The sequence below is a fragment of the Cognatilysobacter terrigena genome (assembly GCF_004361065.1).
Classification (GTDB): Bacteria; Pseudomonadota; Gammaproteobacteria; order Xanthomonadales; family Xanthomonadaceae; genus Cognatilysobacter; species Cognatilysobacter terrigena.
Genome location: NZ_SELT01000001.1, coordinates 1 through 54,693 on the forward strand (window position 1 = coordinate 1; position 54,693 = coordinate 54,693).

The 54,693-nt window shown below is 68.4% G+C and carries 59 protein-coding genes, 2 tRNA genes and 1 other RNA gene (1 of these 62 only partly in view); 44 read left to right on the forward strand and 18 right to left on the reverse strand.

The window, feature by feature from the left end; all coding sequences use genetic code 11:
• Positions 1–714 (forward strand): peptidyl-prolyl isomerase family protein (locus EVS83_RS15510; RefSeq protein ID WP_484029698.1); only part of this gene is annotated, 714 nt, incomplete at its 5' end.
• Between the two features lie 142 nt (positions 715–856).
• Here the strand turns inward: EVS83_RS15510 and EVS83_RS00005 are convergent.
• The 3 genes from EVS83_RS00005 to gloB form a co-directional block, all read right to left on the reverse strand.
• Complete coding sequence (locus tag EVS83_RS00005; protein ID WP_133498291.1) at positions 857–1,651, reverse strand: enoyl-ACP reductase FabI; 795 nt, start codon at positions 1,649–1,651, stop codon at positions 857–859.
• 71 nt (positions 1,652–1,722) lie between these two features.
• Positions 1,723–2,871, reverse strand: coding sequence for a lytic transglycosylase domain-containing protein (locus EVS83_RS00010; RefSeq protein ID WP_133498293.1), 1,149 nt, complete (start codon positions 2,869–2,871; stop codon positions 1,723–1,725).
• Positions 2,868–3,650, reverse strand: a complete 783-nt coding sequence (gene gloB, locus EVS83_RS00015) for a hydroxyacylglutathione hydrolase (protein WP_133498295.1) — start codon at positions 3,648–3,650, stop codon at positions 2,868–2,870. The genes EVS83_RS00010 and gloB overlap by 4 nt, the downstream gene beginning before the upstream one ends.
• Positions 3,651–3,934: 284 nt before the next feature.
• On the opposite strand from gloB, the gene rnhA reads away from it, so the two are divergent.
• Both rnhA and dnaQ read left to right on the forward strand, forming a co-directional pair.
• Entirely contained in the window at positions 3,935–4,417 is a 483-nt protein-coding gene (gene rnhA / locus EVS83_RS00020) for a ribonuclease HI (protein ID WP_133498297.1), read from the forward strand.
• 74 nt (positions 4,418–4,491) lie between these two features.
• Positions 4,492–5,229 carry a DNA polymerase III subunit epsilon gene (gene dnaQ, locus EVS83_RS00025; RefSeq protein WP_133498299.1) on the forward strand — a complete coding sequence of 246 codons (738 nt, stop codon included), beginning with the start codon at positions 4,492–4,494 and terminating at the stop codon, positions 5,227–5,229.
• A gap of 3 nt (positions 5,230–5,232) precedes the next feature.
• Here the strand turns inward: dnaQ and EVS83_RS00030 are convergent, their stop codons facing one another.
• Together EVS83_RS00030 and EVS83_RS00035 are read right to left on the reverse strand one after the other, a co-directional pair.
• Complete coding sequence (locus EVS83_RS00030) at positions 5,233–5,937, reverse strand: PP2C family protein-serine/threonine phosphatase (protein WP_133498301.1); 705 nt, start codon at positions 5,935–5,937, stop codon at positions 5,233–5,235.
• Positions 5,938–6,130: 193 nt separating this feature from the next.
• Positions 6,131–6,221, reverse strand: a tRNA-Ser gene (locus EVS83_RS00035).
• Between the two features lie 103 nt (positions 6,222–6,324).
• Between EVS83_RS00035 and EVS83_RS00040 the strand changes: the two genes are divergently transcribed.
• Positions 6,325–6,729, forward strand: coding sequence for a DUF6165 family protein (locus EVS83_RS00040; protein ID WP_133498303.1), 405 nt, complete (start codon positions 6,325–6,327; stop codon positions 6,727–6,729).
• A gap of 6 nt (positions 6,730–6,735) precedes the next feature.
• Here the strand turns inward: EVS83_RS00040 and EVS83_RS00045 are convergent, their stop codons facing one another.
• Complete coding sequence (locus tag EVS83_RS00045) at positions 6,736–7,791, reverse strand: glycosyltransferase family 9 protein (RefSeq protein ID WP_133498305.1); 1,056 nt, start codon at positions 7,789–7,791, stop codon at positions 6,736–6,738.
• Between the two features lie 19 nt (positions 7,792–7,810).
• Here EVS83_RS00045 and EVS83_RS00050 point away from each other — a divergent pair, with 19 nt between their 5' ends.
• From EVS83_RS00050 to EVS83_RS00060, 3 genes are all read left to right on the forward strand, one after another.
• Positions 7,811–8,551 (forward strand): 3-deoxy-D-manno-octulosonic acid kinase, encoded by a 741-nt coding sequence (locus EVS83_RS00050; RefSeq protein WP_133498307.1) that lies wholly within the window; start codon positions 7,811–7,813, stop codon positions 8,549–8,551.
• A complete protein-coding gene (locus EVS83_RS00055; protein ID WP_133498309.1) occupies positions 8,548–9,315 on the forward strand; it encodes an MBL fold metallo-hydrolase in 768 nt (255 codons plus the stop codon). Before EVS83_RS00050 ends, EVS83_RS00055 begins: the two co-directional genes overlap by 4 nt.
• A 62-nt stretch (positions 9,316–9,377) precedes the next feature.
• Positions 9,378–9,659 (forward strand): hypothetical protein, encoded by a 282-nt coding sequence (locus EVS83_RS00060; protein WP_133498311.1) that lies wholly within the window; start codon positions 9,378–9,380, stop codon positions 9,657–9,659.
• A gap of 25 nt (positions 9,660–9,684) precedes the next feature.
• Here EVS83_RS00060 and ffs read toward each other — a convergent pair.
• Together ffs and EVS83_RS00070 are read right to left on the reverse strand one after the other, a co-directional pair.
• An RNA gene (ffs, locus tag EVS83_RS00065) (signal recognition particle sRNA small type) lies at positions 9,685–9,781 on the reverse strand.
• Between the two features lie 48 nt (positions 9,782–9,829).
• A tRNA-Ser gene (locus EVS83_RS00070) sits at positions 9,830–9,922 on the reverse strand.
• 155 nt (positions 9,923–10,077) lie between these two features.
• On the opposite strand from EVS83_RS00070, the gene dnaX reads away from it, so the two are divergent.
• From dnaX to EVS83_RS00095, 5 genes are all read left to right on the forward strand, one after another.
• Positions 10,078–11,865 (forward strand): DNA polymerase III subunit gamma/tau, encoded by a 1,788-nt coding sequence (dnaX, locus tag EVS83_RS00075; protein WP_133498313.1) that lies wholly within the window; start codon positions 10,078–10,080, stop codon positions 11,863–11,865.
• 30 nt (positions 11,866–11,895) lie between these two features.
• Positions 11,896–12,222, forward strand: coding sequence for a YbaB/EbfC family nucleoid-associated protein (locus EVS83_RS00080; RefSeq protein ID WP_133498315.1), 327 nt, complete (start codon positions 11,896–11,898; stop codon positions 12,220–12,222).
• A 64-nt stretch (positions 12,223–12,286) separates the two neighbouring features.
• On the forward strand, positions 12,287–12,883 hold the full coding sequence (recR, locus tag EVS83_RS00085; RefSeq protein ID WP_133498317.1) for a recombination mediator RecR: 597 nt from the start codon (positions 12,287–12,289) through the stop codon (positions 12,881–12,883).
• A 13-nt stretch (positions 12,884–12,896) separates the two neighbouring features.
• Entirely contained in the window at positions 12,897–13,247 is a 351-nt protein-coding gene (locus tag EVS83_RS00090) for a histidine triad nucleotide-binding protein (RefSeq protein ID WP_208108657.1), read from the forward strand.
• A gap of 2 nt (positions 13,248–13,249) precedes the next feature.
• Complete coding sequence (locus tag EVS83_RS00095; protein ID WP_133498321.1) at positions 13,250–13,663, forward strand: DUF3052 family protein; 414 nt, start codon at positions 13,250–13,252, stop codon at positions 13,661–13,663.
• Positions 13,664–13,738: 75 nt separating this feature from the next.
• Here the strand turns inward: EVS83_RS00095 and EVS83_RS00100 are convergent, their stop codons facing one another.
• Genes EVS83_RS00100 through EVS83_RS00115 form a run of 4 tightly spaced genes read right to left on the reverse strand, consistent with a single transcriptional unit; the run spans position 13,739 to position 18,108 of the window.
• Positions 13,739–14,227, reverse strand: a complete 489-nt coding sequence (locus EVS83_RS00100; protein ID WP_133498323.1) for a Slp family lipoprotein — start codon at positions 14,225–14,227, stop codon at positions 13,739–13,741.
• 38 nt (positions 14,228–14,265) lie between these two features.
• Positions 14,266–16,212, reverse strand: a complete 1,947-nt coding sequence (locus tag EVS83_RS00105) for a transglutaminase TgpA family protein (RefSeq protein ID WP_133498325.1) — start codon at positions 16,210–16,212, stop codon at positions 14,266–14,268.
• Complete coding sequence (locus EVS83_RS00110) at positions 16,205–17,158, reverse strand: DUF58 domain-containing protein (protein ID WP_133498327.1); 954 nt, start codon at positions 17,156–17,158, stop codon at positions 16,205–16,207. Before EVS83_RS00110 ends, EVS83_RS00105 begins: the two co-directional genes overlap by 8 nt.
• The gene (locus EVS83_RS00115) at positions 17,158–18,108 is read right to left on the reverse strand and encodes an AAA family ATPase (protein ID WP_342774889.1); all 951 of its coding nucleotides are present in this window, start codon (positions 18,106–18,108) and stop codon (positions 17,158–17,160) included. Before EVS83_RS00115 ends, EVS83_RS00110 begins: the two co-directional genes overlap by 1 nt.
• Positions 18,109–18,177: 69 nt before the next feature.
• Between EVS83_RS00115 and EVS83_RS00120 the strand changes: the two genes are divergently transcribed.
• Positions 18,178–20,025, forward strand: coding sequence for an ArnT family glycosyltransferase (locus tag EVS83_RS00120; RefSeq protein WP_133498919.1), 1,848 nt, complete (start codon positions 18,178–18,180; stop codon positions 20,023–20,025).
• Position 20,026: 1 nt separating this feature from the next.
• Here EVS83_RS00120 and EVS83_RS00125 read toward each other — a convergent pair whose 3' ends face one another.
• The gene (locus EVS83_RS00125; RefSeq protein ID WP_246022718.1) at positions 20,027–20,608 is read right to left on the reverse strand and encodes a Maf family protein; all 582 of its coding nucleotides are present in this window, start codon (positions 20,606–20,608) and stop codon (positions 20,027–20,029) included.
• Positions 20,601–20,966, reverse strand: coding sequence for a hypothetical protein (locus EVS83_RS15990; protein ID WP_246022719.1), 366 nt, complete (start codon positions 20,964–20,966; stop codon positions 20,601–20,603). Before EVS83_RS15990 ends, EVS83_RS00125 begins: the two co-directional genes overlap by 8 nt.
• Positions 20,967–21,086: 120 nt before the next feature.
• Here EVS83_RS15990 and EVS83_RS00135 point away from each other — a divergent pair, with 120 nt between their 5' ends.
• From EVS83_RS00135 to EVS83_RS00200, 14 genes are all read left to right on the forward strand, one after another.
• Positions 21,087–21,617 carry a YceD family protein gene (locus tag EVS83_RS00135; RefSeq protein WP_133498333.1) on the forward strand — a complete coding sequence of 177 codons (531 nt, stop codon included), beginning with the start codon at positions 21,087–21,089 and terminating at the stop codon, positions 21,615–21,617.
• Positions 21,618–21,726: 109 nt separating this feature from the next.
• Entirely contained in the window at positions 21,727–21,921 is a 195-nt protein-coding gene (gene rpmF, locus EVS83_RS00140; RefSeq protein WP_133498335.1) for a 50S ribosomal protein L32, read from the forward strand.
• A 183-nt stretch (positions 21,922–22,104) separates the two neighbouring features.
• Positions 22,105–23,085, forward strand: a complete 981-nt coding sequence (locus EVS83_RS00145; RefSeq protein WP_133498337.1) for a beta-ketoacyl-ACP synthase III — start codon at positions 22,105–22,107, stop codon at positions 23,083–23,085.
• 159 nt (positions 23,086–23,244) lie between these two features.
• Positions 23,245–24,189, forward strand: coding sequence for an ACP S-malonyltransferase (gene fabD, locus EVS83_RS00150; RefSeq protein ID WP_133498339.1), 945 nt, complete (start codon positions 23,245–23,247; stop codon positions 24,187–24,189).
• A 67-nt stretch (positions 24,190–24,256) separates the two neighbouring features.
• Positions 24,257–25,000 (forward strand): 3-oxoacyl-ACP reductase FabG, encoded by a 744-nt coding sequence (fabG, locus tag EVS83_RS00155; RefSeq protein WP_133498341.1) that lies wholly within the window; start codon positions 24,257–24,259, stop codon positions 24,998–25,000.
• Positions 25,001–25,120: 120 nt separating this feature from the next.
• Positions 25,121–25,360 (forward strand): acyl carrier protein, encoded by a 240-nt coding sequence (gene acpP, locus EVS83_RS00160; RefSeq protein ID WP_133498343.1) that lies wholly within the window; start codon positions 25,121–25,123, stop codon positions 25,358–25,360.
• Positions 25,361–25,513: 153 nt separating this feature from the next.
• On the forward strand, positions 25,514–26,752 hold the full coding sequence (gene fabF / locus EVS83_RS00165) for a beta-ketoacyl-ACP synthase II (protein WP_133498345.1): 1,239 nt from the start codon (positions 25,514–25,516) through the stop codon (positions 26,750–26,752).
• Between the two features lie 115 nt (positions 26,753–26,867).
• Positions 26,868–28,217 carry an aminodeoxychorismate synthase component I gene (locus tag EVS83_RS00170; RefSeq protein ID WP_133498347.1) on the forward strand — a complete coding sequence of 450 codons (1,350 nt, stop codon included), beginning with the start codon at positions 26,868–26,870 and terminating at the stop codon, positions 28,215–28,217.
• A gap of 10 nt (positions 28,218–28,227) precedes the next feature.
• Positions 28,228–29,037: an aminodeoxychorismate lyase gene (pabC, locus tag EVS83_RS00175; protein WP_166636726.1), complete on the forward strand. Its 810-nt coding sequence runs from the start codon at positions 28,228–28,230 to the stop codon at positions 29,035–29,037.
• Complete coding sequence (mltG, locus tag EVS83_RS00180; protein ID WP_246022720.1) at positions 29,034–30,083, forward strand: endolytic transglycosylase MltG; 1,050 nt, start codon at positions 29,034–29,036, stop codon at positions 30,081–30,083. Before pabC ends, mltG begins: the two co-directional genes overlap by 4 nt.
• On the forward strand, positions 30,080–30,727 hold the full coding sequence (gene tmk / locus EVS83_RS00185; protein WP_133498351.1) for a dTMP kinase: 648 nt from the start codon (positions 30,080–30,082) through the stop codon (positions 30,725–30,727). Before mltG ends, tmk begins: the two co-directional genes overlap by 4 nt.
• A complete protein-coding gene (locus EVS83_RS00190) occupies positions 30,724–31,686 on the forward strand; it encodes a DNA polymerase III subunit delta' (protein ID WP_133498353.1) in 963 nt (320 codons plus the stop codon). Before tmk ends, EVS83_RS00190 begins: the two co-directional genes overlap by 4 nt.
• Positions 31,683–32,042, forward strand: coding sequence for a PilZ domain-containing protein (locus tag EVS83_RS00195; protein ID WP_133498355.1), 360 nt, complete (start codon positions 31,683–31,685; stop codon positions 32,040–32,042). The genes EVS83_RS00190 and EVS83_RS00195 overlap by 4 nt, the downstream gene beginning before the upstream one ends.
• 10 nt (positions 32,043–32,052) lie before the next feature.
• Positions 32,053–32,784, forward strand: a complete 732-nt coding sequence (locus EVS83_RS00200; protein WP_166636727.1) for a hypothetical protein — start codon at positions 32,053–32,055, stop codon at positions 32,782–32,784.
• Positions 32,785–32,850: 66 nt separating this feature from the next.
• Here EVS83_RS00200 and EVS83_RS00205 read toward each other — a convergent pair whose 3' ends face one another.
• Positions 32,851–34,911 carry a 3-hydroxyacyl-CoA dehydrogenase NAD-binding domain-containing protein gene (locus tag EVS83_RS00205; RefSeq protein WP_133498359.1) on the reverse strand — a complete coding sequence of 687 codons (2,061 nt, stop codon included), beginning with the start codon at positions 34,909–34,911 and terminating at the stop codon, positions 32,851–32,853.
• 198 nt (positions 34,912–35,109) lie between these two features.
• Here EVS83_RS00205 and rpoE point away from each other — a divergent pair, with 198 nt between their 5' ends.
• From rpoE to recO, 9 genes are all read left to right on the forward strand, one after another.
• Positions 35,110–35,733 carry an RNA polymerase sigma factor RpoE gene (gene rpoE, locus EVS83_RS00210; protein ID WP_133498926.1) on the forward strand — a complete coding sequence of 208 codons (624 nt, stop codon included), beginning with the start codon at positions 35,110–35,112 and terminating at the stop codon, positions 35,731–35,733.
• Complete coding sequence (locus EVS83_RS00215; protein WP_133498361.1) at positions 35,730–36,566, forward strand: sigma-E factor negative regulatory protein; 837 nt, start codon at positions 35,730–35,732, stop codon at positions 36,564–36,566. The genes rpoE and EVS83_RS00215 overlap by 4 nt, the downstream gene beginning before the upstream one ends.
• A 61-nt stretch (positions 36,567–36,627) precedes the next feature.
• Positions 36,628–38,136, forward strand: a complete 1,509-nt coding sequence (locus EVS83_RS00220) for a DegQ family serine endoprotease (protein ID WP_133498363.1) — start codon at positions 36,628–36,630, stop codon at positions 38,134–38,136.
• 94 nt (positions 38,137–38,230) lie between these two features.
• On the forward strand, positions 38,231–40,021 hold the full coding sequence (gene lepA / locus EVS83_RS00225; RefSeq protein ID WP_133498366.1) for a translation elongation factor 4: 1,791 nt from the start codon (positions 38,231–38,233) through the stop codon (positions 40,019–40,021).
• A gap of 94 nt (positions 40,022–40,115) precedes the next feature.
• Positions 40,116–40,913, forward strand: coding sequence for a signal peptidase I (gene lepB, locus EVS83_RS00230; RefSeq protein ID WP_133498367.1), 798 nt, complete (start codon positions 40,116–40,118; stop codon positions 40,911–40,913).
• Positions 40,914–40,947: 34 nt separating this feature from the next.
• Positions 40,948–41,322 (forward strand): DUF4845 domain-containing protein, encoded by a 375-nt coding sequence (locus EVS83_RS00235; protein ID WP_133498369.1) that lies wholly within the window; start codon positions 40,948–40,950, stop codon positions 41,320–41,322.
• A gap of 2 nt (positions 41,323–41,324) precedes the next feature.
• Positions 41,325–42,002, forward strand: coding sequence for a ribonuclease III (gene rnc, locus EVS83_RS00240; protein WP_133498371.1), 678 nt, complete (start codon positions 41,325–41,327; stop codon positions 42,000–42,002).
• Positions 42,003–42,048: 46 nt separating this feature from the next.
• Complete coding sequence (gene era / locus EVS83_RS00245) at positions 42,049–42,945, forward strand: GTPase Era (protein ID WP_133498373.1); 897 nt, start codon at positions 42,049–42,051, stop codon at positions 42,943–42,945.
• Between the two features lie 43 nt (positions 42,946–42,988).
• The gene (gene recO, locus EVS83_RS00250) at positions 42,989–43,735 is read left to right on the forward strand and encodes a DNA repair protein RecO (protein WP_133498375.1); all 747 of its coding nucleotides are present in this window, start codon (positions 42,989–42,991) and stop codon (positions 43,733–43,735) included.
• 132 nt (positions 43,736–43,867) lie between these two features.
• Here recO and EVS83_RS00255 read toward each other — a convergent pair whose 3' ends face one another.
• Complete coding sequence (locus EVS83_RS00255) at positions 43,868–44,587, reverse strand: response regulator transcription factor (protein ID WP_166636728.1); 720 nt, start codon at positions 44,585–44,587, stop codon at positions 43,868–43,870.
• A 34-nt stretch (positions 44,588–44,621) separates the two neighbouring features.
• Between EVS83_RS00255 and EVS83_RS00260 the strand changes: the two genes are divergently transcribed.
• The 8 genes from EVS83_RS00260 to EVS83_RS00295 all read left to right on the forward strand — a co-directional run bounded on the left by EVS83_RS00260 (position 44,622) and on the right by EVS83_RS00295 (position 52,160).
• Positions 44,622–46,640, forward strand: coding sequence for a translocation/assembly module TamB domain-containing protein (locus EVS83_RS00260; protein ID WP_166636729.1), 2,019 nt, complete (start codon positions 44,622–44,624; stop codon positions 46,638–46,640).
• Positions 46,641–46,711: 71 nt separating this feature from the next.
• The gene (locus EVS83_RS00265; protein ID WP_133498381.1) at positions 46,712–47,338 is read left to right on the forward strand and encodes a DUF1318 domain-containing protein; all 627 of its coding nucleotides are present in this window, start codon (positions 46,712–46,714) and stop codon (positions 47,336–47,338) included.
• Positions 47,339–47,469: 131 nt separating this feature from the next.
• Positions 47,470–48,792 (forward strand): 23S rRNA (uracil(1939)-C(5))-methyltransferase RlmD, encoded by a 1,323-nt coding sequence (gene rlmD / locus EVS83_RS00270; protein WP_133498383.1) that lies wholly within the window; start codon positions 47,470–47,472, stop codon positions 48,790–48,792.
• An 82-nt stretch (positions 48,793–48,874) separates the two neighbouring features.
• The gene (locus EVS83_RS00275; protein ID WP_133498385.1) at positions 48,875–49,360 is read left to right on the forward strand and encodes a CYTH domain-containing protein; all 486 of its coding nucleotides are present in this window, start codon (positions 48,875–48,877) and stop codon (positions 49,358–49,360) included.
• A 70-nt stretch (positions 49,361–49,430) separates the two neighbouring features.
• Complete coding sequence (gene nagZ, locus EVS83_RS00280) at positions 49,431–50,426, forward strand: beta-N-acetylhexosaminidase (RefSeq protein ID WP_133498387.1); 996 nt, start codon at positions 49,431–49,433, stop codon at positions 50,424–50,426.
• 1 nt (position 50,427) lies between these two features.
• On the forward strand, positions 50,428–50,997 hold the full coding sequence (locus tag EVS83_RS00285; protein ID WP_133498389.1) for a hypoxanthine-guanine phosphoribosyltransferase: 570 nt from the start codon (positions 50,428–50,430) through the stop codon (positions 50,995–50,997).
• Between the two features lie 69 nt (positions 50,998–51,066).
• Positions 51,067–51,852 carry an S-methyl-5'-thioinosine phosphorylase gene (locus EVS83_RS00290; protein ID WP_133498391.1) on the forward strand — a complete coding sequence of 262 codons (786 nt, stop codon included), beginning with the start codon at positions 51,067–51,069 and terminating at the stop codon, positions 51,850–51,852.
• 104 nt (positions 51,853–51,956) lie between these two features.
• On the forward strand, positions 51,957–52,160 hold the full coding sequence (locus EVS83_RS00295) for a cold-shock protein (RefSeq protein ID WP_133498928.1): 204 nt from the start codon (positions 51,957–51,959) through the stop codon (positions 52,158–52,160).
• A 244-nt stretch (positions 52,161–52,404) separates the two neighbouring features.
• On the opposite strand, the gene EVS83_RS00300 is transcribed toward EVS83_RS00295, so the two are convergent.
• The gene (locus tag EVS83_RS00300; protein ID WP_133498393.1) at positions 52,405–54,177 is read right to left on the reverse strand and encodes an ABC transporter transmembrane domain-containing protein; all 1,773 of its coding nucleotides are present in this window, start codon (positions 54,175–54,177) and stop codon (positions 52,405–52,407) included.
• Positions 54,170–54,693: the 3' portion of an IMPACT family protein gene (locus tag EVS83_RS00305; protein ID WP_133498396.1), read on the reverse strand. Its footprint extends 70 nt past the window's final position; only the last 524 of its 594 coding nucleotides appear in the window; the start codon falls outside the window, past its right edge; it ends in the stop codon at positions 54,170–54,172. Before EVS83_RS00305 ends, EVS83_RS00300 begins: the two co-directional genes overlap by 8 nt.

The window sequence follows — 54,693 nt, forward strand, 5'->3', positions numbered from 1 at the left end:
ACGACGTCGAAGATCGTCGACGCGGTGCTGAAGAATCCGTCGTCGCTCGGCCCCGCGGCGCGCGTCGTCGGCGTGCCGGTGCTGACGGCCGGCCCGATCGCACGCGGGCAGGGCACGGGCGTGCTCGCCAACCCGCTGGTGCAGCGCACGGCGTTCTCCGAAACCGCGATCGGCCAAGGCATGGTGTCCGACCCGATCGACGTCGGCGCCAACCACAGCGTGCTGCTGCGCGTGACCGCGCACGCCGCCGCGCGTCAGCTCACGCTGGCGGAGGTGCGCGATCGGGTGGTCGCGGCGGTGCAGGCCGATCGCCTGATGAAGGCTGCACAGCGCCGCGCGGATGCGGTGCTGGCGCAGGTTCGCGCCGGTCAGTCGCTGGCGCAGGTCGCCGCCGCGCAGGGCCTGCCCGAGCCGAAGCCCGTCCTCGGCGTGCCGCGCAGTGCGAACGTCGCCGCGCCGGGCGTCACCGACGCCTTCTTCGCCGCCTATGCGCCGAAGGGCAAGGTGGCGGCGGGATCGAAGGTGCTGCCGGATGGCCGCGCGCTCGTGTTCGTCGTCGATACGATCAAGCCGGGTACGGCAGCGGACGCGGGTGGCGACATCACCACGCTTGGCCGCCAGATCGGCCAGCTGCACGGTCTGGTCGACTTCGAGGCGGCAGTTCGTGCACTGCGCCACGGCTACAAGATCGAGGTCAACGAGTCGAACCTCTGATTCGAACTCGTCGTGTGATTTCGGACGGCCCGCGAAAGCGGGCCGTTCGCGTTTCCTGGCGTGCATGGCGGGCGCGACGCAACGAAAAAGCCCGGCGCGTGCCGGGCTTCGTCGTGCAACGTATTAATAAGAATCGCGATGATCAGTCGTCGTCGCCGATGCCCGTCATGCCAAGGATGTTGTAGCCCGAATCGACGTACGTCACTTCGCCGGTGATGCCCGCGGCGAGGTCGGAGCAGAGGAAGGCGGCGGCGTTGCCGACATCCTCGATCGTCACGCTCCGACGCAGCGGCGCGTAGCTCTCGAAGTGGTGGAGCATCTTCCGGAAGTTGGCGATGCCGGCAGCGGCGAGCGTCTTGATCGGGCCCGCAGAGATCGCGTTGACGCGCGTGCCTTCCGGGCCGAGGTTGAGCGCGAGGTAGCGCACCGTCGCCTCGAGGCTGGCCTTGGCCACGCCCATGACGTTGTAGTTCTGCAGTGCGCGCTCGGCGCCCAGGTAGCTCAGCGTCAGGATCGAGCCATTGCGGCCGGCCATCATCGGGCGCGCCGCCTTGGCGAGTGCCGCCAGCGAATAGGCCGAGATGTCGTGCGCGATGCCGAAGTTCTCGCGGGTCAGGCCGTCGAGGAATTCGCCCTCGATCGCCTCGCGCGGCGCGTACGCGATCGCGTGGACGAGGATGTCGAAGCCGTCCCAGCGCTTGCCCAGCTCCTCGAAGCACTGCGCGATCTGCTCGTCGGAGGTGACGTCGAGCGGGATAACGATGTCGCTCCCGTACTCGGCGGCGGCCGCTTCGACGCGCGACTTGAGCTTGTCGTTCTGATAGGTCAGCGCGAGCTCCGCGCCCTGGGCGCGCATGGCCTCGGCGATGCCGGTGGCGATCGAACGCTGGCTCGCGATGCCCGTGATGAGTGCGCGCTTGCCCTGCAGGAAACCCATGTGCTCTCCGTTCTGGCGCCCGCTCAGGTGGCGGGCGGGCGCCGTAGTGTGCCCGCGCGGGCGCCCGGAGGCTACTTCGCGGCCAGCGAGTCGACGGCGAGGACCATGCCGGGTGCGAGCAACTTGCCGCCCTTGAGGCTGCCGTTGAGCGTCAACAGGTCGGCCACCGACACCTTGTAGCGGCGCGCGATCGTCCAGAGGTTCTCTCCGACGGCCACCACGTGCTTGCGCGGCGCGTTCGAGATGGCGGCGACCGCATTCACGACCGGCGACGTCGCGGCTGCAACCGGCGCGGCCGGTGCTGCGGAGGCCGACACCGACGCGTTCGATCCGGCCGGCGACGCAGCCGCGGGAACCGGCACGGCGTCGCCGACCGTCTTGCCGAGCGACGCGGCGGCCGAACCCGGCGCGAAGATCGCCGGCATCGAGACCGCGGCCACGACCGGCGCATTCGGCTCAGACTTGGACGGCTTCAACGCGATCATCGTGTCGGACGCCGGCGTCGGGCCCAGCGTGCGGATCGGGCGATCGAGCGAGGCGAGGAAGCGGGGCTGCTTCTCGGCTTGGGCGATGACGCAGGAAATCGCGTGCAGCTTGTCGTCGTACGACGTCGTGATGCCCGACAGGCCTGCGAGTGCCTGTGGATTGGCGGTGCGCGGCGTCTGGCCGGCGCGCTTCATCGCGCCGAACACGCGGTACTCGCCCGCGTTATAGGCCATGACCGCCAAGCGCCAGTTGCCGCCGAACATGCCGTGCAGGGTCTTGAGGTAACGCACCGCCGCCTTGGTGGAATCGACCGGCGACATGCGGCCGTCGTAACCGGCGCGCATCGGGACGTCATGGTTGCGGGCCGTCGTGCCGATCATCTGCCAGAGGCCGGCCGGGCCGGCGCCGCTGCGGGCGCTCGGCTTGTAGCCGCTTTCCACGAACGGGATCAGCGCGTACTCGGTGGGCAGGTGCGCGGCGCGGACCGATTCGACGACGTGGCCGAACAGCGCGAGCGTGTCGGAATCGCGGTCGGACAGGCGCTCCGGTGCGTGCGAGAACTGCTTGGTCCAGCGCGACGGCTCGGCCGGGCAGGTCGGCTCGGCGAGACCGCTGCGGAAGTGTTCGAACACCTCGCGACCGTTGCGCGTATCGGCGGCATGCGCCGAGGTCGACGCGAGCGCGAGCGTGGACGCGAGCGCCAGAGCGCTCGTCTTAATAAGAAGAGTGTTCATGCCGCGAACCCGTCCTTCCACGCACGAAGCGTGGCGAAGGTTTCGACACGATCAGCGGGTGCACGGCCCAGGCGGCGCGCGGCGGCGTCGATGACCGCCGGTTCGTCGCAGCGCAGGAACGGGTTGCACGCCCGCTCGTCGCGGACGGTGCTCGGCAGAGTCGGCTGTTGAGCGTCTCGCATGGTCTTGGCCTCCTTCGTGCGGCGTTGGAGCGCCGCGTTGTCCGGATCGACCACCGCCGCGAATGCGGCATTGGCCAGCGTGTACTCGTGCCCGCAGCAGACCCGGGTTTCGGGCGGTAACGCTGCGAGCCTCCCCAACGAGGTCTCCATCTGGACGGCGTCGCCTTCGAACAGGCGGCCGCAGCCCAGGCTGAAGAGCGTGTCGCCGCAGAACAGCACCGGCGCGTTGCCGGCCGTCTCGACGACGAAAGCGATGTGGGTGCGCGTGTGCCCGGGTACGGACATCACGTGGATGGACCAGTCCTCGATCTCGAACGTGTCGCCCTCGGCGACGTGCGTCATCGGGACATCGATGCGGTCATCGGCCGGTCCGAAGACCGGAGTTCCGGGCCACCGATGCAGAAGCGGCGCGGCGCCGGCGACGTGATCGGGGTGGTGATGCGTGAGGAGAATCGCCGCAGGCGAAAACTCGTCGTTGTTGGCGGCGTCGAACACCGGGTGAGCTTCGCTGGGATCGACCACCAGCGCTCGGCCCTGATCGTTGCGAAACACCCAGATGTAGTTGTCGACGCGCGCAGGCAGCGGCTGCAATCGCATTGGCAAGTACCTCCGTCGGTTAGTGCCACCTCAGCGTGATGCCTCCTGAATACGCTGAACGGCTGCGGTGCTGGTCCCGAAGAAGGGGCGACCTTGCCGACGTGAATTCCCATCGTCAACCCGCGGTGACCGTGACGAAGACCCCTCACCGGCCGGAGACCTTGAGCAATCCGGCCTAAATGCCTGATTCAACAGCCGCCGAGGCCGTGCGCTCGCGTACGGATCCGCTCCGACGAGCGGTCGCGGGGCAGGGCGTTGCACAATGGCGAATGGCACGATTTCCGATGAACGAGTCCCTGAACGACCTCAAGGCGGTCCAGATCCACACGGATGGCGCCTGCGTCGGCAACCCCGGCCCGGGCGGCTGGGGGGCACTCCTGCGTTACAAGGCCAAGGAGCGCGAGTTGTCCGGCGGCGAAGCGGCCACGACGAACAACCGCATGGAGCTGATGGCCGCGATCCGCGCACTCGAAACGCTGACCGAAGCGTGCACGGTCGACCTCTACACCGATTCGCAATACGTGCGACAGGGCATCACCGAATGGATGCCGGGCTGGGTGCGTCGCAACTGGAAAACCGCGGGCGGCGATCCGGTCAAGAACCGCGATCTGTGGGAGCGATTGCATGCGGCGACGCAGCGTCATCGCATCTCATGGCACTGGGTGAAAGGCCACAACGGCGATCCCGACAACGAGCGCGTCGATGCGCTCGCACGTGCGCAGGCGCTCGCGTTCAAGAACGGCGCCGGCGCGACGATCGAACCGTGATGCATCGCGCGGCGCGCACACGTCTCCGAGACGCGCGCCCGTTACGCTAGTCGCAACGACGTCCGGACACACCGATGCGCCAGGTCATTCTCGACACCGAAACCACCGGCCTCAGCTGGGAGCGCGGCTGCCGCGTCGTGGAAATCGGTTGCGTGGAATTCGTCGAGCGCCGTCCGACCGGTCGCACGTTCCATCGCTATCTCAATCCGGATGTCGACTTCGAACCCGGTGCGTCGGAAGTGACGGGCCTGACGCTCGATTTTCTTTCCGACAAGCCGCGCTTCGCCGAAGTCATCGACGAGTTCCTCGAGTTCATCGACGGTGCCGAACTCGTCATCCACAACGCAGCGTTCGACATCGGTTTTCTCGACAACGAACTGCGCCTCTGCGGCACGCATTACGGTTGCATCGCGCATCGGTGCCGCGTGGAGGACACGTTACTGCTCGCGCGCAAGCGCTATCCGGGGCAGCGCAATTCGCTCGATGCGTTGTGTCGTCGTCTCGGTGTCGATAACGCACATCGCCAGTTGCACGGCGCGTTGCTCGACGCGCAACTGCTTGCCGAGGTCTACATCGGGCTGACGTCCGGTCAGACGGATCTGGGATTCGGCGACGCCGTGGTCGAAACGGCGAACGACGCGCTCCCGTTCGAGATCGACCTCAGCCGACCGCGCCCGCGCGTGCTGGTGACCGCCGACGACATCGCCGCGCACGAGTCGCGGCTCGCGGTGCTGCGCAAGAAGGCGGGCACGGCGATGTGGGATCGGATCAGCGAAGCCGCCGGCGGCGACGAGACGCTCGCGCCTGCGTAAGCGTTACGCGCGGCGGATCAGCACCGCCGTGATGTTGTCCGAACCGCCACCGTCGAGTGCCGCGGCCACGAGCGTTTCGGCGCATTCCTGCGCACTGCAGTCCTGACGCGCGAGCACCTTCGCGATCGCGCGATCGTCGACTTCCTCGGTCAAGCCGTCGCTGCACAGAAGAAGCTGCATGCCGGGGCGCAGCTCGCCCGTCATCGTCTCGACGTTGAGGCTCTTCGGGTCGGTGACACCCAGCGCCTGCGTAACGACGTTGCGGTGCGGATGGCTGCGCGCCTGTTCCTGCGTGAGCGCACCGTTGGCGATGAGTTCCTGCACGTAGCTGTGATCCTGCGACAGCTGCAGCAGCTGACCTTCGCGCCAGAGGTAGACGCGGCTGTCGCCGACCCACGCCACTTCGAAACGCTCGCCCTTGATGCGCGCGGCGACGACGGTGGTGCCCATCGGCAATGCGTCGTTGCGACGGCGCGACATCGAGATGATGTCTTCGTCGGCGATACGGATCGCCTGCGCCAGCGGCGTGCCGTCGCGCACTTCCCGAACGATGGTGTCGCGTGCGAGTGCGCTAGCGACTTCGCCGTACTCGTGGCCGCCCATGCCGTCGGCCACGAGCCACAGGCCGAGCTCGCCGTCGGCGTAGTACGTGTCTTCGTTGAGTTCGCGACGCAATCCTGCGTGGGTGAGATGTCCGTATTCGATCATGGGGTCACGCGAGGGCCGGCGGCTTTCCGAATCATCCGTGCCGCGCGCGGCGAGGGCAAGGCGGCAAAACACCCAACCCGGTCCGCGGCCGGTGCAGGATCGATTCGGCGTTGATGCTTCATGGCGATGGCATCCGGGCTGGGCGATCGCGGGCGAAAAAAAAGCTCCCTTGCGGGAGCCTTTTTTTCAAATCTGGCGGAGAGGGAGGGATTCGAACCCTCGGTGCGCTATAAACGCACGCCTGATTTCGAGTCAGGTACATTCAACCACTCTGCCACCTCTCCGGTGGCCAGCGGGAGCACCGCTGGGCCGTGAATGATACGGCCCCGGCCGGGCGGCCGACAAGGGCGGCGCTACACTGTCGCCCCCCGTATTCCGAGGCTGCCCATGTCCGAGATCCTGGTGCCGGTGTCGTTCGGCGAGCTGCTGGACAAGATCGCGATCCTGCAGATCAAGTCCGAGCGAATGAAGGACGAGGCCAAGCTCGCCAACGTCCGCAAGGAGCTGGCCGCGCTGGAGAAGACCTGGATGGCGCATCCGGCGGCCGGCAAGGACATCGTCCGGCTGCGCGCCGATCTCAAGGCCGTCAACGAACGCCTCTGGGAGATCGAGGACGACATCCGCGTCAAGGAAAAGCGGCAGGAATTCGACGGCGAATTTATTCGCCTCGCGCGCGCGGTCTACTTCGAGAACGACGAACGCGCCCGCATCAAGAAGGACATCAACCTCGCGCTGGGCTCGGCCTACGTCGAGGAGAAGTCGTACGAGGACTACCGTCAGCCGTCGGCCTGACGTGCGTTACGCGTTGTCGGCGACGTAGCGCTCGAACGCGGCGGTCGCGTCGTCGACGGTGATGAGGTCCATGACGCCGTCGAACTCGATCTTCGTGCCCCACTTGATCTCGCTCGCCGGTCGCTTGAGATACCGACGCGCCGCATCGTCGTAGCGGTCGACGCAGTAGCGAACGTCGCTGTACGGGCCGCTGCGTAGCGGGTTGCTCGCGGCATGCAGGCCCAACACCTTCGTGCCCATCGCGTTGGCGATGTGCATGGGGCCCGAGTCCGGCGTCATCACGAGGTCCGCGCGCGCCAGCAAGGCCGGCAGCTGCTTCAGCGTGTCCTTGCCGATGAGGTCGAGCGCCGCGTGCTTCATCGCGGCGAGGATCGCGTCACCGGTCGTGCGTTCGAGCTTGCTGCGGCCGCCACACAGCACGATGCGCCAGCCGCGCTCGGCCGCATGATCGGCCACCGCCGCGTAGCGCTCGCTCCGCCAGTTGCGGCGTACGTGGCTGGAGCAGGGCGAAATCATCAAGGTGCGACGACCGTCGTCGGGCCACTGTGCGGCGGCCCAGTCGAACGCGTCGGCCGGCACGGGCATGTCCCAATGGACGGGAAGCGGCGTCAGCCCGAGCGGCTCCGCGAAGCTGCCGATGGCCTCGAGTACATGGATGCCCGGGCGATCGGCGATGCGTTCGCGGATGAAGAGCCCATGCAGATCCTTCGAACGAGAGCGGTCGTAGCCGATGCGCCGGCGCGCGGGCACGAAGGCCGACAACAGGTTCGCGCGCGCCGCCACCTGCATCTGCAGCAGTGCGTCGAATCGCTGATCGAAACCGCGCCGCATCGCGCGCATGCCGGCGACGCCGCTCTTCTTGTCGTACTCGATGAAGTCGACGCCCGGAAGGCCGTCGAGGAGTCGATGCTCGCCGCGTCCGATGATCCAGCTGATGCGCACGTCGGAAATCCCTGCGCGTAGCGTGTTGATCAGTGGCAACACGTGGGTGACGTCGCCCAGCGCCGACAGGCGCAGCAGGCAGACGTGCGCGCCGGGTGGAAGCGGAAGAGGGCGTGTCATGCGCTGATAGACTCCGGTCATGGCGACCGCGCATGCCGACGACGCACGGATCGAGTTCGACGGCCTCGAAGGCCGCGGCGCGATTGTGTTCGACCCCGAACGCACCGGACAAGCGACACCGGGCTGGTTCGACCCCCGCACCTGGGGCGATCGCGCGCGGCCGGTCGCGACCGGTGGCCGCGGTGCGGCCTGGTTCGTCGACGCGCCGTTCGGTGCATGCGTGTTGCGACGCTACCGTCGGGGCGGCCTCGCGGCGCGGCTGAGCAGTGCCAGTTATCTGTGGCACGGCGAGGCGCGCGTGCGCAGCGTGGCCGAGTACCGTCTTCTCGAAGAGGCGCAGCGTCGCGGCATTCCGGTGCCGACCCCGCTCGCCGCGTTCTACGAACGAAGTGGGCTGCGTTACCGCGCGGCGATCCTCATCGAGCGCCTTCGCAACGTCGAAACCCTCGCCGCGCTCGCAATGGAAGGCGACGCGCCGTGGGTCGAAGCCGGTCGCCTGATCGCGCGCATGCATCGCGCCGGGCTGGATCACGCGGATCTCAACGCCGACAACCTGCTGTTCGACCGCAATGGCGCCGGCTGGGTGATCGACCTGGATCGTGGCGTGTTCCGCACGATCGGCAACGGCTGGCGGCAGCGCAACCTGTCGCGGCTTCATCGATCGCTGCTGAAGCGACGCGGTGTGCGTGACGTCGGCGAGGTCGAAGAGGATTTCATGCGACTGCACGACGCCTACGAGCAGGCCTGGAGCGCGCCATGAGCGAGTGGACCCTTCGCCTGCACGGCGTCGGCAATGCCGCGGCGGTGACGCTCGGTTCGGCGATGGCGACGATCGAACGCGGTGGTCGCCCATGGCTGACGATCGACTGCGGCGGCGAAGGGCTGACCGCCTACCAGTCGACCTACGGCGAGTCGCCGCGCGCGTTGTTCATCACGCATGCGCACCTTGATCACGTCGCCGGGTTCGAACGCCTGTTCGTCGATGCGTTCTTCAACGACGCGAAGCGCGGCAACGTCGTCGTTTACGTGCCGGCTCCGCTCGTGCCGTTGCTGCATCAGCGCATCGCTGCGTATCCGAACGTGCTCGCTGAGGGCGGCGCGAACTTCTGGGATGCGTTCCGGCTGGTGCCCGTCGGTGACGCGTTCTGGCACGACGGCGTGCGTCTGGAAGTGTTTCCGGCGCGACACCATTGGCCCGATACGGCGTTCGGGCTGCGCCTGCGCGGAAGCGTCGTGTGGACCGGCGATACGCGGCCCATTCCCGAGATGCTTGCGCGTCATGCAGGCGATGCGGAACTCGTTGCGCACGACTGCGGGCTGCACGGCAATCCATCGCACAGCGGCATCGACGATCTCGAGCGCGAATATCCGCGCGAGTTGCTCGATCGCTGCATGCTCTACCACTACGCGAGCCCGGCCGACGCCGAAGCGCTTGCGTCGCGCGGTTATCGTGTCGGGCGACCGGGCGAAGTCGTGCCGCTGGCCGAACCGACCGCGGAACGCGCAGAACCCTGGACCGGCTGACCATCGCGCCGCGCTTACGGCCGGCCGGTTAGCCTGCCGGCCGTTCGATCTGCGAGGTCGTCATGTCCAAACGTCGCCATCGTCTTCGTGTCTTCCTGACCGAACCCGGCCGCATCGAGCTGGGCACCTTGCTGACGCCGTGGATGCGCGTCGGCTCGGCGTTCGGCGCGTACGTCGAATGCCGCAAGGTGGATCTCGACGGCACCTACGTCGAGCTCACGCTCGACCTGCAGGCCGATGACGACGACAGCGTCGACGTGAAGCTATCCGTGCCGCACCACTGCATCGCCGGCGTGCTGGACACCGGCGACTTCGAGGCGTTCGCGTCGCTCTACGCGGACTGATTCGTCGGGTTCTGAAAGGGCGATGACCCCGCCGGCTGACCTCGGCGCCCGCATCAGTCGATACCGTTGCTGCCTTCCGGCCCTGGCGGGGTTTTCGACCTAGCGTCGCGAGGGGCCGACGGGGCCACCATAGAGACGTTCGAGACGCGGCGAACCGACGTGTCGGAAATTGGCGGAGAGAGGGGGATTCGAACCCCCGAAGCGCGGTTTAGACGCTTACACACTTTCCAGGCGTGCTCCTTCAACCACTCGGACACCTCTCCGCACCTGGCCTGAATACGGCCTCCGGCCGCCTTCAGGGCCGGTGATTCTACGCTCCGGCGGCCCGCAGCCACAAGGCGCGCACGGGGTGCGACAGGCCTCTGGCACAATCGTTCGACCTCGCCGCACGCGCCGGCGACCCGTCTTCCGGAACCGCATGTCCTATCTCGTTCTTGCCCGCAAATGGCGTCCGAAGCGTTTCGCCGAGCTCGTCGGGCAGGAGCACGTCGTCCGCGCGCTGACCAACGCGCTCGACAGCGGTCGCGTGCACCACGCCTTCCTGTTCACCGGCACCCGCGGCGTCGGGAAGACGACGATCGCGCGCATCTTCGCGAAGTCGTTGAACTGCGAACGCGGCACGTCGGCCGACCCGTGCGGCGAATGCAATTCCTGCCGCGACATCGACGCCGGCCGCTTCATCGACCTCCTCGAGATCGACGCCGCGAGCAACACCGGCGTCGACGACGTCCGCGAAGTCATCGACAACGCGCAGTACATGCCGAGCCGCGGCCGGGTGAAGGTCTACCTGATCGACGAAGTGCACATGCTGTCCAAGTCGGCCTTCAACGCGTTGCTCAAGACGCTGGAAGAGCCGCCGGGCCACGTGAAGTTCCTGCTCGCAACGACGGACCCGCAGAAGCTGCCCGTGACGGTGCTGTCGCGCTGTCTGCAGTTCAACCTCAAGCGCTTGGACGAGGAGCAGATCCGCGGCCAGATGCGGAAGATCCTCGAGGCCGAGCAGATTCCGGTCGAAGACGGTGCGATCAAGCAGCTCGCGCGTTCGGCCGACGGCTCGTTGCGCGATGGGCTTTCGCTGCTCGACCAGGCGATCGCGTACACCGGGTCGCAGCTGACCGATGCGGGCGTTGCCGCGATGCTCGGCACGGTCGATCGCGGTCGCGTCGGCACGCTGCTCGATGCGTTGTCGGCGGGCGATGGTGCCGCGCTCATGGCGGAAATCGAGCGGCTCGGCGAGTTCTCGCCCGACTGGGACGACGTGCTCGAAGCCGTCGCGGAATCGCTGCATCACGTGCAGGTGCGCCAGCTGGTGCCGGGCGCCGTGATCGAGGTCGACGGCGTGGCGATCGATGCGCTGGCCGATGCGATTCCGGCCGAAGTCGTGCAGCTCTGGTACCAGATGGCCTTGAACGGCCGTCGCGACCTTCCGCTCGCGCCGAGCCCGCGCGCGGGCTTCGAAATGGTGCTGCTGCGGATGCTCGCGTTCCGTCCGGGGGCAGGCACCGCGTCGACGAATGCGGGTGCGCCGCGTGCCGAACGCATGCCGCCGTCGCGTGCACCGGGCGCTGCCGCGGCTGCGGCGCGTGAGGCGCTCGATGCCACGCCGGCACGTAGCGCTGCACCCTCCACGCAACCGGCGGCGAATGCGGAGCCGATGTCACCGGCTGCGCCGGCGCCCGTGGCCAACGCAACAAGGTCGAGCGCGAACGATGACCAGGCGCCTGTCGTTCGCGATGCATCGCCGGCGCCGGTGGAAGCTGCCGCGACGCCCGAGCCGCAACCGAATGCCAATGCGCGTTCCGCGTCGGGCGATGGCGGCCTGTCGGACGCCCATGCATGGCGCGAATGGGTCGAGACCTGCGAACTCCGCGGCCCCGCACGCCTGCTGGCCGAGCATGTGGGCTTCGTCGGTTGCAGCGACGGTGTCGTGCGTCTGTCGATCGAACCGTCGGACGAGCACCTCAAGGGCGCGGCGATGGTGAAGATGCTGGCCGACGCTCTCGCGTCGCGTTTCGGTCAGGCGCCGCAGGTGCGCTTCGAAGCGCCGTCGCAGGCTGTCGACTCGGTGCGCGTGCACGCCGATCGCGTGCGCGACGCCAAGCAGGCCGCTGCCCAGCGCGACTTCGAACAGCATCCCGATGTGCAGCGGCTCGTCGCCGCCGGCGGCCGCATCGTCCCCGAATCCGTGCGTCCGCTCGACCGCTGACGCCACCCCATTCGTTACGGAGTAGATCTCATGCGTGGAAACATCGCCCAGATGATGCAGCAGGCGCAGAAGATGCAGGAAAACCTGCAGAAGGCGCAGGAAGACCTGGCCAAGCTCGAAGTCACCGGCAACGCCGGCGCGGGCATGGTCAGCGTGACGATCACCGGGCGCATGGAGTGCCGCAAGGTGCGCATCGATCCGAGCGTGATCAGCGATCCGGAGATGGCCGAAGACCTCATCGCCGCGGCGTTCAACGACGCGGTCAACAAGGTCAATGCGGAGTCGCAGTCGCGCATGTCGGCGGCGACGGCGGGCATGCCGCTTCCGCCGGGCATGAAGCTTCCGGGGATGTTCTGAGCGTCGGCGTCATACGCATGTGCGATGCGTTGAACGGCGGGCATAACCGCCACGGAACGATCCGATGAGCACGCTGCTCGACCAGCTGATCGAAGCGCTGCGCGTGCTGCCCGGCGTCGGCACGAAGTCCGCGCAGCGCATGGCGTATCACGTGCTCGAACGCGAACGCGCCGGGGGGCGCCAGCTTGCGAAGGTGCTCGCGGAAGCGGTCGAACGCATCGGTCACTGCGAACGCTGTCGCGACTTCAGCGAGAACGCCGTCTGCGACGTCTGCGCGAGTCCATCGCGCGACGTCGACCAGCTCTGCGTCGTGGAAACGCCAGCCGATCGTCTCGCGATCGAACAGGCCACGGGCTATCGCGGCCTGTACTACGTCCTGCAGGGGCGTCTGTCGCCGCTCGATGGCATCGGCCCGCGCGAACTCGGTCTCGATCGACTGAGTGCGCGGTTGGGCGAGGGCGAGGTGCGCGAGCTCATCATCGCGACGAATCCGACCGTCGAAGGTGAGGCGACGGCGCACTACCTCGCGCAGCTCGCACGCCAGCAGGGCGTAACGCCGAGTCGCCTCGCGTACGGCGTGCCGCTCGGCGGTGAACTCGAGTACGTCGACCGTGGCACGCTGTCGCACGCGTTCGGCAGCCGCAGCGAAATCCGGGAGTGATGCGATGAGCGATATCGACACGACGATCTTCGGCAAGATCATCCGTCGCGAAATTCCGGCGGATATCGTATACGAAACCGATGATGTGATCGCCTTTCGTGACATCGCGCCGAGCGCGCCGGTGCACGTGCTGTTCGTGCCGAAGACGCCGATCGCATCGCTCGATGCCGCAAAGCCCGAACACGCGGAACTGCTGGGCCGCCTGCTGCTCGCCGTCGCCGATTACGCGCGTCAGCAAGGTCTACAGAAAGATGGCTATCGCGTCGTGACCAATTGCGGCGCGCACGCCGGGCAGACCGTGTTCCAGTTGCATCTGCACCTGCTGGCCGGCGCGCATCTCGGCGGCTTCGGCGCACATCGCTGACGATGGCTACGGCGGCGGGTTACTCCGGTAAGCCGCTTGCCGCCAAGCTCGGTTATGCGCCGTCGATACGCGTGCTGCTGATCGATGCGCCGGTGGACTACCAGTCGCTCCTGGGCGATATGCCGTCCGGCGTGACCTTCGTAGCGAAACCCGGCGCGGGTGTACGGATCGCGCACGTGTTTTCAACGTCGCTCAGCGATCTCGCATCGCGTCTGGCCGACCTCGCATCGCAGTTGCCTGCGGACACGCCGATCTGGGTCTCGTGGCCGAAGAAGGCGTCCAAGGTGCCGACCGACATCACGGAAGACCGCATCCGCGACGTCGCGTTGCCGCTCGGCCTCGTGGACGTCAAGGTCTGTGCGGTCGATGCCGTCTGGTCCGCGCTGAAGCTCGTGCGTCGAAAAGCGCTGCGCTGAATCGGAACACGCGTGACGCGAAACGAAAAGCCCGCCATCGAGGCGGGCTTCTTCGTTGCGGTTACGGCGTATCGATCACCACCAGCCCCACCACGGCCACGGCGCCGGACGCTCGACGACGTCGACGCGATCGCGCACCGGCCAGAGGTAGACGACGTCGGCCGCCACGCGCGGCACACGGTAGTCGTACTGGCCGATGCGGCGGTTCTCAAACCCGTCGACGTGGCCGGTAAACGTTACTTCGCGATTCTTTTCGAACACGGCGGGGTCGTAGAAGCCACTGCGACAGGCGATGAAACGACCGCCGACGTCGTCGGTCGCCCAGTACGGACGCCCCGTCGCATCGAGTTGCGTCGAGATCATCTGGAAGCAGGTGCGGTTCGTCTGCGGTTCGACTTCGACAATGCGGCCGCCCCAGCGGACGGTGGCGCCGGCGCTGTCGCGATCCGCCGCTTCGCGCGGCGTGATCGGCGTGTACTGCCCCTGCAACGGTTGCGGCAGCGACGCACAACCCGCGAGGGCGAGGGCGAGCGTGCCGAGTGCGATGGTGGAACGAATGGTCATTGCGGTCTCCGGACGGGAGCGCGTCCAGCGCGGGTCGGTCAGGTCGGCCGATGCGCGCGCAGGTCGCGCACCAACCGGCGTGCGGACGCCTCGTCCGCGACACCGGCAGCGTATCGCGAATCCGCGAAGCGGGCGGTGAGTTCGAGCAGCCCACGGGTACGGTCGGCACGCGCCTTCGTGATTCGTTCAGCCCAGACCGTCGCGGGCTCGTGAACCCCGCGGCCGAGGCCGACGCGGGCATAACGCGCCACGAGGCCGTGCCATGCGCGAAGTACCGGATCGTGCTCGCGGGGCGCGCGCAGGCTGAGCCAGACCATCAGGCCGAGGGCGAGCGCGGCTGCGACGACGAACAGCAGCACGAGCTGCATACCGCTGAGGCGGTCGAGGCCCAGCGGTGCCAGCAGGCGTTCCTGGCGATCGGCGTTAAAGCCGAGCACGAGGTCGTTCCAGTTCTGCCGCATCCAGTCGCCGACCTGCGCGAATCCGCGTGGCCCCTGCAGCGTGTCGAGCAGGCCGCCCGCAGGCAGGCGATCGTCGATGGTGTCGTAGATGCGCTCCGGTGCGACCGCGGCGGTCGGATCGACGCGCACCCAGCCGCGTTGCGGCAGCCAGACTTCGGCCCATGCGTGCGCATCCATGCGACGGATCATCCAGTAGCCGCCGAGCCGGTTCCATTGGCCGCCGACATACCCGGTCACCACGCGCGTGGGAATGCCCGCCGACCGCATCAGCAACGTGAAGCTACCCGCGAAATGCTCGCAGTAGCCGGTGCGCGTCTGGAACAGGAACTCGTCGATGCTGTCGCGGCCGAGTGGCGGCGCGGCAATCGAATAGGAGAAATCCCGACGGATCCAGTCCAGCGCGTACTGCACGATCGCGCGATCGTCGTGCAGGCGCGCTCGCAGGTCGCGACCCAGTGCGACGGTGCGTGGGTCGTAGCCCTGCGGCAATGCGAGTGCTCGTCGACGCAGCGCATCGGGCAGATGCATCTGCATGACCTGCGGCGGCGACGACGTCATCTGCCAGCGCGTGAGGTTGGCCAGCGGACGCGCGGCATGCAGGCTGTAGTCCCACGTCAGGCTCGCGCCTTCCGGCGCGGCGAGCGGAAGGTCGAGCGCGACGAGTTGCGTGCGATCGGTCGGCTCGACTTCAAGCGTGTACGTCCACCGCGTCGCAGAAGGCTGCGCGCGATCGAGCGACCAGATGCCGATGTCGCGGGCGCGCGCCCATGTGCGGCCATCGAAATCCCAGAGCACCGGGCCGCGCCAGTACATCGCGCTTTTCGGTGGGGTCGGGCCGATGAAGCGTGCGCGCACCGCGACGCTGTCGTCGGCCAGCAGGTCGACCCAGTCGCCGGGCGACATGCGATCCGACAGGCCTACCTTCGCGGCCGCGCGATCCGGCACGCCCCACAACGGCGTGCCGATGCGCGGGAACAGCCAGAAGATCGCGAGCGCGAGCGGAATGCCGAAGAGGAGCGTGCGAAGGGCCTGCCGCATCGGCGGCAACAGGCCCGGCGGGGGCATCTCGCCCTCGAGCGTCGCGAGGCGTTGCAACGCGCCGAGCCCGAGGATCGCGCCGGCGAGACCGAGTACGAGCGTCCACGGCCCCTGGTCGAGCAGGAACGTCGAGAACGGCGCGAACAGCGCGAACCCGACCAGGCTGCGACCGTCGCGCAACGTCGTCGTTTCGGATGGCTTGAGCGCGAGCATCGCGCCGAGCAGCGCGCAACCGGTGTCGCGGCCGAAGTGGAATCCGAACTGCGCCGCCACGGCGGCGACGATCGTGATCGCGAGCAGCCCGCGAACCAGGTTCGACAACGGACGTCGCCACGCGAGCAGCGCGATGACAACGGCAGTCGCCGCGATCGCCAGCGCCGTCGGCCCCGGTAACTGCAACAACAGCGGCAACAGGCAGAGTCCCGCGACGAGCAGCGTCCAGCGACGGCTGCCGTCGTCGAGCGGGCGGGCGGCGGCGTCAGCCATGGGGCATCAGCGCGAGCGCGCGCAGGCAGGCGTGGCGATGCGCGGGACCGCGATCGGGTCCGAGAGCGGGATGCCCGGGGATCCACAGCCGATAGCGTCGACCATCGCGTTCGGCGTCTTCCACCCAGCGCGCGAGCCGCGCGATGCGCGCCTCGTGCGGCAGGCCGTATAGCTCGCGCCAATCGAGTTCGATGTCGGTGCCGGTGGGCTGCTCGAATTCGCGAACGAGCAGCGTGCCGCGTCGCGCGGACGGCTTCCACGCGATCGCGCGACGCGAATCGCCCGCGCGGTAGTTGCGGAGGTGGTGGACGTCGTCGCCTGCCGCGTGCAGTCGACGCGCGGCAGGATCGCCGGAGCCGGTCGGCAATGGGGGCGCAACCGCTTCCGGCATCGGATAGACGAGCACCGGTGTGTCCGGCCACACGTACGACCACGCGCGCGCGATGCCGAGCGGCCACGTCGTCTGTACGCGGACGCGCGGCACGTCGAGCCAGCCGCGGTGACGCGTCGCGACGTCCAGGACGACATCGCCCGTGCCATCGCGCAACGCGAGCGGCACGGCGTTGTCGTCATCGAAATCGACTCTGAGGCCCGAGCGCGGCCGCCTATCGCCCGTGCGCGTGTGCACGCGCAGGTGCAACGTCTTGCCGGCGTGCACCGGTTCGGCATCCACTGCGACCACCGAGAGGCCACTCAGCTGCAACTGCGCGGACACGAGGCTCGCCATCGCGGCGCCCGCCAGCAGGAACGCCATCAGCAGCGCGGGATTGTTGTTGTAGTTGAGGCCGCCCACCGACATCGCCGCCAGCAGTGCGGCGAAGAACAGGCCGAAGCGCGTGGGCAGCACGTAGATCCGTCGACGATCGAAGCGCACCGGCAACGACTCCGGGCCACGCGGGCGCGCCAGCGCAAGCAGCCGCCGACGGAGGCCGCGCGTCGCGCGCATCAGTCCACCGGCACCGAATGCAGGATCGACTTCGCCGCGGCGTCGTCGCTGCCGGCGTCGGCATCGACGACGAGGCGATGTGCCGCTACATGCGAGAACAATGCTTGTACGTCCTCTGGCACGACATGCGCGCGGCCGAGCAGGAGCGCATGCGCGCGCGCGGCACGCAGCAGAGCGATGCCCGCACGCGGCGACAGACCGACGCGCACGCCCGGATGGCGACGACTGCGCGCGAGCAGCGCCTGCACGTACGCGACGAGCGCTTCGCTCGCATGCACCTGCGACACGGCGCCGCGCACGGCGTCGAACTCGCCGTCCGCGAACTGGGGCGAAATTTCCGCGATCAGTTGTCGACGATCGGTCCCCGCGAGCAGTTCGCGCTCCGCGTCTTCGCCCGGATAACCCAGCGACAACCGAAGCAGGAATCGATCGAGCTGCGAATCGGGCAGGGGATACGTGCCCGAGAGATCGACCGGGTTCTGCGTCGCGATCACGAAGAACGGCGCCAGGAGCGGGCGCGTCACGCCGTCGACGGTGACCTGATGCTCCGCCATCGCTTCGAGCAACGCACTTTGCGTGCGCGGCGGCGCGCGGTTGATCTCGTCGGCCAGCAGGACCTGGGTGAACACCGGGCCGGGATGGAACTCGAAGGCCTGGCGCGTCGTGTCGTAGATCGATACGCCGAGGATGTCGGCCGGCAACAGGTCCGACGTGAACTGCACGCGCTGGAACTTCAGGCCGACCGTCGCGGCGAGCGCATGCGCGAGCGTCGTCTTGCCGAGGCCCGGAAGATCCTCGATGAGGATGTGGCCATCCGACAGCAACGCCACGAACGCGAGCCGCACTTCGTGCGCCTTGCCGAGCACGAGCGAATTGACCTGCGTCTGCGCACGGTCAAGGGCGTCGCGATGAGGGTGCGTTAGCATGCTCGCCGCCGTGCCTGAGGCCATGTTGTCTCCGCGCAATGGATTCGAGCGGCATCCCGTGCCGCAACGCGAGTGTAGCGAGGTCGGATGAGGATGCAGTCGGAGCCCGTGGCGGCGCGTGCGCGTCGCCTGTTCTGGGCGCTGTGGTCGATCGTGCTGGTCGTGAAGGTCGCCGTCGCGGCGCGCTTGCCGCTGTTCGTCGACGAGGCCTTCTACTGGCAGGAGGGCCAGCACCCGGCCGCCGCGTATTCCGATCTTCCCGGCCTGACGGCATGGCTGACGCGCATCGGGACGGAGCTCGGCGGCGCGCATCCCTTGGCGCTGCGCATGCCGTTCCTCGTCGTCGCGATGCTCGTGCCGCTGCTGGTCGTGCGGATTGCGCATCGCACGTTCGGCGAGGTCGAGGGCTGGAAGGCCGGCGCGTTCGCGCTGCTGCTGCCGCTCGTGGGCACGCTGGGCCTGCTCGCCGTGCCCGATCCGCTGCTCGCGCTGGCGACGCTGCTCTGCATGGACGCCGGCGCCTGCCTGCTGCGCAAGGTCGATGCCGGCCATGCACTCGAGCTCGCCGCGGGCCTCGCGATCGGTGCGTTGAGCCACTACCGCTTCATCGCCGTGATCGCCGTCGGTTTCGTCGCGCTCCTGGCCACGTCCGACGGCCGGCGGGCTCTCAAGGATGTACGCGTCATCATCGCGATTGCGCTCGGTGCGGCCGCGTGGACGCCACTCGTCTGGTGGAACTACGACAACGCCGACGCCGGTCTCCGCTTTCAGCTCGTCGAACGCCATCCCTGGGCATTCCATTCCAGCGGCCTGTGGTTCATCGCGATCCAGGCGCTACTGGTGACGCCGCTGCTGTTCGTCGCGTTGCTGCAAGCCGGACGCGACGGCTTGCGCAGCCCGCTGCTCACTGCACGCTGGTGCGCGATGCTCGGGCTGCTCGTGGTCGGCGGCTTCTTCGTACTCGGCTTCTTCGCCGACACCGAACGCGTGAGCTTCCACTGGCCCGTCCCGGGCTTTCTCGCGTTGGTGCCGCTGTTGCCGCGCTATCTCGCCGCATGGCCCGCCTTCTGGCGACGCGCGACCGCGGCGCTCGCGGGTATCGGGCTGATCGTGGTGATGGGCTACTACGTCGCGGTGTCGATCCCCGACGTACGTGCACGCACCGCTGCCGAGAAGTGGTATCCGAACAACTTCGCAGGCTGGGACGAAGTCGCCGACGCCGCGCGCAGCCAGCTTCGCGCGATGCCTCGCGGCACGCGCATCGTCGCCGACAACTTCAAGCTCGGCGCGGAACTCGGCTTCGCGTTGGGCGACCCCGACATCGTGGTGCTGGATCATCCGCTCAACCGCAAGCACGGCCGCGCGCCGCAGTTGCACCTGTGGGGCCTCGACGCCGACCCGCGCGCTCTCCTCCAGCGCGGGCCCGTCCTGCTCGCCGTCGGCGTGAGCGAAGTCGAGTTCAAGAACCTGCATCGTCGTTACCTGGAACTCTGCGAGCGCATCGGGCCGCTGCCTGCACCGACGATCCTCAACGTCGATCACGGGCGCCAACGCCTTGCGCTGTTCCGACTCGACAAGCCCGCGACCGGCGAATGCACAACGCCGTCGATGGCGTGGATCGACCGACCTGCGATCGACGGCAAGGTCGGACGCACATTCGACGTATCCGGTTGGGCTTTCCGGCAAGGCGTCGGGTTGAAGCGCGTGGAAGCGATGCTCGATGGGCGCGTCGTCGGTGAGCTGCGTTACGGCCAGCCGTACGAAGGGCTCAACGCGTCGTGGCCGGGCCTGCGCGATCCGAACATGCCGGCGCTCGGCTTCGTCGGCAAGGTCGATGCGAGCAATGTGTCGCCCGGCCGCCATTGGCTCGGCCTGCGACTGCACGGTCGCGACGGTGCGATCGAAGAGTGGCCGGAAGTTCCGATCGAAATCGCGCGCTGACTCAGGGCAGCGCGTAACCGGCGTCGCGCAGCAGGCGCGACGTCGCGATCAGGGGAAGCCCAATCAATGCGGTCGGGTCCTGCGTTTCGATCGCATCGAACAACGTGATGCCGCGGCCTTCCGATTTGAAGCTGCCCGCGCAGTCGAACGGACGTTCGGCGTCGACGTAACGCTCGATCTCCCTGGTAGACAGGGTGCGGAATCGCACGATGGTGCGGTCGATATGCAATCCGATCTCGTGCTCGCCGCGCATAACGCACAGCGCCGTAAGGAAAACGACGTCGCGCCCCGACATCGCCGACAACTGCGCGATCGCGCGTTCCGCGCTGCCCGGCTTGCCGAGCACGCCGCCGTCGAACGCGGCGAGTTGATCGGACCCGATGACGCAGGCCTCAGGCACGGCACGCGCGACTGCGCCGGCTTTTGATCGCGCAAGCCGCTCGACGAGCGCGTCGGGCAATTCGTCGTCGATCGGCGTCTCGTCGACGCCCGGCGCGATGCAGTCGAAGGGCAGGCCGAATCGCTCGAGCAACTCGCGGCGATAGCGCGACGTCGAGGCGAGAACCAGTCGCGTGTCAGTCACGCGGCGACCTCGCTTCCTCGATGCGCTCGAGCTGGTGCTCGATGCGGCCGCGCGCGGCGTCGATGGCGTCGCGTACGCCGGCGAGCTGTTCGGGTGTCGCGGTGCCGCCGTGATCGCGCAGCCACAGCCGCTGGCGGAGCATCTCGCGCATGGCATCGCCGACGGGGTTCGGCCCATGGTCGCCGGCCACTGCCTCGATCTCGGCCTTCGCCACGCGGAGCCGGTCCTCGAGCGCGTCGGCGGCGTCGAGCACGTCGCGCACGGCACGCTGATGGGGCGAGAGGCGACGACTGCGCTGGATCACCAACAAGGCAACGACGGCCGCGGCGGCGGCGAGAGCAAGGGCAACGACGGTCACGGCGGCCTCCGGGCGAGGCGGCCAGTCTGACGCGCGTCCCGTGGACGCGGCAACGCACGCGGCGTGACGGCCGTCGTCGGTTTGACACCACGAGGGCACCTCTCTAACAGTCCGCGGCTTATGTCCGCGCCGGCGTCCCGTCAGTCCGTACCCGAGACCCTGGATGCCTGGCGTCAGGTCACCGCGCGACGCGGCTTCGAAGGGCGTGTCCCGCTGGCGTCGCTGCAGCGGCTCGCGAGTCTGCTCGAAGCGCCGGATGGCGACGCGGTGTTCTCGCTCGATTTCGACCGCGACAGCCTGGGCGTCCCGTACGTCGAGGTGCGCGTCGAGGCCGAGCTTCCGCTGGTCTGCCAACGCACGCTCGAACGATTCCTGCTGCCGGTCCACATCGACCAGCGCATGGGGCTGATCCGCGACGAGGCCGACGAAGCGGGCCTGACGCCCGGATACGAGCCGCTGCTGGTCGATCCGTCGGGTGAGCTGGAGACGCTCGCGCTGGTCGAGGACGAGTTGATCCTGGCGGTGCCGGTCGTCCCGGTGAAGCCGGGCACGGACGCGGTGGAGCGCGAATGGGGCGACGGCCCGGCCGTCGAGGCCGAGCGGCCGAATCCCTTCGCCGCGCTGGCCGCGCTGAAGAACAAGCCGGAGTAATCCGGACGGGTCCGGCCGGTGGCGTGAGCCGCCGGGCTGGGCGATAATTTCCACCTTTCGGCCCGGGCACGACGCCCGACGCCGCCCAACGTTGCACCGGAGCACCCCGATGGCCGTTCAGAAGTCCCGCGTTTCTCCCTCCCGCCGTGGCATGCGCCGCGCCCACGACGCGCTGAGCCCGAAGCAGATCGCGACGGATCCGACGACGGGCGAGACGCACCTGCGCCACCACATCACGGCCGACGGCTACTACCGCGGCAAGAAGGTGATCAACACCCAGTCGAAGGTTGTCGACGAGGAGTGATCGCCGGGCGCGCTTGCGCCTGACGACAACGTCCGTGTCGACGGCTCGTCCCTGACACGGACATCGGTGGCCTGGCCACCGGTTCTCGATGCGACCTTCGGGTCGCATCGCCGTTTTTCCGGCCGCCGTGCATACGGCGGCGTCCGTGGGGCTTCGGCATCCGCGGTCCCGGCGAGGCAGGGGATGACCCAGACCATTTACGCGCGCATCGCGGGCACCGGCAGCTATCTGCCGGAGAAAGTGCTGACCAACGACGACCTCGCTAAGTTCGTCGAGACCAGCGATGAGTGGATCGCCGCCCGCACGGGCATCCGCGAGCGCCACGTCGCCGCGGAAGGCGAAACGACCTGCGACCTCGCCTTCCATGCCGCGACGCGCGCGATGGAAGCCGCGGGCGTCACAGCGAGCGAGATCGACCTGATCGTCGTCGGCACGACGACGCCGGACATCATCTTCCCGTCGACCGCCTGCCTCTTGCAGAACCGCCTCGGCGCGATCGGCTGCCCGGCGTTCGACGTCAATGCCGCCTGCTCGGGCTTCGTCTACGCGCTGACGGTGGCGGACAAGTTCATCCGCTCGGGCGCTGCGAGGACCGCGCTCGTCGTCGGCGCGGAAACGCTGACCCGCATGCTCGACTGGTCGGACCGTTCGACCTGCGTGCTGTTCGGCGACGGCGCCGGCGCGGTGGTGCTGAAGGCCGACAGCGACACCGGCATCCTTAGCACCCACCTGCATGCCGACGGCAGCAAGAAGGAGCTGCTGTACAACCCGGTCGGCGTGTCCGCGGGCTTCAAGCCGGACGAACACAACGCCGGCGTGCGCGTGATGATGACCGGCAACGACGTCTTCAAGTACGCGGTGAAAGCGCTGGATTCGGTCGTCGAGGAGACGCTCGAAGCGAACGGCCTCGATCGCCATGACATCGACTGGCTGATTCCGCACCAGGCAAACCTCCGCATCATCGAAGCGACGGCCAAGCGCCTCGACATGCCGATGGAGCGCGTCATCGTCACCGTCGACAAGCACGGCAATACGTCGTCCGGTTCGGTGCCGCTCGCGCTCGACGAAGCCGTGCGCTCGGGGCGCGTGCAGCGCGGCCAGCTGTTGCTGCTCGAGGCGTTCGGTGGCGGCTTCACGTGGGGCAGCGCGCTCGTCCGCTACTGATCGGCTGCGCCGCTTCTGACGAACGCCCGCCCTCATCGGCGGGCGTTCGCATTTGTGGCCAACGGCTGTGGGATGCGCCGATCAGCGGCGTACGGCGGAGTACAGACAGCATGAACGCTTCGTCCGTATGATGGCGCGCTCCCCCAACGGGCTGTCTGCGTGACCGCTACGCAACTCGCATTCGTGTTTCCGGGCCAAGGCTCGCAGTCGGTCGGCATGCTGGGCGATCTCGCCGCGGCGGAGCCGGTCATCGCCGCCACGTTCGCCGAAGCGAGCGAAGGCGCGGGCGTCGACTTGTGGGCCTTGAGCCAGAACGGGCCTGAAACCGAACTCAACACGACGGAATTCACGCAGCCGGCGCTGCTCGCGGCCGGCATTGCGGTGTGGCGCCTGTGGCAGGCGCGCGGCGGGGCGATGCCTGCGCAGCTCGCCGGTCACAGCCTCGGCGAATACAGCGCGCTCGTCGCGGCGGGCGCGTTGCCGCTCGCGGACGCCGCCAAGCTCGTGCGCCTGCGCGGTCAGCTGATGCAGGCTGCTGCGCCTGCAGGCACCGGCGCCATGGCCGCGGTGCTCGGCGCGGAAGACGCGCTCGTGCAGGAGGTCTGCGAAGCCTGCAGCGGTCGTGAAGTCGTGGTGCCCGCCAATTTCAATTCGCCCGGTCAGATCGTGATCGGTGGTCACGCCGATGCGGTCGATCGTGCGCTGACGATGCTCGCCGAGCGCGGCGTGCGAAAGGCCGTGAAGCTCGCGGTCAGCGTGCCGTCGCATACGCCGCTGATGCGCGAAGCGGCGAATCGTCTGGCCGAAGCGATGAACGGCCTCGCGTGGTCGGCGCCGCAGCTGCCGATCGTGCAGAACGTCGACGCCGAGGTGCGCACCGATATCGCGGCGATCCGCGACGCGCTCGTGCGTCAGCTCTACCTGCCGGTGCAGTGGACGCAGTGCGTCGAAGCGCTGGTCGCGCGCGGCGCGACGCGTATCGCCGAATGCGGGCCGGGCAAGGTGCTGACGGGACTGGTGAAGCGCATCGACAAGTCGGTCGACGCGCGAGCGCTGGGCACGACAGCCGATCTCGACGCCGCGCTCGCCGACTGGCGCAATTGATTCCACGACGCGCGGCGAACGCGCATGACGCGATCGGCTTCGCCGGTCGCCGCAACGGAGACACATGATGACGGACACGTTGAAGGGCGAGATCGCACTGGTCACCGGCGCCACGCGCGGTATCGGTGCGGCGATCGCCGACGAACTCGCGGCGCAGGGCGCGACGGTGATCGGTACGGCGACGTCGGAATCGGGCGCGGCCTCGATCGGTGAGCGTCTCGCATCCAAGGGCGGGCAGGGCCGTGTGCTCAACGTCACCGCGCCGAACGCGATCGAAGAGCTCATCGATGCGATCGCCAAGGACATCGGCCCGATCTCGATCCTCGTCAACAACGCCGGCATCACGCGCGACAACCTGCTGATGCGCATGAAGGACGAGGACTGGCAGGCCATCCTCGACACCAACCTGACGAGCGTCTATCGCTCGAGCAAGGCCGTTATGCGCGGCATGATGAAGGCGCGCAAGGGACGCATCGTCAACATCGCGTCGGTGATCGGCGTGACCGGCAATGCGGGCCAGGCGAACTACGCCGCGGCGAAGGCCGGCATCATCGCGTTCTCGAAGTCGCTCGCCCGCGAGATCGGCTCGCGCGGCGTCACGGTGAACGTCGTCGCGCCGGGTTTCATCGATACCGACATGACCAAGGGCCTGCCCGAAGACGCCAAGAAGGGCATGCTCGACCAGATCGCGCTCGGCCGCCTCGGCGAGCCGGCCGATATCGCGCGTGCGGTGGCCTTCCTGGCCGGCCCGAACGCGGCCTACATCACCGGCGAAACCCTGCACGTCAACGGCGGCATGTACATGCCCTGAGGCCCGTAAACCGGGCTTTCCAACGACTTTTTCACGCGGACCCGGCCGCTATACTCCGGCCCGCTGCGATTCATTTAGACTTGTCCATCTAGCATCCCGTCCCGGGAGGAGAGAGATCCAATGAGCACCATCGAAGAGCGCGTCAAGAAGATCGTCGTCGAACAGCTCGGCGTGAAGGAAGAAGACGTCACCACCAATGCTTCGTTCGTTGACGATCTGGGCGCCGACTCGCTGGATACCGTCGAGCTCGTGATGGCGCTCGAGGAAGAGTTCGAGTGCGAGATCCCGGACGAAGAAGCCGAGAAGATCACCACCGTGCAGCAGGCCATCGACTACGTGAAGGCTCACGTCAAGTCGTAATCCGCTGACGGGAGAGGGAAGGCCGTGGCGCTTCCCATCTCCACGCAATACCGACGGGGCCGCATTGCGGCCCCGTGTTTTTGAGGCGACGCCCTACGGCGTCGTATCGCCGAACAGAGTCACCGGACCGCCGGTGCAGTCGAGGTCGAAAGCATGTCCAGCCGTCGCGTCGTGGTTACCGGGTTAGGAATCGTCTCTCCGCTGGGCAATGACCTGGCGACGACGTGGGACGGCATCGTCAACGGACGCTCGGGCATCGGCCCGATCACGCATTTCGACACGACCAACTTCACCACCAAGATCGCCGGTGAAGTGCGCGACTTCGACGTCACCAAGTGGGTGAACCCGAAGGACGCGAAGAAGATGGATCCGTTCATCCACTACGGCGTCGGCGCGTCGCTGATGGCGATCGAGGATTCGGGTCTGGTCATCGACGATTCGAACGCCGAACGCATCGGTGCGCTGATCGGTTCGGGCATCGGCGGCATCCTCGGCATCGAGGAAACCGCGATCAAGTACAACGAGGGCGGCCCGCGCAAGATCTCGCCGTTCTACGTGCCGAGCACGATCATCAATATGCTGCCGGGTCAGGTGTCGCTGCTGACCGGCATGAAGGGTCCGAACTTCTCCGCCGTGTCGGCCTGCGCGACGTCGAATCATTCCATCGGCATGGCGATGCGAATGATCCAGTACGGCGACGCCGACGTGATGATCGCCGGCGGCGGCGAACGCGGGTCGTCGCCGACGTCGGTGGGCGGCTTCTGTTCGATGAAGGCGATGAGCACGCGCAACGACGATCCGACGCGCGCATCGCGGCCGTGGGATGCCGAACGCGACGGCTTCGTGCTCGGCGACGGCGCGGGCATCCTCGTCCTCGAGGAGTACGAATACGCGAAGGCCCGCGGCGCGCGCATCTACTGCGAACTCGCGGGCTTCGGTGCGACGTCCGACGCGTTCCACATGACCGCGCCGAGCGAAGACGGCGAGGGCGCCGCGCGTTGCATGGTGATGGCGCTCAAGGACGCCGGCGTGTCGCAGGAGCAGGTCGGTTACGTCAACGCACACGGCACGTCGACGCCGCTCGGTGACCTCGCCGAGACCATGGCGATCAAGCGCGCGCTCGGCGACCACGCCTACCGCACCATGGTCAGCTCGACCAAGTCGATGACGGGCCATCTGCTGGGCGCCGCGGGCGGCGTCGAGGCGATCTTCTCGGTGATGGCGCTGCACGCCGGCATCATTCCGCCGACGATCAATCTCGAGAATCCGTCCGAGGGCTGCGACCTCGACTACGTGCCGACCACCGCGCGCCAGGCGAAGGTCGGCGTTGCCGTCTCGAACGGCTTCGGCTTCGGCGGCACCAACGGCACGCTGGTGTTCCGCCGGATCTGACGATCGCACACGCCGCAACCCTCCGAAGCCCGCGTCCATCGCGGGCTTCGTCGTTTCCGGGCAGCGGGGCGCGCGGGCGGCGATAATTGCGGCTCCGCTGTTCCTGCCCTGACGCATGCCTCCATCCGTGCCCGTTCGACGCACCCTCGATCGCGTCGGCGACCTCCTCGACCTGCACCGCCTCGCGCCTGCGCGCTATCCGGTGCTGCTCGAATCGACAGCGTCGGGCACGCGCATCGGTCGCCGCGATCTGCTGCTTGCCGCCAGCCGCGAGTCGCTCGAACTCGGACGCGATGGCTGCGTGCGCGATGAAGGGGGGCGCGAGGTCGGCAACGACTTCTTCGCGGCACTGGATGCCGCATCCGCAACGTCGAGGGCGGCCACGGGTTCGCCGGTCGGCGGTTGGGCGTTGCTCATCGCCTACGAAGCCGCCGCGCAGGTCGAGCGTGTTCTCGATCTGCCAAGCGCGCCGGGCAAGGTCCCGGTAGCGCGTGCGGTACGCATCGACGCCGCGATCGAGCATGACCGCACGACGGGCGCTTGCGTCCTGCACGCCGCGACTGACGCGATGGCGGATGCGATCGAGGCCGACCTGCGCCGCGCGTCCGGCTTGGCTGACGTTCCTGCGTGGCGCATACCCGGCGCCGTGGACGAGGATGCGCCGGAGCGCTTCACCGACGGTGTGCGGCGCATCCTCAACTACCTCGCGGCGGGCGACGTTTTTCAGGCGAATCTCTCGCGTGGCTGGACTGCGCACTTCGATGTCGACGTCGACCCGGCATCGCTCTTCACCCAGCTGCGCCGCAATAACCCGGCACCCTTCGCCGGTCTGTTCGCGGGCAACGGGTGGTCGGTCGTCAGCGCGTCCCCCGAGCGGCTCGTGTCGGTGCAGGGCGACCTCGTCGAAACGCGGCCGATCGCCGGCACTCGCCCGCGCATCGCGGGTGACGACGATGCGTCACGCGTGCAGGAGCTCGTCGGCCATCCCAAGGAGCGCGCCGAACACGTGATGCTGATCGATCTAGAGCGCAACGATCTGGGTCGCGTCTGCCGCCCGGGGACCGTGGAAGTCGACGAGCTGATGACGGTCGAGAGCTATGCGCACGTGCATCACATCGTGAGCAACGTCCGCGGTCGCCTGCGCGACGACGTCACACCGGGCGAAGTGATTCGCGCCGTCTTTCCGGGTGGCACGATCACGGGCTGCCCGAAGGTGCGGTGCATGCAGATCATCGCGGAACTCGAAGGTGTCGGCCGCGGCGCGTATACCGGCGCGATGGGCTGGCTCGCACCGAACGGCGACATGGATCTCAACATCCTGATACGCAGCGCGGAAGTCGAAGGCCGTGAGGTGCGGTTCCGCACCGGCGCCGGCAGTGTGGCGGACTCCGACCCGCAGCGCGAACTCGACGAGACGCGCGCCAAGGCGCGTGGCATGTTGCGCGCGCTCGGCGTGGCGGACTGATATGCAGGACGTGCGCCTCTTCGAAGGTTCGACGCGTGTCGACTCGATCGCGCCGATGAATCGCGGCCTCGCGTACGGCGACGGCCTGTTCGAGACGATGCGCGCGCATCGCGGCGACGTGCCGTGGTGGGATCGTCACTGGTCACGCCTGGAGCAGGGTTGCGACGCACTGCGCATCGCGACGCCGGACCAACGACAGGCGCGCGAACAGTTGCGCGAACTGCTCGACGGCCGAGATGCCGTCGCCAAGCTCGTCGTGACCCGCGGTGCAGGCGGCCGCGGTTATGCGCCGTCGAACGCGCCGCCGTTCTGGATGCTGTCGCTGCACCAGATCCCGACCTCACCGGAGCGCATCGCGCTTCGCTGGTGCGAGACCCGGATGTCGATCCAGCCGGCGCTCGCGGGTCACAAGCACTGCAATCGCCTCGAGCAGGTGCTCGCGCGCGGGGAATGGCGTGACGGCGAGCCCCCCGACGACGGCCTGATGCTCGACACCGACGGCTACGTGGTGAGTGCCGTCGCCGGCAACGCGTTCCTGCTGAACGGGGACGCGTGGTCGACGCCCGCCGTCGATCGCTGCGGCGTTCGCGGCGTCTGCCGCGACTGGGCGCGTGACGCGCTCGGCGCCCACGAGACACGCGTCGCACCCGCGGACGTCGAATCCGCCGACGCCCTGTTCGTCTGCAATGCCGTGCGCGGTATCCTCGAAGTCGCGCGGCTCGGCGATCGCATGTGGTCGCCGCATCCGCAGGTCGCCCGGCTTCGGGAACGCCTGGCGACCGAGCATCCCGCCTTTGCACTGACACCGGAGTCGCCGTGAGCCGTTCGCGCAAGCGCCGAAGTGGTTGCTTCACCCTGCTGTTGCTGCTCGCGCTCGCTGCGGCGCTCGCAGGCGCGTGGTACCTGTACGCCGATTTCGCCGACGCGCCGATGCGCGGCGTCAAGCCCGGTAGCAGCCTGGTGGTGAAGCAGGGCGACTCGTTGCCCGTCGTGCTGCGCAAGTTGCACGACGCGGGCGTCGAAGGCTCCACGATCGAGTGGACCGCGCTCGCGAAGCAGCTCGGCGCTGCCGGCCGCATCCAGGTCGGCGAGTACAAACTCGAACCGGGCATGACGCCGCGCGATCTGCTCATGGACATGCGCGACGGCCACGTCATCCAGCACAAGGTCACCATCGTCGAAGGCTGGACGATCCGCGACGTGCGCAATGCGCTCGCCAAAGCCGACGCGCTCGTCCACGACAGCGCGCAGCTCGACAACGCGACGCTGATGGCGAAACTCGGCCACGCGGGCCAGCATCCGGAAGGCCGCTTCCTGCCCGAGACGTACATCTACACGCGCGGCGATACCGACCTTGACGTGCTGCGTCGCGCCTACGACGCGATGAACAAGACGCTCGACGCCGCATGGCGCTCGCGCAGCGCAGACAACGTGCTGAAGACGCCGGACGAGATGCTGACATTGGCATCGATCGTCGAGAAGGAAACGGGTATCGCGGAGGAGCGTCCGGAGATCGCGGGACTGTTCTCGCGTCGACTGAAGCTCGGCATGGCGCTGCAGACGGATCCGACCGTGATCTACGGCATGGGCAGCGCGTATGCCGGCAACATCCGCAAGGTCGATCTGCAGACCGACACGCCGTACAACACCTACACGCGCACCGGTCTGCCGCCGACGCCGATCGCGATGCCGGGCGAAGCCGCGTTGCAGGCGGTCGCGAACCCGGCGCCGGGCGATGCGCTGTACTTCGTCGCCCGCGGCGATGGCAGCGGCCATCACTTCTTCGCCAAGACGCTCGCGGAGCACCAGCAGAACGTGCAGAAGTACCTCGCCAACTATCGCGCCGCGCAGGCCGCACCGCGATGACGCAGCCGGCAGTGCTGCGTCGCGAGCCGAAGCTGGTGACGCTGGAAGGCGGCGAGGGCGCGGGCAAGTCGACCGTGCTCGCGGCGCTGCGCGCGGAACTCGAACGCGACGGCGCGGTGACCTGCACGCGGGAACCGGGGGGCACGCCGTTGGCCGAGCGCATCCGCGAACTCCTGCTCGATCCGACGCATGAAGCGCCCTGCGATCGCACGGAACTGCTGCTGATGTTCGCTTCGCGCGCACAGCTCGTCGCGCAGGTGATCGCGCCCGCGTTGAAGCGCGGCGAGTGGGTACTGAGCGATCGCTTCACCGACGCAAGCCACGCCTACCAGGGCGGCGGGCGCGGCTGCGATCCGCATCTGATCGACGTGCTCGAAACGGAGTTCGTCGGCATCGAACCGGGCCTGACGCTGCTGCTCGACGTGCCGGTCGACGTCGGCCTCGCGCGCATGCGCGGCCGCGGCCACGCCGATCGCATCGAATCGGAGCAGGTCGAATTCTTCGAGCGCGTGCGCGCCGCGTACCTCGCGCGTGCGGCCGCGCATCCGCAGCGGTTCGTCGTGATCGATGCATCGCAGCCGCCGGCCGACGTCGCGGCTGCGGCAGTCGATGCATTGCGCCGCCATCGCGCCTCGATCGCATGACGCCGATGTCGCCCTGGCAGTCGCGCATCTACGCTCAGGTGGCATCGACGCTGGAGTCGGGTCGTCTCGGCCACGCGCAGCTGTTCTGCGGGCCGGCGCAGCTCGGCAAGCGTGACGTTGCGATCCGGCTTGCGCGTCGCGTGCTGTGCGAGACGCCGAACGGCATCGAACCCTGCAATGCGTGCCGCAGCTGTCGACTGCTCGACGCCGGTACCCACCCCGACTACCGCTTCGTCAGCTTCATCCCGAACCGCGAAGGCACGAAGGTGCGTACGGAGATCGTCATCGACCAGATGCGCGAGCTCTCGTCGCAGCTCGCGCTCACGCCGCAGTACGGACGCGCCCAGGTGGCGATCGTCGACCCGGCCGACGCGATCAACACCTCGGCCGCAAACGCCCTACTGAAGACGCTCGAAGAACCCGTGCCCGGCCGTTACCTGTGGCTGGTCTCGGCGCATCCGGCGCGCCTGCCGGCGACGATCCGCAGCCGCTGCCAGCGCATCGAGTTCCGCCTGCCGCCCGTCGACGAGGCCCGCGCCTGGTTGCTCGCGCAGGGACATTCGGCCAAGGACGTCGACGAGGCGCTGCTGGCGGCGCGCGGCCATCCGGGGCTTGCGGACGACTGGCTGCGCAGCGGCGGGCTCGAGCTGCGTCGGCGCGTCGCCGCGGATCTGCAGAAACTCGCGCGTGCCGAGGCAAGCCCGCAGGAGATCGCCCAGCAGTGGGGAAGCGACGAACATGCCGGCCTGCGGCTGAGCCATGCCGCCGACCTGGCCGTCGAAAAGGCCCGCGGCTTGACCGACCCGCACGCCGCGCGCAGTCTGGCCACCTGGTTCGACAAGGCGAACCGCAGTCGCGACCTGTTGCGGACCACGGTCCGCGCGGACCTCGTGCTGATGGAACTGTTGACGGCCTGGCGCGCGGCTTCGCGCGCGGGCCAGGAGATCCGCGACCGATGAGTGCTACTCCCGGCGGCGCGCGACAGGGCATCCTGTCGCTGGTCCTCAAGGACAAATCGCAGCTGTACCAGGCGTACATGCCGTTCCTGAAGGGCGGCGGCATCTTCGTGCCGACGCCGAAGCGCTACTCGCTCGGCGACGAGGTGTTCCTGCTGGTCACGCTGCCCGAATCCGGCGAACGCATGCCGGTGGCGGGCAAAGTCGTGTGGCTGACGCCGGTCGGTGCACAGGGCGGGCATCCCGCGGGCATCGGCGTGCAATTCCCCGAGACGCCGGAAGGCGACGCGGTGAAGGGCAAGATCGAGACGCTGCTGGCCGGCCTGCTCACGGGCGACCGGTCGACGCACACGATGTAAGCGACGACGCATGCGGACGCATCGCGCCCTGCATCGTCTTTCCACCCTCATGGCGATCGGCCTGGTGTCGGTCGCGTGTGCGCGGGTCGACGCGCCACCTGCGGGCTCGACGTCGCCTCCCGCGCCCTCCGCGTCCGCGCGGCAGCCCCGCGCACCGCGCGCCGGTGCGGATGCGCCCGCAGCGCGCGATGGCTCGACATCGCGTCCGGTCGATCGGCTCGAAGACGTCGCGACGTCCGCCGACACCTACGACACGTTGCGCGTTCGCTACGGCGACGCCGCCCTCGCCCGCGAAACCTTCCACGGCGCCGAAGGTGCCGAAGCGCCGGGCTGGGTGCTGTTTCCCGATGAGCCTGCGCGACGTATCGAGGTTTGGTTGAACGACGCTGGCGATCACCCATCGGCGCTCGCGATCCGCGGCGCGTCGACGTGGCAACGCGCGGACGGCGTGCGGATCGGCCTGACGACGCTGCAACTCGAGAAGTTGAATCGACGCGCGTTCGAGTTCGCCGGTTTCGGCTGGGACTACGGCGGCGTCGTGACCGACTGGAAGGGCGGCACGCTGGCGCACGACGGTCGCTTCGCAGGCCCGGTGACGCTCTGCGAACCCGCGAATCCGCCCGAGGGTTATCCCACCGGCGATGGCGCCTTCATGTCGGACTCGGCAGTGGTGCGCAAGCAGCCGCCAACGGTGTGCGAGTTCGGTGTCGACCTCAGCGATGCATCGAGCGCGTCGCGCTGACGCATCGCCGCATCACCCACTCATGGCGAGCCGCCGCACCGATCCGATGCGACGGCTCGACGCCACTTACGCCCGCAGCGCCGGGTGATCCCAACCCGGCCGCGGTGCGAACCGCGCGCCGTGTTTCGCTTCGAGCGCACGCAGGCGCTGCAGCAGCACGTCGACGCCGGTTTCGCGGATGTACTGGATCGGGCCGCCGCGGAACGGCGCAAAGCCTGTGCCGAAGATGACGCCCGCATCGAGCAGATCCGCGTCGGCGACAACGCCATCGTGCAGGCACGCGACCGCTTCGTTGAGCAGCGGCAGGATCAGTCGATCCTCGAGATCGTCCGGCGCGACGTAGCCCTGCGGAATCTGGGGCTTGATCGCCTTGCCGTTCTCCCACTTGTACAGGCCCTGGCCGTCCTTCTTGCCGCGCGCACCCGGCTGCGGCGGCGTGGCGAGCGCCGCGGGAATCGGCAGGCCGAGGAACGGCGCAAGCTCCCGACCGACGCCCGCAGCGACGTCGAGACCCACCGTGTCGACGAGTTCGATCGGACCCATCGGCATGCCGTAGTTCACCGCGGCCTTGTCGATGACCGGCCCCGGGATGCCTTCCGAATATGCGGTTGCCGCTTCGAGCATGTACGGGAACAGCACGCGATTGACGAGGAAGCCCGGCGTGCCGGCGACGGGCACCGGGAACTTGTCGATCGCGCGACAGAAGCCCGCAAGACGTTCGCCGGTACGCGGGTCCATCCCGTCGTGATGGATGATTTCCACCAGCGGCATCAGCGCGACCGGATTGAAGTAGTGCAGGCCCGCGAACTGCGCCGGGCGATGCAGGCCTTCGCGCAATTCGTTGAGCGGAATCGACGACGTGTTGGTCGTCAACAGCGCGTCGGGCTTCATGCGCGGCTCGACGTCGCCGTACAGCTCGCGCTTCGCGTCGGGCCGCTCGATGATCGCTTCGATCAGCAGGTCGCAATCGGCCACGCCGACGCCTTCGACATCGCTGCGCAGCCGCGCGGCGACTTCCGGACGCTTGCTCTCGTCCCGGACGCGCTTTGCGAACAGGTCCGATGCACGCTGCATCGCCGCGTCGACGAAGCGCTGCTCGCGATCGGCAAGCGTGACTTCGAAGCCCTTGTAGGCCGACCACGCCGCGATATCGCCACCCATCACGCCGGCGCCGACGACATGCACGCGCTTGATGCCGTGGTTTCTGTCGCCCTGCGATTTCAGGCGTTCCTGCAGGAAGAACACGCGGATCAGGTTGCGCGCCGTCGGCGTCGACGACAGTTTCACCACCGCGCGGCGTTCGTTGTCGAGCAACTGCTTGGTCGAGCCGCCGCCGCGACGCCAGCTTTCGATCAGCGCATACGGTGCGGGGTAGTGCGCCTTCTTCGCCTTGCGCGACACCTGCTTCACCAGCTGCGGTGCGATCGCCTGACGAGCAGGCCAGGTGTTCGTCGCCCAAGCGAGTGCGCGCTGCTGGAACGGACGTTCCGCACCGCGCAGTGCGAGCTTGATCGCGGCATCGATGAGCTGGTCGACGGGCACGACGCGATCGACCAGCCCCATCGCCTTCGCGGCCTTGCCGCTCACGGCGCGGCCGGTGAGCATCAGATCGAACGCGGCAGGTGCACCGATCAGTCGAGGTAGACGAACGCTGCCGCCCCAGCCCGGGAAGATGCCGAGCTTCACTTCGGGCAGTCCGATACGCGTCGATGCGTCGTCGCTCGCCACGCGGTAATCACATGCGAGCGCGATCTCCGTGCCGCCGCCCATGCAGAAGCCGTGGATCGCGGCGACGGTACGGAAAGGCAGGTCGGCGATGCGCTGGAATACGCGCTGGCCGCGTGCGATCGCATCGTTCACGGTGCCGCGCTGGTCGAAGACCTGGAACTCCTTGATGTCCGCCCCGGCGATGAAGCCGCTGGATTTCGCGGAGCGGATCACGAGGCCTTTCGGCGGTTCGAGCAGCAGCCGCTCGAGCAACGTATCCAGTTCGATGAGCACGTCCTGCGAGAACGTGTTGACGGAGCTTTCCGCCTTGTCGAACGACAGCACGACGACGCCGTCGTCACGGGATTCGGCGCGCCAGTGGTGCATGGGCAGGCCGTCAAAGCGGGAGGGGGCGGGCATGGAAAACCATCCGTTCACGTATGGAGCGACCGGCTATCATCCGGAGGTTGTTTCCCGTGCGTCAATCCGCGCCCCGTTCGGCGCCCCGCGCCCGCCGCGGACGATGAACTTTTCCGCGATGGCGTTGTCCCATTGCTCGGCGATGCCGGGCCGATACAGGAGTACCGGCCCGACATGGCCGAAGAGGAAGGGTCTGCAATGGAATCCGGCCCGGGGCGGGAGTCCCTGGACCGGGAGCTGGTCGAGCGCGTGCAGCGCGGCGACAGCTCGGCCTTCGACGTGCTGGTGCGCAAGTACCAGCATCGCGTGGTCGGTCTGATCGGGCGCTACGTGCACGACTGGAGCGAATGCCAGGACGTGGCCCAGGAAGTCTTCATGCGCGCGTATCGCGCCTTGGGGAATTTCCGGGGCGACGCCCAGTTCTCCACCTGGCTTCACCGGATCGCCGTGAATACCGCCAAGAATCATCTCGTCGCACAGAACAGACGACCGCCGACGGACGACATCGACGTCATGGACGCCGAGCAGTTCGATCACAGCTATCGCCTGCGCGACACGGATACGCCCGAGCACGAACTGCTTCGGCAGGAGATCGAGTCGACGGTGATGGCGGCGGTGAACCGGTTGCCGGAAGAATTGCGCGAAGCGATCACGTTGCGCGAGGTCGAAGGCCTCAGCTACGACGAGATCGCCGAACGCATGGGTTGCCCGATCGGCACGGTGCGCTCGCGCATCTTCCGTGCCCGCGAAGCGATCGACGCGCAACTCAAACCCCTTCTCGACCCCGAACGTGATGCCGGAGCCCGGGAGCGGCAGCGATGACGCCCAACGACCACAACGACCGTGAATCCCTCAGCGCGCTGTACGACGGCGAGCTTTCCGGCGAGGCGCGCCTGTTCGCGCTTCGTCGTCTTTCGCACGACGGCGGCTGGAAGGACGACTGCGGTCGCTGGCAGCTGATCGGCGATGCGATGCGTCGGCAGGCGCCGATCGCCGCGCCCGCGGATCTCGCCGAGCGCGTCCGCAGCGCGATGGCGGCCGAAGCGCCGTCGCTCGCGGTTGCGCCGGCGGTGGCGACCGTCGCGACGTCGAACCGTCGTCCGCTGCGTCTGTGGGCCGGTGGTGCACTCGCCGCATCGCTCGCGCTGGTGGCGGTCGTCGCGACGCGCGGCCCGCAGCCGGCCGTCGCGCCTGCGGCACCCGCGGTGGCAGCGGCATCCGCGCCGTCGAATGCGCAGGTCGCGACTCCGATTGCCACGCCTTCGGTTGAAGCGCCGGCGCTGGCTGCGACTGCAACCACTCCGGCAGATGCCCCGCCCGTGGCCCAGCAGTTCGCGGCCGTCGAACGTCCGCAGTCGCGTGCGCTGAGCTCGCGGCCGTCGCGTCGCGCGGCGACCGGCTCGCGCGGCGAAGCGACAGCACCCGCCGCCGTTGCCGTCGCCGCGTTCACACCGCCGGACGCCTCCAACCCGTTCCGCGTCCCGGCGAACGATTCGCTGACGTCGCATCCGTGGCCGCGCGCGGCGCTCGGCGGCAATGCCGCGCTCACCGCGAGCTACGGCACGACCGCCGACACTCGCGGCGACTCGCCGTCGTTCTACCCCTTCGAGCCCCGCCTGCACGGCGAGGCGACCGGTCAGGCCGTCACGCCCTGATCCGTTCTTCCGATACCCGGCCGGCCCCGCCGGCCCTCCGACCTGCTCCGAGGCCGATTCGATGAACCGACCGCTCCATACGCTTGCCCTCGTCGCCGCGCTGGCGCTGCCCGCGGCCTGCACGGCCCAGCAGCCGCAGCCCGCGGCGTCGCTGCCCGTTCCGTCGACCGCCCCGCCGGCGGTGCAGATGGTGTCCGGCCTGCCGGACTTCACCAACCTCGTGCAGCAGGTCGGCCCGGCCGTCGTCAACGTCAGTGCGGAGATCCGCGGCAGCAACAACCGCCGCCTGGCCAGCGAAGACGACGAGATCCCTGAATTCTTCAAGCGCTTCTTCGGTGAGGATCCGCCGGGCGCCGGTGGGCCGCGCCAGCCGCAGGGCCCGGACAACAGCCTGCAGGGCGTGTCGCTGGGCACCGGCTTCCTGATCTCCGACGACGGCTACATCCTCACCAACCACCACGTCGTCGACGGCGCGAGCACGATCACGGTGCGGCTGTCGGACCGTCGCGAGTTCAAGGCCAAGCTGGTCGGCAGCGACGAGCAGTCGGACGTCGCGCTGCTCAAGATCGAAGGCAAGGGCCTGCCCGCGCTGCGCACCGCGACCGATGCACCGAAGCCCGGCCAGTGGGTGGTCGCGATCGGCTCGCCGTTCGGCCTCGACCACTCGGTGACGGCCGGCATCGTCAGCGCGGTCGGTCGCTCGAACCCGTACGCCAACCAGCAGTACGTGCCCTTCATCCAGACCGACGTTGCGATCAATCGCGGCAATTCGGGCGGCCCGCTGCTGAACACGCGCGGCGAAGTGGTCGGCATCAACTCGCAGATCTTCTCGAGCTCCGGCGGCTACCAGGGCGTGAGCTTCGCGATCCCGATGGATCTCGCGGCGTCGGTCGTCCAGCAGCTGCGTACGACGGGCCGCGTCGCCCGTGGCCAGCTCGGCGTGCAGGTGCAGCAGATGACCTCCAGCCTTGCGAGCTCCATGGGCCTGCCGAGCGCATCAGGTGCGTTGGTCGCCGACGTGCTTCCGGGCAGCGCCGCGGCACGCGCCGGGCTGCAGCGTGGCGACGTCATCCGCTCGGTGAACGGTCGTGCCGTCAACGACTCGGCCGACCTCCCGCCGCTGATCGGCGCGCTGCCGCCCAAGAGCAAGGCGCAGCTGACCGTGATCCGCGAGGGCAAGACTGTGCAGATCCCGGTGGTGCTCGACGCGCTGAGCGTTGCCGCTGCCGAGGATGACAACGCACCGGCCGGCCCGCGGGCCACGACGCCCGAACCCGCCGCGAACGCCAGCCTCGGCATTGCCGTGCAGGACCTCACCGCCGCCGAGCGCAAGCGCATGGGCCTCGACGACGGTGAGGGTGTTCGGATCGGCCGCGTCGACGGCACGCCGGCGCGCGATGCCGGCCTGCAGCCCGGCGACGTGATCCTGCAGGTCGGTCGCACGGCGGTCGGCAGCGCGTCCGAACTGTCGCGCGCCGTGGCGTCGCTGCCGCGTGGCCAGGCGATCATGCTGCTCGTGCGTCGCGGTACGTCGACGCAGTTCGTCGCCGTCGACCCGTCGGAAGGCTGACGACTTCCGGGCGACCGCCGAACGCGGTCGCCCCGGGCCGGACCGGGGGCATGCGATAATCCCGCGTTATTTCGCCTTCGGTCCCGCCGTTTTCATGCAGCAGATCCGCAACTTCTCCATCATCGCGCACGTCGACCACGGCAAGTCGACGCTCGCCGATCGCATCATCCAGATCTGCGGCGGCCTCGAAGCGCGCGAAATGGAAGCGCAGGTGCTCGACTCGAATCCGATCGAGCGCGAGCGCGGCATCACGATCAAGGCGCAGTCCGTCTCCCTGCCGTACAAGGCGAAGGACGGGCAGACCTACTACCTCAACTTCATCGACACGCCCGGCCACGTCGACTTCAGCTACGAAGTCTCGCGTTCGCTGGCGGCGTGCGAAGGCGCGCTGCTCGTCGTCGACGCCGCGCAGGGCGTGGAGGCGCAGTCCGTCGCCAACTGCTACACGGCGGTGGAGCAGGGGCTTGAGGTCGTGCCGGTGCTCAACAAGATCGATCTGCCGACCGCGGACATCGATCGCGCGAAGGCGGAGATCGAAGCCGTCATCGGCATCGACGCGACCGACGCCGTCGCCATCAGCGCAAAGACCGGCCTCAACGTCGTCGACGTGCTCGAGGCGATCGTCCACCGCATCCCGCCGCCGCAGCCGCGCGACACCGACAAGCTGCAGGCGCTGATCATCGACTCGTGGTTCGACAACTACCTTGGCGTCGTGTCGCTCGTGCGCGTGATGCAGGGCGAGATCAAGAAGGGCGACAAGCTGCTCGTGATGTCGACGGGTCGCACGCACCAGGTCGACGACGTCGGCGTGTTCACGCCCAAGCGCAAGGTGCTGCCGGCGCTGCGCGCGGGCGAGGTGGGCTGGGTGACGGCGTCGATCAAGGACGTGCATGGCGCGCCCGTGGGCGACACGCTGACGCTGACGGCCGATCCCGCGCAGAAGCCGCTGCCGGGCTTCCAGGAAATGCAGCCGCGCGTGTTCGCGGGCCTGTTCCCCGTCGACGCCGAGGACTATCCGGACCTGCGCGAAGCGCTGGAAAAGCTGCGCCTGAATGACGCCGCGCTGCGCTTCGAGCCCGAGAGCTCGGAAGCGATGGGCTTCGGCTTCCGCTGCGGCTTCCTTGGCATGCTGCACATGGAGATCGTGCAGGAGCGTCTGGAGCGCGAGTACAACCTCAACCTGATCACCACCGCGCCGACGGTGATCTACGAAGTGCTGAAGACCGACGGTTCGATCGTCCCCATGGACAACCCGGCGAAGCTTCCGCCGGTGAACATGGTCGAGGAGATCCGCGAGCCGATCATCCGCGCGAACATCCTCACGCCGCCGGACTACGTCGGCAACGTGATCAAGCTCTGCGAAGAAAAGCGCGGCGTGCAGATCGGCATCAACTACATGGGCGGCCAGGTGCAGATCAGCTACGAGCTGCCGATGGCCGAGGTGGTGCTCGACTTCTTCGACAAGCTGAAGTCGGTGTCGCGCGGTTATGCGTCGCTCGACTACCACTTCCTGCGCTTCCAGGCCGGTCCGTTCGTGCGCGTCGACACGCTGATCAACGGCGACAAGGTCGATGCGCTCAGCATCATCACGCACCGCAGCCATGCCGACCGTCGCGGCCGTGACCTGACGGAAAAGATGAAGGAGCTGATCCCCCGCCAGATGTTCGACGTCGCGATCCAGGCGGCGATCGGCTCGCAGGTGATCGCGCGCACGACCGTCAAGGCGATGCGCAAGAACGTGCTCGCCAAGTGCTACGGCGGCGACATCACGCGTAAGAAGAAGCTCCTCGAGAAGCAGAAGGAAGGCAAGAAGCGCATGAAGCAGGTCGGCCGCGTGGAGATCCCGCAGGAAGCCTTCCTTGCTGTGCTGAAGGTCGACCAGTAATACAAGTGCCGTCGGGCAGGCCGGGGACTCGGGAACCCCGGCGGCCGTCCGCGATCCAAGCTCCCGTCACGAACATCCGTTTCCAGGGACTGCCATGCGCTGGTTCGAAATCGCTCTCGTCGTGCTCACGCTCGCCAGTGGTCTGATCTGGCTGCTCGACAAGCTGTTCCTCGCCAAGCGTCGCGCCGCGCGCGGTGGCCTGCTCGAAGACGCCGACGAGCCGGTGCTGGTCGACTACGCCAAGTCGTTCTTCCCCGTGCTGGCTGCCGTGCTGATGCTGCGCAGCTTCGTCGCCGAGCCGTTCCGCATTCCGTCGAACTCGATGATGCCGACGCTCCTCACCGGCGACTTCATCCTCGTCAACAAGTTCAGCTACGGCCTGCGCCTGCCGATCAGCAACCAGAAGGTCGTCTCGATCGGCGAACCGCAGCGCGGCGACGTCGTCGTGTTCAAGCCGCCGCACCATCCGGAGCAGGACTGGATCAAGCGCATCATCGGCCTGCCGGGCGACACGATCGCGTACCACGACCACCAGCTCTTCCTCAACGGCAAGCCGGTGACGGTGCAGCCGATCGGCGTCTACCAGGGCATCGGCAACGGCGCCGAGATGACCGGTGCGGAGGAGATGCAGGAAGCGCTGCCGGGCCGTCCGCACCATGTGCTCGAGCGCACCGACCTGTTCCGCACCGACGGCGACGGCGAGTGGACCGTCACCCCGGGCCACTATTTCGTGATGGGCGACAATCGCGACAACAGCGAGGACAGCCGATACTGGGGTCTGTTGCCGGAGTCGAACCTGCGCGGCAAGGCCTTCCTGATCTGGCTGAATTGCGAAGGCTGGTTCTGCACCGGCGCCTTCGACGCCTCGCGCGTCGGTACCGCCATCAAGTGATACTGTCCGCCTCACGGACTTTGGGGAGAGAGTCATGAGACGTCATCAGCAGGGTATGACCCTGGCCAGCTTCATCATCGTACTCGCGGTCGTCGGTGTGTTCGTCTACGTCGGCATGAAGCTGATCCCGATGTATTCGGAATACTTCTCGGTCAAGAAAGCGCTCGAAGGCATGGCCACCGACGCTGACATGGCGAACGCCGATCCTGCCAAGATCAAGGATCTGTTCTTCCGCCGCATGGACGTCAATTACGGCGATGACGTGAAGCCGGAGAATGTGACGCTCAAGCGTAAGGAAGCCGGTTGGGTCATGACGGTGGACTACGACGTGCAGCGTCCGCTGATCGCCAATCTCGACGTCGTGGGCCACTTCCACGCCGAGAAGGAATTCAAGCGCGTCGCCGACTGACGATGGCCCGCGCCATCGGCCATTCGTTTCGCGACTCCGCGTTGCTCGAACAGGCGCTGCGCCATCGCAGCGCCGGCGCGCCGCATAACGAGCGGCTCGAGTTCCTGGGCGACTCCCTCGTCAATCTGTTCGTCGCCGAAGCGCTTTACACACGATGGCCGAAGGTCGACGAAGGCGCGCTGACGCGTGCACGTGCCGAGCTGGTCCGTGAATCCTCGCTTGCGCAGATCGCCCGAGATCTCGACCTGGGCGCGAAGCTGACGCTCGGGCCTGGCGAGATGAAATCCGGCGGGCAGCGACGCGATTCGATCCTCGCCGACGCCGTCGAGGCGCTGGTTGCCGCGATCTACCTGGACACCGACTTCGATACCTGCCGGGCTGTCGTGCTGCCCTGGTTCGAGGACGCCATGGCCGCGTTGCCGCCGCCGAACAAGGTCGGCAAGGACGCGAAAACGCGCCTGCAGGAGTGGCTGCAGGGCCGCCAGCGGCCGTTGCCTGTCTACGCGCTGCTGTCCGAAGAGGGGGAGGAGCATGCGCGCGTGTTCCGCGTCAGCTGCACGCTGACCCAGCCCGACATCGTGACGGAAGGCGAAGGCACCTCGCGTCGCGCGGCGGAGCAGGTGGCGGCCGAAGCGGCGCTGGCGCGCATCGACGCGCTGCAGGGCGAGCGCAAGGGCTGACGCGCGTCTGCACGGCCCCACGGACGCGGGCCCGTACAATTCGCCCATGAACCCTGACACCCATCGTGCCGGCCACGTCGCCGTCATCGGACGCCCGAACGTGGGCAAATCGACGCTGGTCAACGCGCTGGTCGGCGCGAAGATCTCGATCACCTCGAATCGCCCGCAGACCACGCGCCATCGCCTGCTCGGCATCGCCACGTTCGAGGCCGGCCAGCTCGTCCTCGTCGACACGCCCGGCCTGCATCGCGAGCAGAAGCGCGCGATGAACCGCATGATGAATCGTGCGGCGCGCGGCGCGCTGGAAGGCGTCGACGCCGCCATGCTGGTCGTGCAGGCAGGGCGCTGGGACGATGAAGATGGCCTGGCGTACGACACGCTCAAGTCGGCCGGCATTCCGGTGGTCTTGGTGGTCAATCAAGTCGACCGCTTGAAGGACAAGACGGCGCTGCTGCCGTACCTCGCGAAGGTCAGCGAGGGGCGCGATTTCGCCGCCGTGCATCCGGTGTCCACGCTGAAGAAGCTCGGTCTCGAAGCGCTCGTGCGCGACACGCTCGCGCTCGTGCCCCAGCAGGACGCGCTCTACGGCGAAGACGAGATCACCGACAAGAGCCAGCGCTTTCTTGCGGGCGAGATGGTGCGCGAACAGCTGATGCGTCAGCTCGGCGACGAGCTGCCTTATGCGACGACCGTCGAAATCGAACGCTTCGAAGTCGACGGGGCGCTGCTGCGCATCGGCGCGGTGATCTGGGTGGAGCGCTCGGGCCAGAAGGCGATCGTGATCGGGAAGGGCGGCGAGCGCCTGCGCGAGATCGGTTCCAAGGCGCGACAGCAGATGGAGCGACTGTTCGACGCCAAGGTCTTCCTCGAAACCTGGGTGCGCGTGCGCGAAGGCTGGTCGGACGACGAAGCCGCGCTCAAGTCGCTTGGTTATCACGACTGACCGCGCCGCGATGACGCATGCATCGACGCCGCTGTAGTCGGACATGCGCTACGTCCAGGAAAACGCGTTCGTCCTGCATGCGCGGCCCTATCGCGAAACGAGCCTGCTGCTCGAGCTGCTGACCGCGCAGTACGGCCGCATCGGCATGCTCGCGCGGGGCGTGACCGGGCCGCGGCGGCAGCTTTTGCGCGCGGCGTTGCAGCCGTTGCAGTGGATCCGGTTTGACGCCGTGCAACGCGGAGAACTCGCGCAACTCGCGAATGCCGAAGCGGTCGACGCCGCGCCGCGCCTGGTCGGCGATGCCGCGCTCGCGGCGTTCTACATCAACGAACTCACGCTCCGGCTCGCACCGCGCCACGATCCGCAACCCGACCTGTTCACCGCCTACGCGCGCACGCGCGAACGTCTGCGCGCGGGCGAGCCGCTCGCATGGACGTTGCGTCGCTACGAACGCGATCTGCTGCAGTCGCTAGGTCTCGGTTTCGACTGGGCGTTCGACGGCGACGGGCAGCCGGTCGACGCCGCGGCGCGGTATCGCCTCGATCCCGAGCACGGTGCGCGGCGAATGCTCATCGATCGCGGCGCTGCGGACCGCAGTGATGCGCCGACGGGGCAGGCCTTGCTCGCCCTCGCGGAGGACGAGATGCCGGCGCCAGGCGATCTCGCGGCACTGAGGCGTGCGATGCGTCGTGTGCTCGAGCATCACGTCGGGCCGCGTGGACTGACGTCGTGGCAGATGCTGGGTGAGTTGTCGCGCGCCGGCGTAGGCGGGACATCAGCGGAGCCTTGAACCCCCGCAACGCCGCGGCCAATCAACGACCGCGTCGCGGCGCGTTGTGTAGCCAACCGATAGCGCGCTTGGCGCCGCCCGATGCGGCGCGCGCTTCGCCAATAGCGCGCAAACCGACGGGCGCCCGCGCAATCACGGAGATGGAAACGTCTCCACCGTCGCACGCATCACCGCATCGAAGGCAGCCCATCCGTCGCGCGGCTCCAAGGCGGCGAGCTGCGCGGCGGCTTGGCCCAGGCGGGTCGCGCCGACGAAGCCGCAACTCGCCCGCAGCCGATGCAGATGCGAGCGGATCTCGGTGCGATCGTCCATGTCGATCGCCTTCTGCAGCGACGCGTGCACGACATCCAGTTCGGTGCGGAACAGGCCGCGCAATGCATCGAGGTGGCCGTGATCGCCCATCAGCGCCGCGAGCGCGGCAGCGTCGTCCCAAAGCGGTGAGTCGCTGGTCGCCGCGACGGGCGCCTGGAGCGATGCATCCATGCCCAGCGCCATGCGCGCGGCGGCGACCGTTTCCGACGTCGACAACGGCTTCACGAGAACTTCGAGAAACCCCGCGGTCAGCAGTCGTTCGTGTTCCTCCGCTTCGCGCGCGGCGGTGTGCGCGATGGCGGGCGTCGCGAGCCCGTTCCGGCGAAGCGTGCCGAGCAGCGCATCCCCGCGGCCGTCGGGCAGGTTGGCATCGAACACCCAGAGGGCGTAGATCGACGTGTGCGCGAACTCGCGCGCGCGGGCGCAGTCGCGGGCGACGTCCACCTCCAGCGGGACGCGCGAGAGCGCGGCTTCCAGGAAGGCGGCGCTGACGGCGTCGTCCTCGACGAGCAGCGCGCGGGGGTGTCGATGGTCCGTCATCGGGGTTCGGCGTCCTGTCGGTATCCTCGTGGCGATGCCCATCGTACGCGCGATCGTCGCGGTGCTGCTGGCCGCCACGTTGCTGGCGGCCGCGCCTGCGCACGCGCGGTCGGCGCACGCACGCATCGCACGCATTACGCTGCCGACGGGCACGATGTCCGGCGTCCGCATCGACGTGGACTGGCCCGCCAATGCACCGCGAGGCGCACTACGCCTGCGTGCCGACCGCGTCGATGCGCCGGATCTCGGCTACCGCTTCTCGTCGCTCGACTGGCGCTGCGTGCTGCGGCGCGACGGCTGGAGCCGCTGGCATTGCGACGGGCCGGCCGTCACGCGCGAGGGCGGCATGCGCCTGCGCATCGACCTGTCCGACAGCGGCGTGGACGCGATGTTGGCGCGTGGCGCAAGCACCATCCACGTCGAGCGCGATCGCACCACGGGCGAGGCGACGCGCGTCGATCTCTCCGCGATTCCGCTCGCATGGATGCATGCGTTGCTCGCGAAGGCGTGGGCGGATGGGCAGCTCAAATCGGGCTCGGGTGATGCGCACTTGATGGTGACGACGCCGAACCACGACCTGCGCATCAAGGGCCCGCTGACCCTGCGCGACGTCGGGTTCGACACGCCGGACGGGACGATCGCGGCGCAGGGGCTCGACGCGAAACTCGACCTCGACATGACGCTGGGCGCGACCGATCGCGTCGCCTTGCGCGGGCGCCTCGGCGACGGCGAGCTGCTGTTCGGCACCGCGTATCTGGCACTCGCGGGCCGCATGGGCGATCTGTCGATCGATGCCGAGCAGCGCGGCGATTGCTGCTGGCGCATCCCGCGTTTCGACTGGCGCGACGACGGCGTGCTGCAGGCGAGCGGAGGCGCGGCGTTCGGCCCGGACGCCGCACTGCGCAGCCTGCAGGCCGACGTGCACAGCGCCGACCTCGCGGGGCTGAAGGCGCCGTATCTGACCGGCTGGCTGGATGCCGCGGGCCTCGACGACCTCGCGCTGCGGGGCCGTCTCGACGCGCATGTCGACCTCGGCGAACAGGGGCTGCGCGCAGCCGATGCACGACTCGCCGCCGTCGACGTCGATGACCCCAAGGGGCGCTTCGCCTTTCGTGGCCTCGAGGGCGACATCCGCTATTCCGCCGATGTGCCGGTCGACAGTGCGCTGCGCTGGAGTTCGGGCCACGTCTATGGCCTCGACTTCGGCGCGTCGACGCTGCCGATGCGCAGCGAAGCGGGGCGCATCGCGTTCGCGCAGCCCGTCGACGTGCCGATGCTCGGCGGGCGCGTCCGGTTCGACCACCTGTCCATCCAGCCGCCGACGGGCGACGCGGGCGCGAACGCGCAGTTCGGCCTCGACGTCGAGAACCTCGACATCGGCGAGCTCGCGAAAGCGCTCGGTCTGCCGGCATTCACCGGCCAGCTGTCCGGCCGCATTCCGAACGCGCACTACGCCGCGCAGCAACTCGTGTTCGACGGTGGCCTGTCGATGGCGCTGTTCGGTGGGCGCCTCGACGTGTCCGCGCTGTCGATGGAGCGCCCGTTCGGCGTCGCGCCGACACTCAGCGCCGACATCGCGTTCGACGATCTCGACCTCGAATCGCTCACCGGCGTGCTCGGCTTCGGCAGCATCACCGGCAAGCTCGACGGCCATCTCAACGGCCTGCGGCTGGTCGACTGGCAGCCGGTCGCATTCGATGCGCACCTGCGCACCGACAAACACGTGGGCGTGCGCCAGCGCATTTCGCAGCGCGCCGTGCAGGACCTCTCGAGCGTCGGCGACTCGTCGTTCGCGGGCGGTCTGCAGGCCCGGCTGATCGGCCTGTTCGACGACTTCGCGTACTCGGCGATCGGCATCGACTGCCGGCTCGCGGACGAGGTCTGCGAGATGGGCGGACTCTCGCCGCGCGGGCCGAACAGTTTCAGCATCGTCGAAGGTGGCGGCATACCGTGGCTCACCGTGATCGGCATCAACCGCCGGGTCGACTGGCCGACGCTGGTCGAGCGCCTGGTCGCGGTGGGGAAGGGCGAGGCCAAGCCGGTCGTCCACTGACCCCTGTTCACGTTTCGCCCCGCTTCACGCATTCTTCTGCACGATCGCCTCAACCGACTGGAGACCGTCCCATGCGCCGCTGGATGATGCTGCCGCCCCTCGCCGTCGCGCTCACCGCGTGCGTGACGATCAATGTGTATTTCCCCGCCGCGGAGGCGCGCGAAGCGGCGAAGCAGTTCGTCGAGAAGGTCATCGCGGACCCGAACGCCAAGCCGGTCGAGCCGGTGAAGCCGGGTGGTGGCAGCGCGTCGATCGAGACGCCGTGGAGCGAGCGCGCCGCCGCGACGCTGGCGCGCGTGGACTTCGCCTCGCTGGTCGGCATCGGCAGCGCGTACGCGCAGTCGTCGCCGGACATCACCATCAAGACGCCCGCGATCCAGGCGATCCAGGCGCGCATGGAGCAGCGCTTCGACAGCGACCTGCGCAAGGGCTTCGAGGCCGGAGCGCTCGGCTTCACCGCCGACGGCATGATCACCGTGCGCGACGCGTCCAAGCTCGCGCTGCCGGATCGCGTGTCGATGAACAAGGCGGTGGCCGACGACAACCGCGACCGCGCCGCGGTGTACCGCGAGGTCGCGGTCGCCAACGGCCACCCGGAGTGGGAGGCACGCATCCGCGAGGTCTTCGCGAAGCAGTGGATCGACAGCGCACGCAGCGGCTGGTGGTACCAGTCCGGCGGCGGCTGGAAGCAGAAGTAACGGTTTTGGGAGGCGCCCCGGGGCGCCGAACGGCGGCCCGCTTCGGCGGGCCGTCGCCTTTTGCGGAACCGGTTCAGGGCGGGCGGGGCGTTTCTGGGACAATGCGCGGCTGACTTTCCGTTGCGTGTGCCGTGGCCCGTCTCGATCTCACTCCGTTCCCCGTCGACATCACCGACCTCACCCATGACGGCCGCGGCGTCGCGCGCCTGCCGGACGGCAAGGCCGTCTTCGTCGCGGGCGCATTGCCCGGCGAGAAGGTGGTCGCCGTGCGCACCGCGCGTCATCGCTCGTTCGACGAAGCGCGTGCGGTCGAAGTGGTCGAGGCCGCGGCCGAACGTGTCGCGCCGCGTTGCGGCCACTTCGGCACCTGCGGCGGCTGCGCGCTGCAGCACTACGACGAAGCCAAGCAGATCGTCGCCAAGCAGCGCGTGCTGATGGAGAACCTCGAGCGCATCGGCCACGTCACGCCGAAGACCGTGCTGGAGCCGCTCGTGGACGCCGCATGGGGCTATCGACGCAAGGGTCGCCTGTCGGTGCGTCGCGTCGAGAAGAAGGGCAAGACACTGGTCGGCTTCCGCGAAGCCGATCCGCGCTTCGTCGCCGACATCGCCGAATGCCACACGGTGATTCCGGCGATCGGTTCGAGGATCGGCGTGATCTCCGCGCTCGTCGACAGCCTCGATACGCGCCGCGAAATCCCGCAGATCGAATTCATCGCCGGCGACGACGCGATCGCGCTGACGTTCCGTCACCTCGTGCCGCTCACCGAGGGCGATCGCGAGAAGCTCGCGGCGTTCGCTCGCGAGCAAGGGTTCTCGATCTACCTGCAGCCCGGCGGCATTGACAGCGTGCATCCGCTGGATCCGACCGAGCCGAAGCTCGCGTTCCGTCTCGAAGACTGGAACGTCGAACTCAACTTCCGTCCGCTCGACTTCATCCAGGTCAATGCAGGCCTCAACCGCCACATGATCCGTCGCACGATCCAGCTGCTCGATCCGCAGCCCGACGAGCGCATGCTCGACCTGTTCGCAGGCTGGGGTAATTTCACGCTGCCGCTGTCGCGCCATGCGCGCGAAGTCGTGGGCGTCGAAGGCGAGGCCGGCCTCGTACGCCGCGCGCGCGAGAACATCACGCACAACGGCATCACGAACGTCGAGTTCCATGCCGCCGACCTCGCGAAGGATCTCTCGGGCGAGCCGTGGATGCGCGAATCGTTCGACAAGCTGCTGCTCGATCCGCCGCGCTCAGGCGCCGACTTCGTGCTCGCGCACCTGCCGCTGAAGCAGTTCAAGCGCATCGTCTACGTGAGCTGCCATCCGGCGTCGCTGGCGCGCGACGCGGGCTTCCTCGTCAACGAAAAGGGTTGGACGCTGAAGGCCGCGGGCGTGATGGACATGTTCCCGCATACGGCGCACGTCGAATCGATCGCCGTATTCGAACCGCGCCGTGGATAAATCCGCAGCGCGGTCAATTTCAACGCGTCGCAACGCGGGAGAAACACCCGCTTCCTGGCTTCAGGTTTACGGAGACTTCGCCATGCCCCTCGAAATCGAACGCAAGTTCCTGGTGACCTCCGACGCCTGGCGCGCGCAGGCCAACCGAAGCGTCGAGATGGCGCAGGCCTACCTCAACGACCTCGCCACGCTCGACGCCGGTGCGATGAACGTGTCCGTTCGTGTCCGCATCCAGGGCGACGAGGCCTACCTCAACATGAAATCGCGCGAGCTCGGCACCACGCGCCAGGAGTTCGATTACCTGGTCCCGGTCGACGACGCACGCGCATTGCTCAAGCTCGCGGTCGGCGGGAAGATCGAGAAGGTGCGTCACTACGTCGACCTCGGCGGCCGCACGTTCGAAGTGGACGAGTTCCTCGGCGACAACGCCGGGCTGGTCGTGGCCGAGCTCGAGCTCGACGACGCCAATGCCGCTTACGAGCGCCCGGACTGGCTCGGCGAGGAGGTCACCGACCAGCCGCGCTACTACAACCTCGCGCTCGCCAGCCGGCCGTATTCGACCTGGTAACCCCGCCGCTGCGCGTCGACGCCGTCCGGGGCACAATGCCGGCCCGAATCCGCAACCGGAGTGTCCCCACATGCTCGTGATCGGCGTGGCCGGCACCGAACTCACCGCGCAGGAGCGCGACTGGCTGCAGCACGACGCCTGCGGCGGCGTGATCCTCTTCAGCCGCAACTTCGCGTCCAAGCAGCAGGTCGCCGAGCTGTCGCAGGCGATCCGCGAGGCCGCGCCGCGGCCCCAGCTGGTCTGCGTCGACCAGGAAGGCGGCCGCGTGCAGCGCTTCCGCGATGGCTACACCGCCTTCCCGCCGCTCGAGAAGTTCGACGAGCTCTACCGCCGCGATCCCGAAGGCGCGCTCAAGCTCGCGACCGAGCACGCCTGGCTGATGGCCAGCGAAGTGCGCGCGACCGGCGTCGATCTCTCGTTCGCACCGGTGGTCGATCTCGGCCGCGGCAACCGCGCCATCGTTGATCGTGCGTTCTCGGCGGATCCGCAGGTCATCGCCGAGTTCACCCGCGCCTACATCGACGGCATGCACGCCGCCGACATGGCCGCGACGCTCAAGCATTTCCCCGGCCACGGCTCGGTGCTGGAAGACACGCATTTCGACGAGGCGGTCGATCCGCGTCCGCTCGAGGAAATCCGCGCGCTCGACCTCGTGCCGTTCGCGGCCGGCATCGATGCCGGCGCCGACGCGGTGATGATGGCGCACGTCAAATATCCGGCCGTCGATCCCGATCCGGCGGGTTACTCGAAGCGGTGGATCGAGGACATCCTGCGCAAGGAGATGGGCTTCCGCGGCGTCGTGTTCTCCGACGACATCGGCATGGCCGCGGCGTTCTCCGCGGGCGGCATCAAGGCGCGCATCGACGCGCACCTCGACGCCGGCTGCGACGTCGTGCTCGTCTGCCATCCGGAGCTGGTGCCGGAATCGCTGGCCGCCGTCGAAGGTCGCAAGCTCAATACCGCGGCGATGGCCGCGCTCGTCGGTCGCGGCCCGTTCGGCTGGCGCGAACTGCTCGCCGACGATCGCTACAGCACGACCAAGCAGCGCATCGAAGGCCTCGCCTGACATGGCGCGCGACCTCGCCTGGGCGCTGGCCAACAGCGACCTGATCCACGATCGCGACACGCTCGACGGCGCGATCGCGCGCATGGCGCAACCCATTGCGGACGACTTCAAGGGCAGCGTGCCGCTGTTCCTCACGGTCATGCACGGCGGCCTGCCGTTCGCGGGTCGGCTAGCGATGGAGGTGGGCGCGCTCGGCGTCGACCTGCAGTTCGACTACCTGCACGCGACGCGCTATCGCAGCGGCACCACGGGCGGTGAGCTGACGTGGAAGCATCGTCCGGCGACGTCGCTCAAGGGTCGCCGCGTGCTGCTCGCCGACGACATCCTCGACGAAGGCCACACCCTGCGCGGCATCGTGCAGTGGTGCCGCGACGAGGGCGCTGCGGACGTGCGCATCGCCGCGCTCGCGGTGAAGCGTCACGACCGCTGCGTCGAAGGCGTCTGCGCGGACTACTTCGGCGTCGACGTGCCGGATCGTTACGTCTTCGGCTACGGCATGGATTTCCAGGAGCAGGGCCGCAACCTGCCGGCAATCTATGCGCTGACCGACGCCGCACTCGCCGAACTCTGATCGCATCGACGCCACGCCACGCCACGCGTCGCGCCGCCGCGCGTCGCATCGAAACCGACAGATACGCACATGAGCGACATCGCACTCGCCGTCATCGGCGGCACCGGCCTCTACAAACTCGCCGAGCTGCACGACGTGGAATCGCACGAGCCCGAAACGCGCTTCGGACGGGCATCCGGGCCCATCCGGATCGGCACGTTGGCCGGGCATCGCGTCGCATTCCTCGCGCGCCATGGCGAAGGCCATTCGTTGCCGCCGCACCTCGTCAACTACCGCGCGAACCTCGCGGCGTTGCAGGCCGTCGGCGCGACGCGCGTGCTCGCGCTCAACACCGTCGGCGGCATCACCGAGCGCTTCGGCCCGCGCGTGCTCGCGTGCCCGGACCAGGTCATCGACTACACCTGGGGCCGCATCTCGACCATCTGCGAGGGCGACGCCACTGGCGTCGCGGCAAGCGAGGTGCTGCACGTCGACTTCGGCGAGCCGTACACGCCGTCGCTGCGCACCGCGGTGCTCGCGGCCGCGCAGGCGTCCGGCGTCCCGCTGGTCGACGGCGGCTGCTACGGCGCGACGCAGGGCCCGCGCCTCGAAACGCGCGCCGAGATTGCGCGCATGCGGCGCGACGGCTGCGACCTCGTCGGCATGACCGGCATGCCCGAAGCCGGGCTCGCCCGCGAGCTGGGGCTCGACTACGCCTGCCTCGCGATCGTCGCGAACTGGGCCGCGGGCGCGGGTCCGCAGGTCGACGAAGTGATCACGCTGCAGGACGTGCTGGACAACGTCGCCGCGGCCTCGGCGCACCTGCCTGCGCTGCTCGGCGCCTTGCTCGACCGCATGTCCGACGCGTCCCGCTAGGACGATTGTCAACAGCCTGAACCGTTTTGCATACTCGGCCGCGCGGCTGCGACCCGGTGGGCATCGCGGCGCGCCCACGCACCCAGCATGAGGTCACCAAGGATATGCAGTACGGCACCGTGAAATGGTTCAACGATGCGAAGGGATTCGGCTTCATTTCGCCTGAAGACGGCACTGCCGATGTGTTCGTGCATTACTCGGCCATCAATTCCAAGGGCTTCCGCAGCCTGCAGGAAGGCCAGCGCGTGTCCTATGAGGTCACCCAGGGACCGAAGGGCATGCAGGCTTCGGGTGTCGTTCCGGCCTGACGGTCCGCTGCGTACCGTTTCCCGAAGGCCCCGCTCCGGCGGGGCCTTTTTATTGGACGTGGGTCGGGCGCTGTAAGGCGTGCGGCCTGCGGCGCACGGGCTCTCAACGATGGACGTGGCACGTGCGCATCCAACGCGCCTTGTCCGATGCATGTCGCACTTCGCGACATCACGTCGCCGCGTCACGTGTCGTGCGGTCGAAATGCGTTCGAGCGGTCGCCGCAATGCGGACGCCGCGTAACGCTCAGTCGTCGATGAACTGCAGGCGCGCCAGTTCTGCGTACAGCCCGCCCTGCGCCATCAGGTCCGCATGCGTTCCCTCGGCGACGATGCGGCCGCCTTCCATGACCACGATGCGGTCGGCCTTGAGCACGGTAGCCAGGCGGTGCGCGACGACCAGCGTGGTGCGGCCGTCCATCAGCTCGTCGAGCGCCGCCTGCACCGCGGCTTCGCTCTGCGCGTCGAGCGCGCTGGTTGCCTCGTCGAGCAGCAGGATCGGCGCATCGCGCAGCACCGCGCGTGCGATCGCGATGCGCTGCTGTTGCCCACCGGACAGGCGTGCGCCGCGTTCGCCCACCGTCGTGTCCAGGCCCTGCGGAAGCGCGTGCACGAAGTCGGCCGCGTGCGCGGCGCGCAGTGCGCGCTCGATCGCCGCATCGTCGGCATCGAGTCGCCCGTAGCGCACGTTCTCGCGCACGCTCGTCGCGAACAGCGTCGGATGTTGCGCGACCAGTGCGATCGCACCGCGCAGGTCGACGGGGTCGACGCTGTCGATCGGTACATCGTCGATCCGGATCGCGCCGGAGCTCACGTCGTGGAAGCGCATCAGCAGCGAGAACACCGTGCTCTTGCCGGCGCCGGACGGGCCGACCAGCGCGACGGTTTCGCCCGGGCGCACCCGGAGGCTGAAGTCGCGCAGCACCGTGCGGCCGGGCTCGGCGGGATACGCGAAGTCGACGTGGTCGAATTCGATGCCACCGGCGACGGGCACGGGCATCGCACGCGGCGTGCCTGGCGCGACCACCTGCGGCGTCTCGTGCAGCAGTTCGGCGATGCGGCCCATGCCGCCCGTCGCGCGCTGCAGCTCGTTCCAGACTTCGGCGAGCGCACCGATCGAGCCGCCGCCGACTGCGGCATAGATGAGGAACTGGACGAGCACGCCGCCCGTCATGCGGCCGGCGACGACATCGTGCGCGCCCAGCCACAGCACCACGGTGATCGCGCCGAACACCAGCGAGATCGCCACTGCGGTGACGATCGATTGCGCACCGATGCGCTTGCGCGCGGTCGCGACGGCCATGCGCAGTGCGTCGCCGAAGCGGGTGCGCTCGTACGACTCCCGCGCATGCGCACGCACCGTCGCGATCGCGCCCAGCGTTTCCGCCGCGACGGTATTCGCATCGGCGACGCGATCCTGGCTCGCGCGCGCGATCTTCCGCATGCGCCGCGCGCCGATGACGATCGGCGCGACGGAGAGCGGGATGCCGACCATCGCGTACGCCGCGAGTCGCGGGCTCGTCGCGAACAACATGACGACGCTGCCGACCACGGTCACCGCGCTGCGCAACGCGATCGACATCGTCGATGCGACCAGCGTGCGCAGCAGTTCGGTATCGGCGCTTAGGCGCGAAACGAGCTCGCCGGAGCGCGTGCGGTCGTGGAAGGCCGCGTCGAGCGCGAGCAGGTGGCCGTAGAGGCGATCGCGCAGATCCGCGACGACACGTTCGCCGAGCAGCGACACGAAATAGAACCGCGCCGCCGTGCCGAGCGCGAGCACCGCGACGACGCCGATCAACGGAAGGAACGCGACATCGATCGCATGTGGCGTGCCGTTCGCGAAGCCGTGGTCGATGACGCGACGGAACGCGACGGGCAACGTCAGTGTCGCCGCGGACGAGATGCCCAGCGCGACGAGCCAGCTGGCAAGCAGCCCGCGATGACGCTGCACGAACGGCCAGAGCGCGCGCAGCCCCTTGAGGCGCGAGGCGGGGGAAGCGCCGTCAGCGGCGTCAGGCATCGGAGGAGGTTTCCAGCAGGCGGACCCGGTCCCGGGTGGCGTCGCGCAGGTGCGCTTTCAAGGCCTCGACGCGATCGGCGCGAAGGCGGAGGGCGAGTTCGACCCCGTCGCCGTCGAAATGTTCATCGGTGCGTGCGACATCCGCTGCGGCGAGCGCAGCGTGCACGGCGCCGGTGTCGGCGAACCCGAAGCGCAAGCGCAGCACTGCGGTTTCGATGCGTTCGATCTTGTCGGCAAGCCGCAGGCACTCGGCCGCGCATCCGCCGTAGGCGCGCACCAGTCCGCCCGCGCCGAGCTTGATGCCGCCGTACCAGCGCGTCACGACCACCGCGACGCCGTCGACGCGTTGCCCGTCGATCGCCGCGAGGATGGGGCGGCCTGCCGTGCCCGACGGTTCGCCGTCGTCGCTGCTGCGGTAGTCCTGTCCGATGCGATACGCCCAGCAGTTGTGCGTCGCCGCCGGGTCGCGCACCTGCGCGAGGAAGGCGAGCGCGGCGTCGGGCGAGGCGACCGGCG

What these genes read in the sequence shown, in the direction of transcription:
- EVS83_RS00005 (WP_133498291.1), bottom strand. Translation starts at nt 1,651, where the DNA reads ATGGGTTTCCTGCAGGGCAAGCGCGCACTCATCACGGGCATCGCGAGC.
- EVS83_RS00010 (WP_133498293.1), bottom strand. Translation starts at nt 2,871, where the DNA reads ATGAACACTCTTCTTATTAAGACGAGCGCTCTGGCGCTCGCGTCCACG.
- gloB (WP_133498295.1), bottom strand. Translation starts at nt 3,650, where the DNA reads ATGCGATTGCAGCCGCTGCCTGCGCGCGTCGACAACTACATCTGGGTG.
- rnhA (WP_133498297.1), top strand. Translation starts at nt 3,935, where the DNA reads ATGAACGAGTCCCTGAACGACCTCAAGGCGGTCCAGATCCACACGGAT.
- dnaQ (WP_133498299.1), top strand. Translation starts at nt 4,492, where the DNA reads ATGCGCCAGGTCATTCTCGACACCGAAACCACCGGCCTCAGCTGGGAG.
- EVS83_RS00030 (WP_133498301.1), bottom strand. Translation starts at nt 5,937, where the DNA reads ATGATCGAATACGGACATCTCACCCACGCAGGATTGCGTCGCGAACTC.
- EVS83_RS00040 (WP_133498303.1), top strand. Translation starts at nt 6,325, where the DNA reads ATGTCCGAGATCCTGGTGCCGGTGTCGTTCGGCGAGCTGCTGGACAAG.
- EVS83_RS00045 (WP_133498305.1), bottom strand. Translation starts at nt 7,791, where the DNA reads ATGACACGCCCTCTTCCGCTTCCACCCGGCGCGCACGTCTGCCTGCTG.
- EVS83_RS00050 (WP_133498307.1), top strand. Translation starts at nt 7,811, where the DNA reads ATGGCGACCGCGCATGCCGACGACGCACGGATCGAGTTCGACGGCCTC.
- EVS83_RS00055 (WP_133498309.1), top strand. Translation starts at nt 8,548, where the DNA reads ATGAGCGAGTGGACCCTTCGCCTGCACGGCGTCGGCAATGCCGCGGCG.
- EVS83_RS00060 (WP_133498311.1), top strand. Translation starts at nt 9,378, where the DNA reads ATGTCCAAACGTCGCCATCGTCTTCGTGTCTTCCTGACCGAACCCGGC.
- dnaX (WP_133498313.1), top strand. Translation starts at nt 10,078, where the DNA reads ATGTCCTATCTCGTTCTTGCCCGCAAATGGCGTCCGAAGCGTTTCGCC.
- EVS83_RS00080 (WP_133498315.1), top strand. Translation starts at nt 11,896, where the DNA reads ATGCGTGGAAACATCGCCCAGATGATGCAGCAGGCGCAGAAGATGCAG.
- recR (WP_133498317.1), top strand. Translation starts at nt 12,287, where the DNA reads ATGAGCACGCTGCTCGACCAGCTGATCGAAGCGCTGCGCGTGCTGCCC.
- EVS83_RS00095 (WP_133498321.1), top strand. Translation starts at nt 13,250, where the DNA reads ATGGCTACGGCGGCGGGTTACTCCGGTAAGCCGCTTGCCGCCAAGCTC.
- EVS83_RS00100 (WP_133498323.1), bottom strand. Translation starts at nt 14,227, where the DNA reads ATGACCATTCGTTCCACCATCGCACTCGGCACGCTCGCCCTCGCCCTC.
- EVS83_RS00105 (WP_133498325.1), bottom strand. Translation starts at nt 16,212, where the DNA reads ATGGCTGACGCCGCCGCCCGCCCGCTCGACGACGGCAGCCGTCGCTGG.
- EVS83_RS00110 (WP_133498327.1), bottom strand. Translation starts at nt 17,158, where the DNA reads ATGCGCGCGACGCGCGGCCTCCGTCGGCGGCTGCTTGCGCTGGCGCGC.
- EVS83_RS00115 (WP_342774889.1), bottom strand. Translation starts at nt 18,108, where the DNA reads ATGGCCTCAGGCACGGCGGCGAGCATGCTAACGCACCCTCATCGCGAC.
- EVS83_RS00120 (WP_133498919.1), top strand. Translation starts at nt 18,178, where the DNA reads ATGCAGTCGGAGCCCGTGGCGGCGCGTGCGCGTCGCCTGTTCTGGGCG.
- EVS83_RS00135 (WP_133498333.1), top strand. Translation starts at nt 21,087, where the DNA reads ATGTCCGCGCCGGCGTCCCGTCAGTCCGTACCCGAGACCCTGGATGCC.
- rpmF (WP_133498335.1), top strand. Translation starts at nt 21,727, where the DNA reads ATGGCCGTTCAGAAGTCCCGCGTTTCTCCCTCCCGCCGTGGCATGCGC.
- EVS83_RS00145 (WP_133498337.1), top strand. Translation starts at nt 22,105, where the DNA reads ATGACCCAGACCATTTACGCGCGCATCGCGGGCACCGGCAGCTATCTG.
- fabG (WP_133498341.1), top strand. Translation starts at nt 24,257, where the DNA reads ATGACGGACACGTTGAAGGGCGAGATCGCACTGGTCACCGGCGCCACG.
- acpP (WP_133498343.1), top strand. Translation starts at nt 25,121, where the DNA reads ATGAGCACCATCGAAGAGCGCGTCAAGAAGATCGTCGTCGAACAGCTC.
- fabF (WP_133498345.1), top strand. Translation starts at nt 25,514, where the DNA reads ATGTCCAGCCGTCGCGTCGTGGTTACCGGGTTAGGAATCGTCTCTCCG.
- EVS83_RS00170 (WP_133498347.1), top strand. Translation starts at nt 26,868, where the DNA reads ATGCCTCCATCCGTGCCCGTTCGACGCACCCTCGATCGCGTCGGCGAC.
- tmk (WP_133498351.1), top strand. Translation starts at nt 30,080, where the DNA reads ATGACGCAGCCGGCAGTGCTGCGTCGCGAGCCGAAGCTGGTGACGCTG.
- EVS83_RS00190 (WP_133498353.1), top strand. Translation starts at nt 30,724, where the DNA reads ATGACGCCGATGTCGCCCTGGCAGTCGCGCATCTACGCTCAGGTGGCA.
- EVS83_RS00195 (WP_133498355.1), top strand. Translation starts at nt 31,683, where the DNA reads ATGAGTGCTACTCCCGGCGGCGCGCGACAGGGCATCCTGTCGCTGGTC.
- EVS83_RS00200 (WP_166636727.1), top strand. Translation starts at nt 32,053, where the DNA reads ATGCGGACGCATCGCGCCCTGCATCGTCTTTCCACCCTCATGGCGATC.
- EVS83_RS00205 (WP_133498359.1), bottom strand. Translation starts at nt 34,911, where the DNA reads ATGCCCGCCCCCTCCCGCTTTGACGGCCTGCCCATGCACCACTGGCGC.
- rpoE (WP_133498926.1), top strand. Translation starts at nt 35,110, where the DNA reads ATGGAATCCGGCCCGGGGCGGGAGTCCCTGGACCGGGAGCTGGTCGAG.
- EVS83_RS00215 (WP_133498361.1), top strand. Translation starts at nt 35,730, where the DNA reads ATGACGCCCAACGACCACAACGACCGTGAATCCCTCAGCGCGCTGTAC.
- EVS83_RS00220 (WP_133498363.1), top strand. Translation starts at nt 36,628, where the DNA reads ATGAACCGACCGCTCCATACGCTTGCCCTCGTCGCCGCGCTGGCGCTG.
- lepA (WP_133498366.1), top strand. Translation starts at nt 38,231, where the DNA reads ATGCAGCAGATCCGCAACTTCTCCATCATCGCGCACGTCGACCACGGC.
- lepB (WP_133498367.1), top strand. Translation starts at nt 40,116, where the DNA reads ATGCGCTGGTTCGAAATCGCTCTCGTCGTGCTCACGCTCGCCAGTGGT.
- EVS83_RS00235 (WP_133498369.1), top strand. Translation starts at nt 40,948, where the DNA reads ATGAGACGTCATCAGCAGGGTATGACCCTGGCCAGCTTCATCATCGTA.
- rnc (WP_133498371.1), top strand. Translation starts at nt 41,325, where the DNA reads ATGGCCCGCGCCATCGGCCATTCGTTTCGCGACTCCGCGTTGCTCGAA.
- era (WP_133498373.1), top strand. Translation starts at nt 42,049, where the DNA reads ATGAACCCTGACACCCATCGTGCCGGCCACGTCGCCGTCATCGGACGC.
- recO (WP_133498375.1), top strand. Translation starts at nt 42,989, where the DNA reads ATGCGCTACGTCCAGGAAAACGCGTTCGTCCTGCATGCGCGGCCCTAT.
- EVS83_RS00255 (WP_166636728.1), bottom strand. Translation starts at nt 44,587, where the DNA reads ATGACGGACCATCGACACCCCCGCGCGCTGCTCGTCGAGGACGACGCC.
- EVS83_RS00260 (WP_166636729.1), top strand. Translation starts at nt 44,622, where the DNA reads ATGCCCATCGTACGCGCGATCGTCGCGGTGCTGCTGGCCGCCACGTTG.
- EVS83_RS00265 (WP_133498381.1), top strand. Translation starts at nt 46,712, where the DNA reads ATGCGCCGCTGGATGATGCTGCCGCCCCTCGCCGTCGCGCTCACCGCG.
- EVS83_RS00275 (WP_133498385.1), top strand. Translation starts at nt 48,875, where the DNA reads ATGCCCCTCGAAATCGAACGCAAGTTCCTGGTGACCTCCGACGCCTGG.
- nagZ (WP_133498387.1), top strand. Translation starts at nt 49,431, where the DNA reads ATGCTCGTGATCGGCGTGGCCGGCACCGAACTCACCGCGCAGGAGCGC.
- EVS83_RS00285 (WP_133498389.1), top strand. Translation starts at nt 50,428, where the DNA reads ATGGCGCGCGACCTCGCCTGGGCGCTGGCCAACAGCGACCTGATCCAC.
- EVS83_RS00290 (WP_133498391.1), top strand. Translation starts at nt 51,067, where the DNA reads ATGAGCGACATCGCACTCGCCGTCATCGGCGGCACCGGCCTCTACAAA.
- EVS83_RS00295 (WP_133498928.1), top strand. Translation starts at nt 51,957, where the DNA reads ATGCAGTACGGCACCGTGAAATGGTTCAACGATGCGAAGGGATTCGGC.
- EVS83_RS00300 (WP_133498393.1), bottom strand. Translation starts at nt 54,177, where the DNA reads ATGCCTGACGCCGCTGACGGCGCTTCCCCCGCCTCGCGCCTCAAGGGG.